The following is a 52111-nucleotide window of genomic DNA, read 5'->3' on the forward strand; positions in this document are numbered from 1 at the left end:
GAGGGCCTTGAGGTCGGCGCCCATGCGCAGGGTCCGTTCCCAGCCGCGCGAGGCGGTCCCGGCGTGCGGGAGCATCGCCGAGTGCCACTTCTCGGCTCCCGCCCGGGAGGCCCGCCACTGGAAGTGCATGACGCCGTCCGAACCGCGCGCGACGGTCTGGAGGCTCCACAACCGGTACTGCTCGTCGGTCTTGGGGACGTTCACTTCGCGCCAGCTGACCGCCGAGGGCGCCTGTTCGAGGAGCAGCCAGGGTTTCCCGCGGCCGAGGGAGCGCATCAGGTCGTAGTTCATCGCCGCGGTGACGTGGGCCTGGGGATCGGCCGGGTCGGGGTAGGCGTCGTCGGAGACGACGTCCTCGCGCCGCGCCCAGGCCCAGTAGTCCAGGTCCTTCATCATGCTCATGAAGTTCGTGGTCACCGGGACGCCGGGCGACATCCGGTCAAGGACGTCCTTCTCGGCCTGGTAGCAGGCCAGCAGCGCGTCGGAGGAGAAGCGGCGCCAGTCCAGGGCGTGCGTGGGGTTTCCCGGCCCCGGGGCGGTGCGCGGGGGCTCGATCTGGTCGAAGGAGCCGTAGCGCTGGCTCCAGAAGTCGGTGCCCCAGGCGTGGTTCAGGGCGTCGAGGTCGCCGTGGCGTTCGGCGAGCCAGCGGCGGAAGTCGGCGGCCGACACCTCGCAGAAGCATTCGGTGACGTGGTCGCCGTACTCGTTGGAGATGTGCCACATGGCCAGCGCCGGGTGGCCGGCGAAGCGTGCGGCGACCTGTTCGGTCAGCGCGACGGTCGCCGCGCGGAACACCGGGGAACTGGGGCAGTAGTGCTGGCGGCTGCCGAACTCCAGCCGGACGCCGTCGGCGGTGACCGGCAGCGCCTCCGGGTGGGCGCGGACGAACCAGGCGGGGGGTGAGGCGGTCGCGGTGGCCAGGTCGACGGCGATGCCGTGCTCCCACAGCAGGTCGACGACCTTGGCGAGGCCGTCGAGCCGGTATACGCCGGGCTCGGGTTCGAGTCTCGCCCAGGAGAAGACCCCGACGGTGACCATGTTGACGCCGGCCTCGGCCATCAGCCGGGCGTCTTCGGCCCAGACCTCCTCGGGCCACTGCTCGGGGTTGTAGTCGCCGCCGTAGAGCAGTCCGGGGACGCGTGTGATTCCCAAGTGGGTCAACCTTTCACTGAGCCGCCGAGCAGTCCGGAGACGAACTGCCGCTGGAAGAACAAGAACACCGCCATGATCGGCAGGGTGGCCGCGAAGGAGCCGAGCATGAGCCCGGAGTAGTCGACCTTGGACAGGCCGACCATGGTCGACAGCGCGACCGGGATCGTGTACCGCTCCTCGGAGTTGAGCATGAGCAGCGGCCACAGGAAGGAGCCCCACTGCGCGATGAAGGTGAAGATCACCACGGCGGCGAGCTGGGGGCGCGCGGCCGGGAGCACGATCCGGTAGAAGATCCGCGCCTCGCCGCAGCCGTCGATGCGGCCGGCCTCGATCAGCTCGTCGGGGAAGTCGAGGAAGGCCTGCCGCATCAGGAAGATTCCGAAGGCGTTGGCCAGGAAGGGGATGACGACCGCCTGGTAGGTGTCGATCCACCCGACGGAGGCCATCATCTCGAACAGCGGCACCAGCAGGACCTGGAAGGGGATCATCATCGTCCCCAGGATCACCGCGAGGATCGCCCCGCGTCCCCGGAAGCGGTACTTCGCCAGGCCGTACCCGCACATCGCCGACAGCAGCGAGCTCAGGACGGTGTAGACGACGGCGACGGCCACGGAGTTGAGGGCCACGCGGCTGAAGCCGACGCTCTCCTCAAGGCGCGCGAGGTTGTTCAGGAGTTCTCCGCCGGGCAGGAGCGGCGGGGGCGAGGCGAACAGGTCCTCCGTCCGGTGGGTGGCGGCGACGACCATCCAGTACAGCGGGAAGAGGCTCAGGACGGCGCCGACGGCCATCGGCAGGTGCGCGAGGCGTTTCACCGGCGCCTCCCCAGCAGGCGGAACTGGGCGAGCGACAGCGCGCCGATGAGCGCGACGACGGCCCACGCGATCGCCGAGGCGTAGCCGAAGTCGAGCTGCTCGAAGCCGATCTTGTAGAGGTAGACGATCGGGGTGAGGGTGGCGTTGTCGGGGCCGCCGCCGGTCAGCAGGAAGGGCTCGTCGAAGAGCTGGAGCGTGCCGATGGTGGAGGTGATCAGGCAGAACAGGATCACCGGACGCAGCTGCGGGACGACGACCTTGAGGTAGGTGGTGGCCGGGCCCGCGCCGTCGACGGCCGCCGCCTCGTACTGCTCGCGGGGGATCGCCTGGAGCCCGGCGAGGAGGATGACCATGTTGTACCCGGTCCACTTCCAGGTGATGGAGGCGATGAGCGCGACCTTCGCCCACAGCGGGTCGTGCAGCCAGTCCACGGGGGCGAGGCCGATCCAGCCGAGGAGCTGGTTGAGGACGCCGTTGTCGGCGCGCAGCAGGACGCGAAAGACGATGGCGTAGGCGACCAGCGTCGTCACGGCGGGCAGGAAGTACGCGATCCGGTAGCCGGTGCGCAGCCGCAGCCACGACTGGTTGAGGACTTGCGCGAGCAGCAGCGCCAGCACCAGCATCAGGGGTACCTGGACCAGCAGGATGACGGCGGTGTTGCCCAGTGCCTTGGGGATCAGCGGGTCGTCGAGGAGGCGGCGGTAGTTGTCGAGACCGGCCCAGACGCTCTCGCCGCGCTCGTCGGTCTGGAGGCTCTCGACGAGGCTGGCGCCCAGCGGGTAGGCGAAGAAGACCGCGAAGAGCGCGGCGGCCGGGCCGATGAAGACCCAGGGCGCCAGCCTCGGCGCGCGTCGGGACCCGCGTCCGCCTGCGGGGGCGCGGGGTTCGGCGAGCAGGGTCACGCGCGCTCCCTGCCGGTGGTGTCGGCGAGCTGCCCGGCGGCCGCGGCGAGCTCGGTCGCGGGGTCCTTGCCGTTGAGGACGACTCCGGAGACGACGGCCTTCATCGCCTCGGTGGCGGCGGCGTTGTCGTCGGTGTAGGTGACCGCGGGAATCTGGGCGGTCTGCTCGGTGAAGAGGCGGTAGATCTCCTGGCCGCCGAAGTACTCCTGCGGCTGGGCGAAGTAGGGGTCGGCGAGCGCGGGGAGGTAGGCGGGGAAGAGGCCCTCGTTCTTCATCATGGAGGTCTGGTTGGCGGCGTCGGCGAGGGCGAACTTCGCGAAGGCCCAGGCCGCGTCGGGGTTCTCGGCCTGCGCGGGGATGGCGAGGCCGGAGCCGCCGTTGCTGGCGGTGCGGATGCCGCCGGGGGTGACGGCGGGCAGCGGCATGACGCCGAACTTCCCCCCGAGTTCGGGCATCTCGGTGGTGAGCGTTCCCGACCACCACACGCCGGTGGCCTCGGCGGCGACCTTGCCGTCCTTGTTGGCGCGGACGAGGGCGTCCCAGCCGGCCTCGTTGTGGATCAGGCCGGCGTCGTTGAGGCGGCGGACGATCTCCAGGGCGGCCAGCGCGGCGGGGGAGTCGAGGGCGACCTTCCCGTCGGGGGTGAAGTATCCGGCGCCCTGCTGCTGCATGAGCATGGGGACGAGGCCGACGCCGCCGGAGACGTCGGAGGCGAGCAGTTTCGCGCCGGTGGCGTCCTTGACCTTGGTGCCGGCGGCGATGAGGTCGTCCCAGGTCTCGATGGCCGCGGCGTCCACGCCGGCCTGGGTGAACAGGTCGGTGCGGTAGAAGAGTCCGGCGGTCCCGGAGTCCCAGGGGAGGGCGGCCAGGCGGCCGTCGGGGTCGCTGGAGGCGGCCCACTTGGACGGGTCCATGTCCGGCTTGTAGCCCGCGGCGGCCTCGGTGAGGTCGACGAAGCCCTTGGGGAACTTGCCGAGGTAGCTCTGCATCTGCTGCGTCTCGACGGTGACCAGGTCGGGGAGGCCGCTGCCGGATTTGAGGCCGACGGAGAGTTTCTGCTCGGCGTTGTCGTAGCCGACGTCGACGACCTCGACGGTGACCTCGGGGTGGAGGGCGTGGAAGTCGGTGGCCAGGCGCTGGAGGGCGGTGGCCGCGACGTCCCAGGACCAGACGGTGACGGTGCCCTTGAGCTGGTCGGCGTCGACGTTCTGGGCGGGGCCGGCGTCGCCGCCGGAGCCGCCGCAGCCGGTCAGTACGGAGGTGAGTGCCAGTGCCGCGGCGGTGAGCGCGGCGGCCGTGCGGGGGCGGGGTGGCATGTTCGGCTCCTAGTCCGTAATTCTGAATACAAAATATTGAACCCACTCTTCCCTCCGCGTCAAGGGCTGAGTATTCTGAATACAAAATTCCGACGGACGGTGAAGGAGACCAGTGGAGCACCCCTACATCCCGAACGCGGTGCCCGAGGTGAAGGCGGCGATGCTCGCGGTCACCGGTGCTGCCGACGTCGAGGAGTTCTACGCCGACATCCCGGAGTCGCTGCGTCTGCGCCGTCCCCTCGACCTGCCGCCCGCGCTGCGCGGCGAGGCCGAACTCGTTCGGCACGTCGACGGCCTCCTCGACCGCAACACCAGCACCCGCGACGCGCTGAGCTTCCTCGGCGGCGGTTGCTACCGGCACTACGTGCCCGCCGTCTGCGACGAGGTCAACTCCCGCAGCGAGTTCCTCACCGCCTACGCCGGCGAGCCCTACGAGGACCACGGGCGCTTCCAGGCCCTGTGGGAGTACCAGAGCCTGATGGGCGAGCTGCTGGAGATGGACGTGGTCAACGTCCCCGTCTACGACGGTTTCCAGGCGACCGCGACCGCGCTGCGCATGGCCGGCCGCATCACCGGCCGCACCCGGATCGCCCTGGCCACTCCGATCGACCCCGACCGCCTGTCGAAGATCACCGACTACCTCAAGGGCGCCCTGACCATCGGCGGCCCGATCGAGGGCGACGACCTCGCCGCCGTCTACATCGACTACCCGACCTTCCTCGGCGTCGTCGACGCGCGGACACCCGCCTACGTCGAGGCCGCGCACGCCGCCGGCGGACTGGCCGTGGTCGGCTGCGACCCGATCGGCCTCGGCGTGCTGGCCACCCCGGCCTCCTTCGGCGCCGACATCGTCTGCGGCGACATCCAGTCACTGGGCATGCATCCCCAGTACGGCGGCGGGCACGCCGGCTTCATCGCCACCCACGACGACGAGCGCTTCGTCGCCGAGTTCCCCTCCCGCCTCTTCGGGATCGTCCCGACCACGGTCGAGGGCGAGTACGGATTCGGCGACGTCGCCTACGACCGCACCTCCTTCGCCCACCGCGAACTGGGCAAGGAGTGGGTCGGCACCGCCGCCGCCCTATGGGGGATCACCGCCGGTGTCTACCTGTCCCTCATGGGGCCGGCTGGCATGCGGGAACTCGGCGAAGGCCTCATGGCCCGCGCCCGCTACGCCAAGGACCTCCTTGCTGGCATCGACGGCGTCGAGATTCCGCACCTCGGGCAGACGCACCTCAAGGAGTTCGCCGTCTCCTTCACCGGCCGCACCGTCACCGAGGTCAACACCGAACTCCGCGCGCGCGGGATCTTCGGCGGCCACGACCTCTCCGCCGACTTCCCGCACCTCGGCCAGTCGGCGCTCTACTGCGTCACCGAACTGCACACCCAGGCCGACCTCGACCGGCTGGCCGCCGCACTGAAGGAGATCCTCGCGTGACCGGCCAGATCGCGCCCAAGCCTCCACTGCGCCGATACCAGGCGGCCCGCTGGGACGAGCCGCTCGTCTTCGAGCTCACCCAGCCCGGCCAGCGGGGCGTCCTGCCCCCGTCGCCGGAGCCCGGCATCGCCGCCGACGCCGTCGCCGAACTCCCGCCGGCCCTGCGGCGCACCGCCCCACCGGAACTGCCCGAGATCGCGCAGAACGCGGTCCTGCGCCACTACCTGCGACTGTCCCAGGAGAACCTCGGCGCCGACCTCAACATCGACATCGGCCAGGGCACCTGCACCATGAAGTACAGCCCCAAGGTCAACGACCGCCTCGTCAGCGGCCACAAACTCGCCGAACTGCACCCCCGCCAAGACGACGAGACCGTGCAGGGCGTCCTGGAGATCATGTGGCGCCTTGAGCGGATGCTCGCCGAGATCTCCGGCATGGACCGCGTGACGCTCCAGCCCGGCGCCGGCTCGGCCGCGATCTGGACCAACGTCGCGATGATCCGCGCCTACCACGAGTCGCGCGGCGAAGGCCACCGTGACCAGGTCATCACCACGATCTTCTCCCACCCGTCGAACGCCGCCTGCGCCGCCACGGCCGGATACGAGGTCATCACCCTCTACCCCGACGCCGACGGCTACCCCGACCTCGACGCGCTCAAGGCCGCCGTCTCCGACCGCACCGCCGCGCTGTTCATCACCAACCCGGAGGACACCGGGATCTTCAACCCGCGCATCGCCGAGTTCGTCGAAGCGGTGCACGCCGTCGGCGGTCTCGCCGCCTACGACCAGGCCAACGCCAACGGCGTCCTGGGCATCACCCGCGCCCGCGACGCCGGCTTCGACCTGTGCCACTTCAACCTGCACAAGACCTTCTCCACCCCCCACGCCTGCGGAGGACCGGCCGCCGGAGCCTGCGCCGTCACCGAGGAGCTCGCGCCCTTCCTGCCGCGACCGACGATCGAGCACGACGGCGAGCGCTACCGCCTCGACCACGACCGCCCCGAATCGGTCGGCAAGATCCGGCCCTTCACCGGCGTCGCCCCGAACCTCGTGCGCGCCTACGCCTGGATCGCCGGCCTCGGCGCCGAGGGACTGCGCGAGGTAGCCGAGATCGCCGTGCTCAACAACAACTACCTCATGACCCAGATGCTCAAGATCCGCGGCGTCTCGGCCCCCTACGCCGAAGGAAAACGGCGCGTCGAACAGGTCCGCTACTCCTGGCAGAAGCTCACCGAGGACACCGGCGTCCACTCCGAGGAGATCGGACTGCGCGCCGCCGACTACGGCGTCCACTACTGGACCAGCCACCACCCCTACGTCGTCCCCGAACCGGCCACACTGGAGCCCACCGAGTCCTACTCCCGCCGTGACCTCGACGAATACCTCGCGATCATGCGAGCCGTCGCCGAAGAGGCCTACAGCGACCCCGAGACCGTGCGCACCGCCCCGCACCGCTCCAGCGTCCACCGCAACCGCGAGGAGAGCCTCGAAGACGCCGCCTCCTGGGCGGTCACCTGGCGCGCCTACCGACGCAAGCACGCCGCGACATGAACACCACCGTCGGCCTCGTGGTCAACCCGGTCGCCGGGCTCGGCGGAACCGTCGCGCTCAAAGGCAGCGACGGCGCCGAGGCGCAGCGGCGAGCCCGCGCCCTCGGCGCCACCCCGCGCGCCGGCGCCCGCACCGCGCTCGCCCTCGCCGAACTGCGCGCCCGGCGCCCGGGCGTCCGCGTGCTCACCGTCGCCGGCGACATGGGAGGCGAGGCCCTGCGCGGCAGCGGCTTGACGGGCGAGGTCGTCTGCGACCGTCCACCCAGGACGACCGCCGACGACACCCGCCGCGCCGCCGCCGCGCTCGCCAAGGCCGGTGCGGGGCTGATTCTGTTCTCCGGCGGCGACGGCACCGCCCGCGACGTCCTCGACGCCGTCGGGGAGACCGTCCCCGCCGTCGGGATTCCCGCCGGGGTCAAGATGCACTCGGCGGTCTACGCCGTCACACCGCGCGCGGCGGGCGAGGTCGCCGCGGCATTCCTGTCCGGCACCGCCGAACCCGAGGCGGCCGAGGTCATCGACCGCGACGGCGAGGACATCGTCCTCTATGGACTCCTGTCGGTGCCGCGACTGGCCGACCGCGTCCAGCGAGGCAAGGTCGGCTCCACCCGCACCGGCGGCGACGACCTCGCCGGGATCACCGCCGAACTCGCCGATCGGGGCACCGCAGGGCTCGTCGACGTCTACGGCCCCGGCACCACCACGCACGGCGTGCTGCGGGCGCTGGGCGTCGACGCGCCGCCGACCGGTGTCACCGTCGTCGCCGACGGCGTCTGCCTGGACCCCGACGCCGACGCGGCCGCCCTCCTGCGCCTGACCGAAGGGCGCCGCGCCCGGATCGTGGTGTCCCCGATCGGGGGCCAGGGCTTCCTCTTCGGGCGCGGCAACCAGCAGATCACCCCGGCCCTCCTGCGCGCGGTGGGCCCCGAACGGATCGCCGTGGTGTGCGGCGAGTCGAAACTGGCCGCCCTGGGCGGCCGGCCCCTCCTGGTCGACACCGGCGACGACGACCTCGACGCGACCTTGACGGGTTACCTTCCGATCGTGACCGGCCGCCGCCGGCACGTCATGTACCGAGTGGGAGAACGATGAGCACTTTGCAGGGCAAGCGGGCCGTGGTGACCGGCGCGGCCTCCGGGATCGGGCGGGCCACCGCCGAACTCCTCGCCGAACTCGGCGCCGAGGTCGCCGTCGTCGACCTCGACGAGGCCGGCGCCAAGGCCGTCGCCGAGGGGATCGGTGGCATCGCCGTCGGCGCCGACGTGGGCCGGGCCGCCGACTGCGAGCGTGCTGTCGCCTCCGCCGTCGAGGCCTTCGGCGGCCTCGACGTGCTGGTCAACAACGCCGGCATCATCCGCCGCTCCACCGTCCTCGACATCACCGAGGACGACTGGGACCTGGTCATGGCCGTCAACGTCAAGTCCGTGATGCTGATGAGCCGCCACGCCATCCCGCACCTGGTCGCCGCGGGCGGAGGCAGCATCGTCAACACCGGTTCGGGCTGGGGCATCAAGGGCGGCGACCGCGCGATCTCCTACTGCGCGTCCAAAGGCGCCGTGGTCAACATGACCAGGGCCATGGCCATCGACCACGGTCCCGACGGGATCCGTGTCAACTGCGTGTGCCCGGGCGACACGGCCACGCCGATGCTCGCCGAGGAGGCCCGCCAGCTCGGCGAGCCGTCCGCGGCCTTCTACGCCGACGCCGCCGACCGGCCGCTGCGCCGGATCGGGCAGCCGCGCGACATCGCCGAGGCGATCGCCTACCTCGCCGGCGACGGCGCGGCCTTCGTCAGTGGAGCCGTGCTGACCGTCGACGGCGCGGGCACGGCATGATCGGTGTCCGAGGAGCGAGGTGACCGATGCCCATCGAACGACGACCGCTGCGGGACCAGATCAAACGCGAGGTCCTGACCAGGCTGCGCCGCGGGGACTTCCCGGCCGGCCAGAACATCAACGAGGGACAGCTCGCCGGTGAGCTGGGGGTCTCCCGCACGCCGCTGCGAGAGGCGCTCATCGCGCTGGAGATCGAAGGGCTGATCGAGAGCCAGCCCGGCAAGGGCTTCCGCTTCGCGCCGGTCAGCCCGAAGGAGTACCAGGAGCTGTGCCCGGTCGTCGCGGCCCTCGAAGCGCTCGCGCTCGAGTCCTCCGACGCCGGCTACCTCGCCGAGACCGCCCCGAGGCTGCTGGCCCTGGCGACGGAGTTCGACGCGTCCGTGGCGACACAGGCCGAGATCGAGCAGCGCGACGACGAGTGGCACGAGCTGCTGCTCGGCGGCTGCCGCAACGAGCGGCTGATGGACCTGCTGACCACGCTCAAGGCGAGTCTGCGCCGCTACGTCCACCTGCTCATCGACGACGAGACGGAGATCAGCCGCTCGGCGAGCGAGCACCGGCTGATCGCCGAGAGCATCATCGCCGGCGACATGGCGGCGGCGGTGTCGGCGCTGAAGGCGAACTGGACGAGCGGGACCGAGCGGATGGTCGAGAAGCTCGGCGACGCCGGGGTCTGAGGTCGCGACACGATACCGATCCCACCATTTACCACCACGCGGCCCGCTCGGCAGCGATGATCGGGGCATGGCTCTCACTAAGGAAGCAACACGTGTCCTGCGCGCGATGGTCGGCGCCGGCGAATCGGAGCGCACGGTTCCCGAATGGCTGCGCTCGCTGCCTTTCGAGGCTCCGGTGTTCGTGCAGGCCGTCGCCGAGCTCGGCGGCAAGAACCCGCCGCTGGTCTCGGGCCGGACGGTGACCGTCAAGGACGAGGAAGTCCACACCGTCTCGGTCACCGAGGAAGGCAAGCGCTACGCCCGGGAGGAGACCGCTCCCGGCGTGGACTGATCGCGTCACCATTGCCCGATGGGCAACATCTACACCAACTTCGTCCGGGTCCACGCATGGCCGGGTCATCACGTTCTCGCCTCCGAGGCCGAATGGATCACCTGGCGGTTGCTGGGCCCGTTCGGCTCCTACTACGTGCCGGTGTGGTTCCAGGTCGCCCCGGACGGTTCCTTCGTCGACGTCCAGCTGGGCCGCAGCCACCACATCGTCGACTTCTGCGAGGAACTCGTCGGCGAGGCGGGCTACCGGGCGATCTGGGGCCGCTGGTTCGACGAGGGCGGCGACCGGGACGAGATCTGGTCCGAGGACGTCAACGACGGCCCACGCCGATTCTGCCGCTACGGCTTCGACGAAGTGCGGGTGACGGCGCGAAACCCGCCCGTCGCGCCGGAGAAGTGGCACCGCGCCGAGGACGGCACGTGGCGGCTGGCCGTCGACGGCAGCTACCGCACCGGCAACGACCGCTCCTATATCGACATCGGCTCACGGGCGACCCCGGGAATGCCGCTCCCCGAGACCGAGGAGCCGATCCTGGCCACGCCGACCACGCCGAACGACTCCGGCCGGGCGCTGACGGCGCTCGAACCGCAATGGCTGGCCCCGCTCGCCGACGAGGAACTCGACGTCGAAAGGATCGACTACCTCTGGCGCGGCCGCGTCGTGCACCGCGGCTTCTGGGGCCCGAACAGGGAGGGGGAGCGCGAGTGGCAGGATCGCGCCGCCGACGACTGGGACAACTGCGTCGACGCCGGGTTCCTTCGCTTCAACGGCATGCCGGCCTTCCCGGTGCCCGCCAAGGCCGCGCACGGCGACCTCGCCGACTGGACGGCGGCCCGGCGTTGCTGACCGCACAGCGGATCCGATGATCTTCGTCGGATGTGTCCCGGCGCGTCACCCGAACGGAGAGGCAATGCGCTCTATTGTCGGATATGTCTGATCATCCCGATGATGGAGTGCGCATGGACCTGCTCGACCGCAAGTTCGCCGTCTGTTTCGCCCACCTCGACGATGACGGGAGTGGAGCGGCCGAGCGCGTCGACATCGACCGCATCGCCGACCGTATGCTCGCCGCCTTCCCCGCCGCCGGCCAGACTGAGCAGGCCGCCTACCGCGACGGCCTGTACCGTTTCTGGTCGGCGATCGTCGCCGAGTGCGACGCCGACGCCGACGGCCGGGTGACCCGTCCGGAGTACATCCGCGGCATGCGCGCGGTCGCCGCCGACCCGTCGAAGATCGCCGCCGGCTTCCACGCCATGGGCGAGGCGACGGTGCGTCTGCTCGACGTCGACGGCGACGGCCGGATCGCCCCGGCCGAGTTCGCCGCGAGCGTCGAGGTCCTCGGAGTCCGGCCCGACGACGCCGCCGAGACCTTCGCCCTGCTCGACCGCGACGGCGACGGCCACATCACCGTCAGCGAGCTCGGCACCGCCATCGCCGAGTACTACACCAGTGCCGACCCGCAGGCTCCGGGGAACTACCTGTTCGGCCGGTCCTTCGAGAGGGTGGCCGCCTGACGAACGGGCGCGGGCGGGCTCCCTCCCGGAGGCCCGCCCGCGATCGCCGAGCACGGCGGCAATGGCAGGTCGCCGTTAGAGTTCGCCCATGCCATACGAGGCGGGGTCCGGCAACGTCTACGGTTTGAGCACGACCCGCCTGCGCGGTCGGACGGGCCCGGTCTGGGCGGGGTCGCTCTACCTCTGCTGCCTGCTCATGATCGCCGCGGGTCCGGTCGTGCTGGGCGCGGCCGTGGTCGCCCCCGACTCCGAGCGCGTGCCGGACGTCGTCACCGGCGCGGTTCTGCTGCTCCTGCTGCCCGCGGGCCTGCTGCTGTGGGCGGCGACCGCGCGCGGACGACGGCGCGAACGCCGGCTCGACCGTGTCGGCGTTCCCGCCACCGCCGAGATACTCGCCTCGCAGACCGTCGACATCGGGGAGCAGGACGGCGTTCGTCTGACATTGCGCGTCACCGGTGACGGTTTCGGCGCCTTCGAGTCGGTGGTCGAGGTGTCCGCGGAGGATGACCTGACCGTCGGCGCGCTGCTGCCCGCCCTGGTCGACGTCGAGCGGAAGGTGTTCGCGATCCGCGGGTGACTCACATCTGCACGTCGGCCCCGACCTCGCGCAGGAAGCGTTCGACCGTCCCCCGCTCGCGTGCTTCCTCCACAAGGGACTCGCCGACGATCCGCCCGGCCAGCTCCACCGACAGCGCCCCGATCTCGGGGCGCAGCTCCGCCAGCACCGCGCGCCTGTCCTCGGCGAGCCGTTCCCGTCCGGCGCTCAACGCCTGTTCGCGCGCGTCCTCGGCCTCGGTGAGGATCTCGGCCCGCCGCGCGTACGCCTCATCCCGGGCCTCCTCGCGGAAGCGGGCCGCCTCGGCCCGCGCCACGGTGAGTTGCCGCCGGTACTCGTCCAGTAGGGCCGCGGCCTCCGCCTGTGCGCGGGCGGCTCTTTCGAGGCCGCCGTCGATGGCGTCGGCGCGCGCGTCGAAGGTCGCCTCCATCTTCGGGAAGACGTACTTCATCAGCACGAAGCACAACACCCCGAAGACGATCAGGGCGACGGCCACTTCGGGCACGTTCGGCTTGAGGATCTTTGCCGGGTCGGCGGCGAGTAACACGGGCGGCCTCCTGCGGTGGGAGCCACCACTGTAGACAACCCGCTCGCCGCGCGCCGCCCCTTCGCCCTCAGATCAGCGGGATGTCCTGCGGCGGACCGACCTTGGCGAGCCAATCGGCGGCCTCGTCCGCGGGCAGGATCCGGTCGAGGGTCAGCGAAGCGGTCATCATCGGATACTTGCGGTCGTTGTTCCAGGTGCGCGGGTAGCCGGGCGGGTCGAGGACGACAACGCGGCGGTCCTCGAACAGCGGGATGTCGCAGGGCTGCCCCTCGTTCCAGATCCACGCGCCGGTGCCGTCGGCGGGGTTGAAGCGGCCCTCGGCGGTGCCGCCGAAGTCCTCGGCGGGCGCGTCGGTTGCCACGGCGGCCCAGTGCGGGTCGAGGCCGAGGTCGCCGAGCAGGCCCTCCTCCTCCGGGCCGCTGAGGGCGTCGGCGATGAGGGTGTGCAGCTGGAAGTTGTCGCCGAGACCGGTGATGGTCATCTCGTAGCCGCGTCCGCTCTCGCGGTGCAGGACCAGCAGCCGCTCGCCGTCGAGGACGGTGAGCAGACCCGCGAGCCAGTTGAGGGCGGGCTGGTCCTCGCTGAGTTCCAGCGCGCCTTCGAGCAGTTCCCCCTTATGGGGGAAGGCGGCGCGGACCTCCGGGCCGAGCTGGAGGATCGAGGTCGCCGGCATCTGCCAGAGGTTGAGGGTGTCCCAGCCCTCGGCGAGCGCGCGGGCCTCGTCCTCGCCGACCTTGCCGGTCAGTGCGGTGACGAGCGCGTCGTACTCCTCGACGCTGCTCTCCTCGCTCGGCAGCGGTCCGGGTTCGCCCATGGTGCGCCAGGTCTTGCGGAGCAGCCGGGCGCGGCGCAGTGCTTCGCGCAGGCCGTCGGCGATGGGCGTGACCAGCGGCGCGGGGTCTCCACCGCGTTCGGCGAAGGCGCCGCACATCAGCGCGAGCTGGCTGCCCATGCCGATGTGGAGGCTGCCGAGAATGGCCGCGCAGCGCGGGAGGACCGCGGTGAGTTCGGCGGCCGGGGCCTGCTGTCCGGCGTTCCACAGCAGGCCCATGGCCTGTCCGAAGGCGTCGATGTCGCGCTCGGCGATCGCCGCTTCGAGTTCGGCGCACGCGTTGTCGAGGTCTGAGGTCACCGACGGATGGTAGCCGCCGGACTCAGCCCGACAGCTCGAAGACGCCGTAACCGAAGCCGGCGGCCTCGATGCGGCCGTCCGCGACGGAGACGCCGTCGACCTCGACGGGTGCCGCCTCGCGCGCGAGGGCCGGCGTCTCGATCGAGGCGGCCTCGCGTCCGGGGTTCACCACCACGAGGAAGCGCCCGCCGCGCACGTAGGCGAAGGGGTAGCCCGTCGACAGGACCTCGACCTCACCGCTCGGGCCGAGTTCCGGGTTGGCCTTCCGCAGCGCGATGAGCCGTCGGACCAGGTGCAGGACCGAGCCCTCGTCGGCGCGCTGCGCGGCGACGGTGGGACGGTCGGGCGCCGGGTCGAGGGCCAGGTAGAGCGCGTCGGGGTCGGCGGTGGAGAAGCCGGCATTGGGACGGTCGTCCCACTGCATCGGGGTGCGGCAGCCCGCGCGGTTGTGGTGGGGGCCGAGGGCGCTGCCTTCGTGGACGGGCATGCCGGGGACGTAGCGCATGCCGATCTCGTCGCCGTAGTAGATGGCGGGAAGGGTCTGCCAGGTCAGCAGGAAGGTGAAGGCCCCGCCGAGCTGCTCGGCGGTGCGCGGCCCGCAGGCGAGGCGGGAGAAGTCGTGGTTCGACGAGGGCAGCGAGCTGAAACCGCTGTCGCCGATGGTGTCGTTGGCGTGCCGCCAGGCGTCGAGGAAGGTCGTCATCGACCCCTTGGCCTCGGCGTCGAAGTAGCAGTCCTGGGGGCCGCCCCATGTCTCCTTGCGCGTGCCGGTGTTGTTGTTCCACAGCGAACGCAGGGGGAGGCCGTCGGTGAGTCCGCCGAAGTGCAGGAAGAAGTCGGCGTGGAAACCGGCCGGCACCGAGACGGCCGGGTCGCTCCATTCGGCGATGATGACCGCCTCGGGATGGGCGGTGTCCAGCCAGGCGCGCAGTTCGCGCCAGACCTTGCCGGTCTCGACGCGGTCGGCGTCGTCCTTGACGAGCGAGTGGGCCATGTCGACGCGGAAGCCGGACACGCCTCGGCTCAGCCAGTAGTCCATCGCGTCGCGCAGCGCCCGGCGGTTGGCGCGGGGACCCTCGGCGTCGACCGGCTGGCGCCACGGCTCGTCGGGGTGCGTGCGTGCGTAGCCGAAGTTGAGCGCGGGCTGGCTGTCGAAGAAGTTCGGCAGGTAGAAGCCCTCGCGGGTACCGGGGGAGGCGACGAAGCCGGGCGCCTGCCGGTCGGCCCAGATGTAGCGGTGGTCGCCGGGATCGGCCGCGGAGCGCACGAACCAGGGATGCTCGTCGGAGGTGTGCCCGGCGACCAGATCGAGCAGGACCCGGATGCCGCGTTCGCGGGCCGCTTCGACCAGCGCCACGAGATCGGCCTCGGTGCCGTAGCGCGGCGCGATGCGGGTGTAGTCGGCGACGTCGTAGCCGGCGTCGTTGAAGGGCGACACGAAGCACGGGTTGATCCACATGGTGTCGACGCCGAGCCACGACAGATGGTCGAGGTGGGCGTGGATGCCCGGCAGGTCGCCGATGCCGTCGCCGTTGGAGTCGGCGAAGCTCTGCGGGTAGATCTGGTACAGCACGGCGTCGGCCAGCCAGGCCGGGACCGGGTGGGGTGCGGTCACGAGAAGTGCCTCTCTGCTCGGTGTCGTCTTCACGTTCGCGTCGTCATCAGTTCAAGGGCCCGGAGACCGCCTCGCCGATCATCAGGCAGGCGGCCCCGCGCGCCCACAGGTCGTCGGTGGCGGGATCGATGTGCACGGGCCGTTCGGCGGCGTCGGAGAAGGCACGGGCCCGCAGCGCGCCGCTCATCGCCGCGCCGAAGAGGTCGTGGTCGGCGGCGCCCTCCCCGGCGAGGATGATCAGGTCGAGGTCGAGGAGGTTCACCAGCGCGGCCAGTCCTCGCCCGAGCGCGTCCCCCATCCGGGCGAAGACCTCGACGGCGGCGGGGTTTCCCGCCCTGGCGAGCGCGGCGGCCGCGCCGATCGACACGGCGGGGACCCCGGCGAGCTCCAGGTCGCGCAGGATCGCCGGCGAGGAGGCGAGCGCTTCGAGGCAGCCGCGATTGCCGCAGTTGCAGAGCGGGCCGGCCGGATCGAGGGGGAGATGCCCGAGTTCGCCGGCCATGCCGGTGGCGCCGGTGTACATGGCGCCGTCGAGGAGCAGACCGCAGCCGACTCCCGGCCCGACCGTCACCACCGCGAAGGAGCGGGCCTCGCGCCCGGCGCCGAACCAGCGCTCGGCGACGACCAGCGTGTTGACGTCGTTGTCCACGACCACGGGCAGGCCCGTCGCCCGCGACAGCGGAGCCGCCACCTCGACCTTGTGCCAGCCGAGCAGCGCCGAGTCCCGGCACACCCCCGCCTCGCGGTCGATGTGCCCGCCGACCCCGACGCCGAGCCCGAGAACCCCTTCGGCGGGGAATTCGGCGAGCAGGCGCCGGGCCAGACCGGCGGTCGCATCGAGGGCGGTCGCCGGGAGAGTATCGGCCAGCGGCACCTCCGCCCGGCCGACCACCCGCGCCGCCATGTCGGTGACGACCCCCGTGACGTGCGTCGGCGAGATCTTCACCCCGGCGACCACGTGCCTGCCCGCGTTGACCTCCAGGAACCGGCGCGGCCTGCCGAGGCCGCCTGCCGAAGTCCCCGTCTCACGGATGTAGTCGCCCTCGATGAGCGGCGGCAGCAGCCGCGTGACCGTCGACGGCGACAGCCCCAGGCGAGCGGCCACCTCCACCCGCGACACCGGCCCGCCGGTCAGTACCAGCGCGAAGATCTCGGCCCGGGTGCGCTCGCCGAAGGGACCGGAGGGCACCGGGCGCCGGGCGATTCTCGTCATGGCCCCTCCGTCGAAGGTGATCAAGGCGCAGCCAAGCAGAGTTACTTTCGTGTGTCAAGAAAAGAAGGCGGCTCAGTCGACGCCCGGCGTGCTCGTGCCGCTGCGGTGCAGGCGCAGCCACCGGAACCCCGACGGCCCGATCGGGACCTCGCCCTTCGCCGTGTCGACCGCCTCGTAGCGCCGGTCGGCGAAGATCTCGTCGCAGCCGACCTCCAGCTCGTCGCCGAGGTGCGCCGTGCGCTCCTCCGCGGCGAGATTGTGCAGCACGACGAGCGAGTGGAACTGGTCGTAGCGCAGGGCGAGGATCCCCGGATCGCCGGAGTCGAGGATCCGCTGCCTGCCGGTGCCGATCTCGGCGCACTCCCGGCGGTTGGCGGCCAGGCGCCGAAACCAGTTCAGCCGCGAGTCGGGATCCGACAGCTGGCTCGCGATGTTGCGCTCGCGGTACCCGTAGTGCCCATCGGGCAGCGCCGGGCGGATCAGTTCGTCCGGCTCGCCGTTGGTGAAGCCGCCGTTGTCGAGGCCGTTCCACTGCATCAGCGGGCGGTTGTTCAAACGGCCGGGAAGCTCGGGGTGGTCGCCGATGCCGAACTCGTCGCCGTAGAACACCGTCGGGGTTCCGGGCAGCGAGAACATCAGCGAGAAGGCCAGCCGCACCCGCGCCTCGTCGTCTTCGAGCATCGGCGTCATCCGGCGGCTGATCCCGCGGCCGTAGACGCGCTGGTCCTCGCGCGGGGCGAAGACCTCGAAGACGGCGTCGCGCTCCTCGTCGGTGTAGTGCAGGTCCAGGTTCAGCTCGTCGTGGTGGCGCAGGAAGGACAGGTAGGAGCAGACCGGCGGGGGCGTCGGCCGCTTCCGCAGCTGCCGGGCGATCGGCGCGGCCTCGCCGAGAGCGAGCGACGCCCACATGCCGCCGCAACCGGCGAAGTCGAACATCACCCGCATCTCCTCGGCGCCCTCCTCGCCGAAGTAGCTGCCGAGCAGATCGAGCGGCAGGTTCGCCTCCCCGACCAGGATCGCGTCGCTGCTGCGGCGCGCGATGAAGGAGCGCAGGTCGCGCAGATAGTCGTGCGAGGAGTCCTCGCCGCCGCCCTCCTCGGCGATCTCCTCGACCAGGAAGGGGACCGAGTCGACGCGGAAACCGTTGACGCCGACGGCGAGCCAGAACCCCAGCACCTTGTACATCTCCGCCCGTACGGCGGGGTTGTTGGTGTTCAGGTCGGGCATGAAGTCGTGGTAGCGGTGCAGGTAGTACTGGCCCGAGCCCTCGTCATAGGTGTAGGTGCCGCTCTGCTCGCCGGGCAGGACCGGCTCGGGAGGATCGGCCGGCGGCTCGTCGGACCAGACGTAGTAGTCGCGGTACTTCGAGTCGCGGGAACTGCGGGCGTCGACGAACCAGGGGTGTTCGTCGCTGGTGTGGTTGAGGGCGATGTCGAGGACGATGCGGATCCCGTTCTGGCGGGCGGCGCGGGTGAAGGCCACGAAGTCGCCGAGGTCGCCCACCCGAGGGTCGACGCTCAGGTAGTCGCTGGAGTCGTAGCCGTCGTCGCGCCACGGCGACGGGAAGGGCGGCAGCAGCCACAGGCAGGTGACGCCGAGCGCGGCGAGGTAGTCGACTCCGGCGGCCAGGCCCTTGAAGTCGCCGATCCCGTCACCGTCACCGTCGAGGAATGTCTTGACGTCGACGGCGTAGACGAGCCCGTTCTTCCACCACAGGTCGGACATGGAGCTTTCAGCCACGGTCGTCTCCCTTGAAGGCGGGCAGCACTTCCGCGCCGAACGCGTCGATGAAACCGTCCTGGTCGGGTCCCACTTGGTGGAGCTGCACCTGGTCGGCGCCGAGCCGGACGTAGTCGGCGATGCGCTCGGCGTGGCGGCCGAGGTCGGCGCTGATGGTGATCGCCTCGTGGAGGTCCTCGGGCCGGACCGTCGTCGCCGCGGCCTCGATGTGCTCGGGCATTTCGAGTTCCATGCACGTCGGGTGCGGGACACCGGCGTTGCGCCACTGCTCGAAGGCGTACCGTGCGGCGAGTTCGTCGGTCGCCGCCCACGACAGGTGATGCTGCACGGTGACCGGGCCGGTGCCGCCGTTGTCGCGGTAGGCGCCGATGGTGCGCTCGACCTGCTCGTCGGTGCCGCCGACGGTGATCAGGCCGTCGGCCCACTCGGCCGCCCACTTCGCCGTCGGCGGGGTGACCGCCGCGGCGACCAGCGCAGGCGGACGCTCGCAGGTGGTGTGGACACGGCCGTTCTTGACGCGGACGTGCCCGTCGTGGTTCACGGTCTCGCCGCGCCACAGGGCGCGGATCACGTCGACGCACTCGCGCAGCCGCGCGAGGCGGTCGGCCTTCGAGGGCCAAGGGTCGCCGGTGACCTGTTCGTTGGAGGCCTCACCGCTGCCGAGGGCCATCCAGAAGCGGTCGGGGAACATGTCGGCGAGGGTCACACCGGCCTGGGCGATCACGGCGGGGTGATAGCGCTGGCCGGGGGCGGTCACCACGCCGAAGGGCAGGTCGGTGGCGTTCATCGCCGCGCCGAGCCAGGCATAGGCGAAACCGACGCCCCGCTGCCCGGGCAGCCAGGGCGTCAGGTGGTCCGAGGACATCGCGGCGGTGAACCCGGCGGCCTCGGCGCGGCGGACGTGGGCGAGGAGCTCGCCGGGCGGGAACTGCTCGTGGCTGGCGTGGTAACCGATGAGGGTCATGTTCGCCGGTTACCCGTCGGCGGCCCCGTCTACTCCTTCGGCGTGTGCTGGTGGAAGTACAGCAGCCACTTCCCGTCGCGCTCGATGTAGTGGCTACTCACCAAGGCCGCGTAGGGTTTCCCGCCCCGCACGGCGCCCACGACGTAGTCGACGACGCCCACGCCGTCGGCCGGCAGGCTGACCGCCAGTTCGGTCAGCGCGTAGGACTCCCACGGCGGCGCGTCCATTGTGGAGAGGATCTCCTCGCGTCCGGCGAGCCGCATCCCACCGGGGAAGAGCATGACGGCGTCCTCGTGGAGGACGTCGCGGTAGAAGGCGGTCGCGGTGGAGGCGGTCGACAGGGCCTGCCAGCCGCGCTGCTCCAGGTCGGTCAGTTCCTTCTCGGTGTGCACACTCGGTCCTCTCGTCGCCGGCACCCATCATCGCGGGCCGGATCGGGGAGGAGTACCCGTTTCGGCGGATCCGGATGTGTGGTGGAGGTCTCGACGGCGGCGGGTGGGGGCATCCGCGCCCGCCGCCGTCGCGACATCAGCCGAGAGCGCCGAAGCGGTCGTCGCTTTCGGAGTCGCCGGGAACGCCGAGGGAGTCCTGGTCGAAGGTCTTCGACCCGGAGGCGGTCAGGCCGTGAGGGCCGGCGTAGATGACGGTGACCATGCCCTCGCCGACGTTCTCCCCGGCGGCGCCGACGACGAGCGCGAGGTGGCCGTCGCCCTTGAGGTCGGCGAAGCGAAGCGCGCCGCCCCAGTCGTCGCCTGCCTCGGTGTCGCCGGGGACGCCGGAGGTGTTCTGCGTCCAGCCTTTCGCCTTCGCGAAGGCCAGGCCGCCGGGGCCGCCCGGAATGACCGTGACGCGGGTGTCGCCCGGGCTGTACACCACCAGTTCTGCTCGGCTGTCCCCGTCGGCGTCACCGGCGGTGATGGTGCCGCCGAACCGGTCTTCGGACCTGGGTGAGCCGGGAACGCCGGAGGTGGACTGGGTGACCTCGACGGCGCCGGTCGTCGCGATGGCGGTGCCGTCGGAGTACAGGACCGTCACCGTTCCGGCGTCACGTCGGCCGTCGGCCGCCGCACCGGCCGCGGCGACGGCGAGGTCGGCACTGCCGTCGCCGTTGAGGTCGGCGAGTTCGACGTCGTTGCCGAAGGTGTCGGGGGCGTCGCCCGTCGCGGGGTCGAAGCCGCCGGCACTGCCCGGGACGCCCGGTGTCTCCTTCGTGAAACGCTGGGCGCCGACACCGGTGGGACCGTCCGCCGAGCCATAGAGGACGGTCACCGAGCCGGTGGGGAGCCCGGTCTCCTCGGCGTCGCCGACGGCACCGATCGCGAGGTCGTCGCGACCGTCGCCGTTGACGTCGCCGGCCGCGAGGGAGTGGCCGAAACCGTCCCCGTCGGCCCGGGAGCCGGGCACATCGTCGCTGCCCTGGTAGAGGACGACGTAGTCGACGCCGTAGTCGATGTTGCGCAGACCGGCCTCGGAGCCGAAGAACACGTGCGTGTAACCGGAGTACTGGTCGGGCCGGCCGACGGCCAGGTCGTCATGGGCGTCGCCGTTGAAGTCCCCGACGGCGAGCGAGCGCGCGAAGGACGTGTTGCCGTGGCCGGAGGACATGGCGTATGCGGTGTCGGCCCGCAGACCGCTCGCGGATCCGAAGTAGACGACCAGACCGCCGGCGTCCGGTTGGGAGTAGTCCTCACCGGGAACGGCGACCACCACGTCGGCGTAGCCGTCCCGGTCGAAGTCGCCGCTGGCGTTCGCGTGGCCGAGCCGGTCGCCGGTCGTGTTCTCGTCGGGGTACGCCCGGTCGCGCTGGTCGTAGGCGGTGCTTCCGGCGCCGGTCACACCGGTGGGGCCGCCGGGCAGGACATGGAAGAGGCCGGAGTCGGCGGCGCCGTCGACGTCCTCGCCCGGTGCGCCGACGACCAGGTCGGCGTCGCCGTCGCCGTCGACGTCGAACGGCAGCGGTTTCACGTGCACGGCGACCGTCGTGTTCGAGGTGCCGCGGGCGTCGTCCCCGGGCCAGGTGAGAGTGTAGGAGACCGGGCCGGGGATCACTGGATCGTGCTCGAAGGAGAACGTGCCGTCGGCGGCGACCGGGACCTCGCCCATGGCGTGGACGCCGGCCCTGTCGGTGCGGCTCAGCGTCAGGAGGGTCGCCGTCCCCGGACCGCCGGACAGCGCTCCGGTGGCGTGCACGACGTCTCCGGGCAAGATGTGCTCGGGAGCCTCGACGGTGATGAACGTGGCGAACTTGGTCGCGTCGTCGAAGACACGAAGGAGATCAGGCGTGCCGCTGTAGTGGTCGCTGGTGACGGCGAACAGGGTGCCGTCGGCGGCGAACTCCAGGGATGACGAGACCACCTGGGCGTCGTAGTCGGGGAAGGCGAAGCGGCGGATCGGTTCGCCGGGTGCGCCATGTTCGACGTCGAGCACGGCGATCTTGGCCTCGGTGGTGTCGGGGTCCTCGAAGGCCGCGGCCAGGAATCGTCCGTCGTCCGTCGACGTCACGGGACCGCTCGCCTGGCCGATGTCGATCGGAGTGGCCGGCGAGAGGTCGGCGGTGTTGCGGACGTCGAGCGGGCCGCGCGGGTACTCGCATCCGCTGACCATCTGGTTCCCGGCGGCGATCAGGGCGGCGTCGTGGCAGTACGGCTTCTCCACCGACGCGACCTCGACGGGCGTGCCCGAGGAGACGTCGAAGACGCGGAAGCGGCCGTCGCTGGTCCACTGGTCGAGCTGGAGCACGCGGTCCGGGCGGCCCGGCATGGCCGTGACCTCGCCGGACTCTCCGAAGATCTCGGCTCCGGTGAAGACTCCGGTCGCGGGATCATAGCTGCCGAGGGAGCCCTCGTAGAAGCCGTCGCAGAGCAGGTAGGAGTACCAGACCTTGCCGCCGGTGAAGGTCACGCCGTCGGGGCAGTGGTCCTCGGGCATCGCGACATCGGCGACCTCATGGGTCTGGGTGTCGATGGTCGCGAGCGCGCCGAAGCCACTGTAGAAGCCGCCCTGGACGACGTAGACCGTCGAGTCGTCGTCGTCGATCGCCAGATTCCACGGTGTGGTGATACCGGTGATCGTGTCGGTGATGACTCCGTCGAAGCCGGCGACGAGGACGGCGTCGGGCTGCTTCATCGAGATGAAGATCTGGCGGTGGGTGTCGTCGACGACCAGGTCGGAGATGTAGCCCTCCGGCATCGGCGTGGAGATGTCGGGATAGGTGACGGGCTGGTCGGCGGCCGCCGGTGACGAGACGGCGAAGGTGACGCCGGAGACGAAGAGGGCGGTCGCGAGGGCATGGGCGCGCAGCCGTTTGCTCATGGGCTTTCCCTGTGGTGAGAGTGGGCGTGGGCATGGACATGGGCGTGTCCCGGGAAATCCCGGCAACTCTAACAGCGGCGACCCTCGCTTCGGTGTCCCTTATGGACGGCGAGCGGCCTTGCCCGCTTTCGTTCAGTGACACCGCCCACGCTTAACTGATAGTGTCTTAACAGTTAAATTTCCGGCCAGTGTCCTCCCAAGGAGCCCCCGGTGCAGCACTTACCCCGCCTGCGCGCGGCCCTCGTCCCCCTGATCCTCATCGCCGCCCTGCTCGCCGTCCCCGGCACCGCGAGCGCGGCCAACATCCTCGCCAATCCCGGCTTCGAGACCGGCTCGGTGCCCCCGTGGGTCTGCTCCGGTGGCAGCGGGAGCGTCGTGTCGACCCCCGTGCGCACGGGCACGAAGGCCCTCGCCGCGGCCGCGAGCTCCTCCGACCAGGCGAAGTGCTCCCAGTCGGTGACGGTCGTACCGAACACCGCCTACACGCTCTCGGCGTGGGTGCGCGGCAACTACGTCTACCTGGGCGTCACCGGCGGCGCCTCGACGTGGACCCCGTCGGCCTCGGCGTACACGCTGCTCACCGTCGCCTTCACCACCGGCGCGAGCCAGACGACGGCCGAGGTGTTCCTGCACGGCTGGTACGGCCAGGGGACCTACTACGCCGACGACGTCAACCTCGACGGCCCGGGCGGCAACCCGCAGCCGGGCGCGCCCGGCGTCCCGGGAACCCCGACGATCGGCACCGTCACCAACACGTCGGTCGCGCTTTCCTGGGCGGCGCCGAGCGGAACGGTCACCGGTTACCGCGTCTACGAGGGCGCCGGCGTCGTCAAGACCGTCGCGGGCACTTCGGCCACTGTGGACGGACTGCTCGCCTGTTCCTCGCACTCCTACTCGGTGGCGGCCTACAACGCCAACGGCGAGTCGGCGAAGTCGGCCGCGGTGAACGCCACGACGCCGGGCTGCCCCAACACCGGTAAAGCTAAACGCTAACCCCTACCATGGTGGAGTGAAGCTCTACGACACCCCACCCATCGCAGGCATCTACGGCCGCGTCAGCGACAACCGCAAAGGCAAAAGCGCCTCCGTCCCCCAGCAGCTCAGCGCCGGCGAAACAGTCAGCCAAGACGAAGGCTGGAACCTCACGTACCGCCTCGAAGGCGACGACGGCCGCGCAGCGTCCCGATTCTCCACGGATAAACGTGAAGACTGGGACCGCCTCATCGAACTCACCACAAACGCTGAGGTCCAGATCTGGATCCTGTGGGAGTGCTCCCGAGGCAGCCGCAGGCCCGTTGAGTGGTTGACGTTCCTCGACCTCTGCCGCGAGAACGAGATCGTCATCTACGTCATCAGCCACGAACGGTCCTACGACCCGAGGATCCCCAGGGACTGGAAGATCCTCGCCAACGAAGGCATTGACGCCGCCTACGAAGTCGAGATGACCTCGAAGCGTGTGGGGCGCGACAAAGCTGACCGGGCAATCTCCGGGATCCCCGACGGTGCCTGGCCGCAAGGCTACGAACGGATCTACGACCCCAAGACCAAGGCACTCCTTGAGCAGCGCCCATCGGCGTACGCACCCGTCATCAAGGAAATCTTCGACCAGATCGAACAGCTCATCCCGTTGAGCCGCATCGAAGAGGACTTCGCGACACGCGGAATCCTCTCGGAGTCCGGGGCGAGGTTCCGGCGCACATCGATCCTCCAGACCGCCCGGAACCCCGTGTACATGGGGAAGCGGTTCTACAAGGGAGTCATGTACGACGGCCAGTGGGAACCCATCATCCCGCCCGCCCAGTGGTACACCGTCAACAAGATCCTCGACGACCCGAAACGGAAGACCACCCGACCTGGCCGGCGGCGGCATCTCCTCACGTACTGGATGACGTGCGGTGTGTGCGGTGAGACCGTGCAGCGCTTGGACCGGTCGAAGAGGCAGCAACGCCCCACCTACGCCTGCCCCCCACGTTGTGTCGCGAGCAATCAGGAGTGGGTGGACGACTATGTCCGGGACCTGATCCTGGAGTGGGTGGGGCAGCCGGAGCAGTACCGGAAGCTCACGACCCCGAAAGCTGAGGGCGTGATCCTGGCCGTTGAGGGGGAGCTGGAAGCTCTCAAGGCAGAAATGGACCAGTACTACGCCCTGGCGAAGCAGCGGCGGCTGTCGCCCGTGGGGCTCGCGGAGATGGAAGAGGTGTACCTCCCGCAGATTGAAGCGGCGAAGGAGCGTCTGCAAGATCTGACAACTCCTCCGCCTCTTCGTGCCCTAGTCCAGCCGGGCCGGGAGCTGCGGGAGTGTTGGGACGACATGGATGTTCCGCAGCGCCACGCGATCGTGACGTGGCTGTTCAAGGGAATGAGTCTGTTGCCGTCGGAGCACAAGGGGAAGCACACGAGTTTCGACTGGCGGCGGCTCAAGTACGAGTGGGCTCACTGACTCCGGACGATGTGCAAGTTGCGGCCGTTGACGCGGCCCGCTAGCTCCGCCTGGAACGCCTCTGCACGAGACTGCCAGTCAGTGCTGCCCGTGTCACCGTCGTCTAGGGCATCGAGTTTCCCTGACACGGCGCAGATCGCGGCCATGATCTGGTTCTGCCCCTCCTGGAGGGCACAGCCCTTGTGGTCAGCCTGCTCAACGAGGACACGAAGCCCCCTGATCTCCCCACGGAGTTCGTCGACGACGTCGAGGATGCGTTCCTGCCGGTGGAGGATGAATCGGTGCTCACCGGCGTTGGCTTTGCGGGACTTGTACCAGCAGGTGAGGTTCACGGCGGTGATGATGCAGGATCCGAGGAGGGTCAGTAGGACGGGTTCGATCGCTGCGCGTCCGGTCGTGGAGTAGAAGACCGCGACGGCGAAGGCTAGGCCGAAGCAACTGGTGATGAGTGCTATCGCAGCTTCGCGGGGCTTACGGACTGTGAACAGCGGGGTGGATTCCAGCATTATGTGCTCCCCCATGTGAGTGGGTGGTGTCCGTCCGTAGCCCTGGGTCGGATACCCGACTCTATGGGGAGCGGTCACTTACTGAAATAGGATGATCGGCTACTTCCGATCAACGAGCCGGGGTGCTCCATGAGCCACTTAGGACTCGTGTACGACCTGAATGGACTCGCCAGCCTTCAAGGGGCGTGCGGCTAGTCGATCCAGTTCCTCGCCGAGGTAGTAGCGCTCACGATCGTCAAGCTCGGGGTGAGCGAGCTTGTACTTGATCGTCCGCATGGCCGGTGTGTCGGCCGGCTCGTCGACTTTCGTGCCTTCGGTCTTGGTGGTCCAGCCCATGACCTCGAACGGCCGTGACGCGTCGATCTTCAACGTCGCGCAGAACTGCATCATCTTGTCCATGGTGGGTTTGCGGCCGTTGGGGCTGTCCCAGGGGACTTCCCAGCCGTGCACCGTTGTGCGCCCGACCTTGGACTGCGCGATGGTCTTGAGCTTGCCCCAGCCTTCGGCCTTTTTGAAGTGCAGCCAGACGCTGTCGAGCCAGGTTTTGAGCTGGGCTCGGCGTACGTCGTCGCTGAGGCTGTCGCGGTTCGCCACGTTGCAACGATACGTTCCAAACATGGAACGCCGTCCCCATCTGCGAGTTTGTTCCCGCTGACGGAACGACGGCTTCTGCCTGCCGGAACGGTCCGGATCGCTGTAGATGACCTGTCTCATGAGGGCAGCCTAACGTTCGAACGGTGTAACGAAATATCCTCCGTTCGGACTATCTGGTTCCGTCTACGGAACGTGCTAACTTCGTTCCATGAGCGGAACGTACGTAGTGACAAGTTCCGACGACGGAACCCCACTGATCCTGTGGCCCATCACAGCGGTGGCGCAACAGGTCCGCCGCCACCCCAAGACCGTTTACGACCACGCCCGAGGTGGGCGCCTGGTCCTCACACGGCACGAGGGGCGGACGTACGTCGAAGCGAACGAACTGGCCCGTTACCGGCACACATTCACGGAGGTGGGGGAGTGACCCATCCATCTGGTCCTGCTGGACCGCGACCCAATCCCGGCACCCCGAACCCGTCCGAGGCAGATGCTCGTGCGGCCTCGATCCGGGAAGCGGTTGCGAAGGCTTCCGTCCCTGATGACATCGCGGACAAGGTCCTCAGCCTGTTCCGGAACGTTCGCGCCGCTTGATCTTCCCGGTCGGGTCTTCCCTCCCCACCCGGCCGGGATCACAACTCCACAGTGGAAATGAACCCCTAAAGCCCCCCGGCGGCAACCGGGTAAGGCGGGTTGAGCGCGGGAGCTTTTTGTCTCCCTTTTCCCTTCCGTGCTCCCCGTCTGGGCCGGGACCGCCTGTCTTCCGCAGGCGGTCCCCACAAACGGGGGTGGTCGGCACCCTCCTGCGCCCTACGAGGCGCAGCGCCGTCCACCCCTCTACGCAAGGGCACAACATCTCGTGGCGTGAGTCGTGCTCTGGGGCCGTTTGAGACGCAGACGGCCCCACCTAAGCCCCCGCCTTGGGCAGGCGGGTCGGCAGACCGGATCCAGGGGTTTCCGGTCAGCCACAGCGGTTGACGCGCGGTTGTGAGGCTGCGCTCCCGCACACGGGGCCGGTGCTGTTGGGCACGGCATCGGCCCCACTAGACGTCCCGGACCTGCCGTACCCGGCGAAGAGGTACTGCGGCGGGTCTGGGAGCCAAGTTCGGCCCCGGTGAGCGAACACCGAGGCCGAGAAGCACAGATCCACTCCAGCGAAAGGAAAGATCATGCAACGCCAGCCTAGCAACACTCCCGCACTACTGGCCCGTGCGCGTTACATCGCGGACGTCGCCGCCAACGCGGCCGTAACGAAGTACATGGAAGCCCTCATGCACGCCGACGGTCTCCCGTTCAAAGGCATCTCGTGGAGCCTCGAACAGCGACCCGGCGGGGGCGACTACCTGATCGGCCACGTCGAGGCCGCGACACCGGACGACAAGGTCCGCGCGATCGTCGACGAGTACGCGGAAGCGTTCCACAGCCCGGACGCCGGGGTGGGCGAGAGGCCCCACGGTGACCCGAGCTCGGGACTCAGGGAGTACGAGGCGTCGGGTCTCGTCATCGCTGGCGCACCCGCCTCAGTGATCTGGGGCGTTCTCGGGTACGGGCTCGGTGAGTCCAGTGAGTGACGCGATGGTCGCCTACACGCAGGCATGGTCCCGCATCGACGGGCTCCCCGAGATCGAGTTCGCGTCGCACACCCACCGCCACGGGCACGCCGGTCACATCACCGGCCGGGCCTCGAACGTCTCGCAGGTTGAGGCGTACGCGCAGGCATGGGCCGGGCGGGTCGTGACGGCCCCGAGTGTGCTCGGTACGCGGGTTATCGCGTCGTGCCGCCTCGATGGTGTCCGTGTCGTTGTGTCCGCGTACACGGGTGGTGGATCCGGTGAGTAGCCCGACGACGGTCACGTACTCCATGTGGGACCGGTACATCGACACGTTGGACGCGGTCCTCCACGACCAGCTCCAGCACTGCCCCAACCGGACTGACACCGACGGCATGAAGACGTGGACGACCGGCGCCGGCTACTGGCTCGGCCTGGAGCGGGTCACGGGTCACGTCGTGGCGCTCACTCCTCACGGGGGTCGGCTGGTGGACGTGTGGCACCCGGATGCGGATCACATCGTGCAGTACCTGCGTGTCAAGGGCTGGCCTGTGGATGGTGCGTCATGACCCCCGTGGAGCTGGCTGAGAGCCAGTACGTGGCAGCAACACAGGAGACCCGGCGGGCGGTTCGTTCGCGACTCCAGGTGGAGATCGCTGGGGCTGCTGCGCGTCAGCAGACCACAGGGCACGCGATGTTGATTCTCAAGGCTGAGGCGGGTCTCTGCTTCTTCGTGGGCTGCCGCGAAGCCGTGGACATGGAGTACTGCGACGCGCACCTGACGGAGGTGGCGGCGTGAGCATCTACGAAAACGTCCCCATGACGGCCTACGAAATTACGTGGGCGTCGGGGCACGTCGAGACCATTTGGGCTCACCAGGTGTCGTGGCCGAACGCCATGCAGACAGGCATGCGCGAAATGTTCGCTACGACAACCACGGAAACGCGTGCCTTCGAGCCGAAGGTCCAGTTCATGGGCGAGGTCGATGGCCGCTGGGTGCTGATCCTGTCGGCATGGGAGTCCGACATTCGCACGATCCGCAACAGGGTCACCGAGGACCACATTGGTGGTGCGGCGTGACTCTCTACCTGATCGGCTTCGTCGCGTTCTGCTTCGGTGTCACGGTCGCTCTCGCCGCGCTGATCGATCCGGCGTGCCTGGGTCTGGGTGAGGGTCCGTCTCCTGCGGAGCGTGCCATCAGGTGGATCCAGTCGAAGCTGACTGCCCCTGCCCCTGAGGTCGTCGAGTACGAGGGTCGGCACCGGGCGGTGACGTCGTGAACGCGCACGCGTGGGTCGCGGTTCTCGTGCCCCTGTCTCTGCTCCTTACTGCCGCTCTCGTGCTTGTCGCCCGTCGCGGATCGACGTGGAAAGCCGCGTTCTGGTTCCGAGTCAAGGACGAGCAGGCCGCGAACCGCCAGACCCCGAACAGTCCTTCTCTCTACGAGCAAGCGATTCGGGAGGTGCGCCGTCATGCGTAGCGCTCTCCTCATCGCCACAGGCGCCGTGGGTGTCGTTGCTGCGGCTGTCCTTCTCATCGCGGTCAGGTACGCGGGTCCCGCTATCGGCCAAACCATTCGAGACCTCACAGAGGAGGCACGCCGTGGATGACCTCCTGAACGGTGTCACGTCCTGGTACGGGACGGCGATGTGGCAGTGGCTCGGTGACCACGCCGGGTGGGTGCTGGTGTTCTCGATCGGTACCGCGATCCTCGGGGTCGGTCTGGTGGGGATGTTCTCCCGCCGCCCGATCGAGGCGGATGTCAGCGACTACACCGAGGACGGTGAATCGTGACTCCTGACGCTTGGGTCATTGCCGCTTCCGGGATCGGTGGAGCCGCGCTCCTCCTGGCCTGCATCGGCCGGAAACGGATCCTCACCTACCTCAGCGATCTGGGGCGTGCCGGGTACGCGGGGATGGTCCTCAGCCCCGCACACATCCCCTCACTGGACTGTGGCTGCGACTCCTGCCACTACGCGACCCTGCCGGCGGGAGTCACGACACCCGCTGACAGGTACCTGATCGATGAGGCACGGGCCCTGACCGCAAGGGCCGGGGAACTCGAACTGTCTGCCACCGAGCTGGAGGCCGCGAATCAGCGGATCCGGGACGCCATCGCAGAACCGTGCCCCGTCGACTGCCTGTGCCTGGAATGCATCTGGACGGCTGTTGAGGACGCTCACGGTCCCTTCCATCCGGACATCGGCTGGGAAATGGACTACGACGACGCGGATCAGTTCGACGAGATCGTGTGCGCCTACTTCGACTCCGAAACCCAATGAGCTTTCCCTTCATCCGGGCGGTCCTTCCTGGTTCGTTGGACCGCCCCCACAACAAGGAGACACAGTGAGTCACTTCACCGTTCTTGTGACGCTGCCAAAGGGCACCGCTCACGACAAGGTCGAAGACACCATCGGCGAAATCCTCGCCCCCTATGACGAGAACACTGAAGTCGAGCCCTACCGCGAATACGAGGACGGCGGACCTGAGGAGTTCTGGTGGGTCAAGTCGGTCCGCCAGGCCGTGCAGGATCTGCGAGACGGTACGGGCATCAAGCCGTACGACCCGAACCTTCTCGGATGGTCCACGGCTGCGTCGACGCTGACGGCTGATGAACAGCGGGCCGACCTTGTCAAGGAAGCGGACTGGTCGTTCCATCTCGGCGAGAAGCCGACGTGGGAGACCGTCGCCAAGCTCTATACCGAGCGATACAGCTCGGAGGAGTCCTCTCGCCTCTACTACGACGCTGACAGCGACCGTGCCTACACCCTCACGACGTACAACCCTGAGTCCAAATGGGACTGGTGGAGCATCGGAGGCAGGTGGCACAAGTACTTCGTTGCCACACAGGGCACCGACGCTTCTGCTCTCATCCACGGCCGTCCCGGTGCGTTCGGTTCCACCGCCCCGGACCAGTTCGGAACCGGTGTCACCTGTGACGGTGGCATGCGAGGGCTCTTGGACCTCGACGCCCAGCGCGACAAGGACGCCACCGCAGCAGCCGAGCGGTTCGACGTGTGGGACCGGATCTGTGAGAAGACTCCGCCGGCGAGGTCGTGGAGCGAGTTCAGCTCCCTCGTAGAGATGGGGATGCCCATCACGGAGGCGCGTACCGAGCACTCGGCTCAGCCTCGTGTGGCCTTGGCGCGGAAGGAACTGGACAGCTGGGGTTGCCCGGTTGAGGAGTTCTTCAGTGGCCGTGAGGAGTACATCCTCCAAGCCCGGCGGGCCGCTGTCCCCGGCTATGCGCTGATCACTCTCGACCGTGAATGGGTCGCTCCTGGCCGCATGGGCTGGTTCGGGATGTCGTCCGAGGGTCCGGGCGAGAAAGAAGCGTACCGAATCGCCGTGAACACCTATCTCGATGGTCTCGACCCTGAGGCATGGGTCGTCGTCGTGGATTGCCACATCTGATGGCTGACACCGATCCCCGACCGTGCCTGTCCACAGCGGAATGGCATCTCCTCTGCTCGCAACGGTTTCAGGCTGGCTGGGCCGCGCAGGCAATCAGTACAGCCGCCCGTGACGACCTCGTACGCCAGATGGTGGAGGACGCCTACCGGCTCGGACTCGCGAAGGGGAAGACCAATGGATGACGCGCGGACCGAAGCGGTCATGCAGATCTATGACGAGGTGTTCGAAGAGTTCACGCGCGACGTGATCACCGAGGTCATCAAGCGCCGCCGCGAGCGGACTGCGATTCCTGACGCTGAGTACTGGACCACTAATCGCGACCTCGACCCGAAGGACTGGCCGTGGTGAACGGACTCACCCTCGAACAACACGCCGCTCTCTTGGAGCGCATCGACTCCGGGCGCGTCCAGACCCTCAAAGGCATGGCCCACCTCGAAGCGTGGGACGTTCGCCGGCACCTCATCCACATCTTCGGGCTCGGTGGCTACGACCAGGAAATGCTGGAATGCAAGCTGGTCCACGAGTCGTCAACGAGTAAGCCGAAGAAGGACGGGCAAGGCACGTACCTCGCGCACTCGGTGATCTACACCGTCTCACTGAGGCTGATCGTGAAAACCCCCGATGGGGCCCCGATCGCGCACTGGGATGAAGCCGCATCTGGTGCGTCGATGAACCAACCGAACCTCGGGGACGCTCACGACAACGCCGTGAAGACCGCTGAGTCGCAGGCGTTGAAGCGGTGCGCAGTGAACCTCGGTGACCAGTTCGGTCTGTCCCTCTACAACAACGGCTCCCAGTTGCCCGTGGTGAAGAAGACCCTCGTGGGGCCCGAGTCGGTCGCTGAGCGCCTGTTCAACCGGGTCCTCGACTCCGACAGTGGTGACGTCCTGAAAGCGACGTGGAGTGAACTGCGGGTCCTCCGGGACTACGGGGTCATCGCTGAGGACAAGGCGAGCCAGCTCCGTGGGCACATTGAGGCTCGCGGTAAGGAGCTTGGGATATGACCGCCCCGTCGACCGCGAACGAAGTGGTCCTCCAGCTCGCGTCCCTCTCCCGCGAACTCGACACGACCGTCTCCCAACTGGAGAAAGCCGACCTTGACTCTGTCGACAAGCGGTCCACGTTCGATATCGCGTTCTCCCGGGCGTTCCTTGAAGCCACGGGCGCGATGGACATCCGGAAGCACACGGCTGTCATCGAGACCGCGCAGGAACGCGTGAACGCCGATGTCGCTGACGCTCTCGTGAGGCACCTCCGTAGGCGCATCGACGCCATCAAGACTCGCATCGAAGTGGGCCGGTCCTACTCGGCTGCGATCCGCGCTGAGCTTTCCCTGAACGGAGTCCACCAGACATGAAGGAACTAGCGAAGACCGTCTTGGTCGCCAGCCTCGCTGCCGCTGAGTACGAGAAGGTCGCCAAGTCCGGGAAGCAGGAGATCGAGCAGCAGTTCATCGAGTCGGGTACTGACCGGTCGACGGTCAAAGACTCGGCTGGCATGAAGCTGGGAATCGTCACGTACGCGCAGGGACGGACGTCCGCGTACATCGCTGACGAGAAAGCGTTCCTCGCGTGGGTGGAGGAGAACCACCCGTCCGAGATGGTGCGAGTCATCAACCCCGACTTCAAGACACGTCTCCTCTCTGCTTGCACGACTGCCGGCGAACCTGTCGACCCGTCCTCGGGTGAGGTCGTGCCGGGTGTGGAGATGACGCAGGGCCGCCCGTACGTGAGTGTCCGGGGCTCCAGTGAGGGCAAGGCCCTCATGTCCGAACTGATGGCCCAGCACGGTCTCCCCGAGATCGGGGGCGGGTCATGACGTTCACACCGAAACGCACCGGCGACAACCGGGCCAACCAGCACCCGATGCACAAGTGCCTCCTGTGTGCTGACGACAAGTGGCACCCGGGCGGGCTGATCACGATCGACCGGCACATGTCCGCGTGGCATGACCTCGCGACATACACGGTGTCCGACACGGACTCCACGGACGGCGCCGACGCCCAGCTCAAGAGTTTCGCTTCGAACGCGTTGTACATGACCCGGGATGGGGGCCCGCAGTGATGGCCCGCCGCAACACCGGACCGACCCCGGCGACGGTCGAACTGGTCCTCAAGCGCGACAACCGGATCTGTCGCCGCTGTGGGTGCGAGGTGTACGGGGAACGCGGCCGGGACTGGGTCCTGCACCACCGCCGCCCGAGGGGCATCGGTGGGACTCGCCGGCCCGAAACGAACTACCCGTCCAACCTGGTCCTCCTCGATGCGGTGTGTCACGCGAATGTCGAGTCGCAGCGGGAAGTCAGTTACCACGACGGGTTCCTGGTGCACCAGTACGACGACCCTGAGCGGACCGCTATCAGTGTTGCTGCCCTCGGGGAGTACCGGTGGGTGTACCTGTACGCGGACGGGACTGAGGGACCGGATCACCCGCATGAGCGGGTCACAGTCCTGGACGGGCGGTTCCAGCAGGCGTCTCCGAGTGTGATCGAACGGCTCTTCGCGTATCACGCGGACAAGCTCGCGGCGGCGGCCGAGTCCGCGTCGGGCCTCGTTGAGGCGGAAGAGACGTACACGGAAGAGGCCGCGTGATGGACCAGTGGACTCTATGGATGAACGCTCCCGCCCCGTTCATGAACTCGAATGACCGTCTGTCGCGGTGGGAGAAGGCTCGACGTACGAAAGCGTGGCGGTCGAGTGCTTTCCTGCTGGCGCGAGTGAATCACTTGCCTCAGGGGTTGGAGCGGATCCGTGTCGACGCGGTCTTGTACTTCACGACCGCTCGGGACAGGGACACCTCCAACTATGAGCTGACTTTGAAGCCGATTGTCGATGCGCTCGGCCCCGACAAGTCGCGTGTGTCGAAAGACAAACAGGGCCGCTTGAAGCGGGTTGAGGCACCGGGTTGGGGTGTCATCCCGAACGACACACCGAAGCACCTGTCCGGGCCTCACATCGTCCTGGATGAGATCCCGCTGGGCGACGTCTTGTCGTTCGGGAAAGTCCAGCTCACCATCACCGATCTAACCCCCACTGTGGAGAGTGCAGCATGACCACTGCAATTCGGATCCTCGTTCTCCTTCCGCTGGCGATCCTCTCCGGGGCATGGACGTTCATGCTCACGGTCGGTGTCCTGCGCGGCGAATGGGTCCACAACCTACCGACTCTCGGGTACTGGGACTCGGTACTCATCACGGCCACCGCATCGGCCGCGCTGTTCCTGAAACTCCTGTGGGGCGAGATCTCGGAGGCGATGGACAAGTGACGACTCTTGATGTCGACCAGTGGAACCGCCCCACAACACCTGAACAGTTCCAGCAGTTCCTGAGTGACCTCCTGACGGCGTTCGCCGGCTCCGGCTACGACCTCGGTACATGGGGGCCCATCGAATGCCTCAAGGCCGTTCTGGCGTCGCGTGAACTCCTCGCGGAGATCGTTGAGGAAGGTGCCGAGGAACTAGTTATTCGTGCCCGTGCCGCTCAGGTCCGGGCGGAAACGGATCTGGAGCAGATGCGCAGAGAGTGCGTGGCCCTCCGGGTTCAGGTTGAGGCGAATCGGATCGCGGCTAGCCCGTGGGAAGCAGAGGACATGTGATGGCTGGACTCTGCTCGACTCCCGGGTGCGGTAACTGGTGCCCGACTCTCGCTGACCCGTGCGAAGCGTGCCGTCAGCGAGAGGCCGAAGCGGCACGTGTGAGTGCCGCGAAGGTCCGCCGTGTTGGCCGGGCTCTGTGCTGCTCGACCGACGGGCACGTGCAAGGCGACGTCGTCGACACCCTCGATGCGCTCATATCCGCCGAGCTTCACGACCTGGCTGACCTCCGGGCACTGCGCGAGTACCTCGACGTCGTGGACCTTGAGGCGCCCTTCACTGACGACGACGAAGAGGAGAAGGCCGATGCCTAAGCAGTGGGCGACACCCGCAGAGCCCGACCGGAACGTGTGGGGCGTCTACGACGACGACAACTACCGGTGGACACGTGGCCATGGCGGCACCGATGCCGAACCCATGGACCACTGGAACAGCCTCGTTGATGGGCCGCTGCTCTGGCCTGAGCTGGTGTACCGGTACGGCCCGCTGACCGAAGTCACTGCTGCTGACGAAGCCGCGCTGATCGTCGCGCTCGCCGAGGACGGAGACCCCGATGCCTGACACCCCCATGACCCCCGACCTCGTCTGCGGGTGCGGCGCGAGCGACATCCCCGGAGTGACCGGGTGCAGCGCCGAGTGCATGCAGCCTGCTCCGACCATGCCCCCCGACCTCGACGCGATCCGCGAGCGGGCTGCCGAGGCGCCTGACAAGACCTGGGCCGGACATCCCGGAGAGCGCGTAGACGCTCAGCTCAAGCAGTCGCAGGCCGACGTGGCCGCCCTGCTCGCGTGGGGCGAAGGCCTCGCGGCGGAGCTGGCCGAGCTGCGCCGGGACTACGAGGTCCAGGTGGACGGCGCCGACGCCCTGCGTGAGCAGCGGGACCAGGTGCGCGCCGAGATCACCCGCCTGCGCCCGATGGAGACCGCGCTCGCCGCCGAGCACGCCGCGCCGGAGGCGGCCGAAGCGGAGGTGCAGCGACTGATGTCCATGGCTCGCAAGCTGGCCACCGAGGCGCGACGTTACAAGCGAGAGCGCGACGAAGCGCTTGCTGTGGCTGGAGCGTGCACCGAGCACTCTGGGCACGGGTCGCCTTGTGAGGACGACCCGCTAGGCGGAAGCTGCGCCGCTGCCCGCCCCACCCGTGCCGCACTGGACGGGGGTGCGTGATGCGCCCGTACGACGCGATCCTCGCGACCTCTTCGGACAGGCCCCCGTTTCCCAACGGCTCCTCACACGAACGGTGGGTCCCGTCCTGGTGTGAACGCTGCGGCCACGACCGGAGCCTCTACATCGACGGTGGCTGCCCGATCGCGTTCGTTGCCTGCGAAGGCCGCACACCCACCGAATGGGTTCGTGACGGGGACGGGTACACGTGCACGGAATTCGTTGAGGATCGCGGCTGGGACACCCCGGTTCCCGAGCCTGAACCGGACCCGGCGCAGGGCTCCCTGGACGGCTTGATCGACCTGTACGCCGCTGACCTCAAGCTGGAGGTGGCGGTGTGATGGCGAAGCGAATCCAGAGGAAGCGCACCAAAGGGTGGCGCATGCCCACTGATGCGAAGTATGTCGGTCGGCCCGCAGGCTGGGGAAACCCGTTCGTTCCAGGTGGCCTGTTTAGGTTCGCAGAGAACGGCGAACTGGTGATGGGCGTTATGGGGTCCTCCCGTGACTCAGCGGTCGCCATGTTCCGCCGCTACCTCGCAGCACGCGTCGACCTGCACGAGCAAATCCGCTCGGATCTGGGCGGTAGGGATCTTGCATGTTGGTGCCCGCTGGACCAGCCGTGCCACGCGGATGTCCTCCTGGAGATCGCTGCGGGAGGCACCCCGTGACCCGCTACGAAGCCGTGTGCCTGCTCGCTAAGCGCCGCAACGAACTCGGCATCCCGCAGAGAGTCATCGCCGAGGCGACCGGCGAATCAGTGCCCCTGGTCTCCCACTGGGAACGCGGCCGGAAACCCATCCCCGACAGGTCACTCAGGATCTACGCCGAAACCGTGGGTGTCGTCCTCGAATGGCCCGGTGCGTCATGACCCGCGAGTACCTGATCGGCGCACTCATCACCGCTCGCCGGCGAAGGGGCATGTCTCAACGGGACCTCGCGTCGCGTCTGGGTGTGACTCAGGGCTGTGTCTCTCAGTGGGAGCAGTCGAACCGGAACCTCACGATCGACCGGCTCTGCGAATGGGCCGACGTCCTTGACCTTCACGTCCAGATAGGAGGTGACCAGTGAACGTCTCTGAACTCCTCAACGCCCTCCGCGCCGTCAGGGTCCAGAAAGGCATCCTCGCCAAAGACACCGCCAACGCGTTGGGTGTCACACCCACGAGCCTGCGGGACTGGGAAACGGGGCGACACATGCCCTCCCTCGACCGGCTCGTGAAGTGGGCCGCGTTCCTCGGTGTCGAGATCGCCCCTGCCAGTCCAGACGCCCGTGACGCTCTCAGACCCCGCGTCGACGACGACCCTGACCAGCGCGCCGAACGCCTCCTTGGTGCCGTGTTCGCTGCCGCTATCGAGATCCACGACGAAGACCTCACCGTTGTTCACCGGCGCCTCACGGGGCGAACGAAAGCGGACCTCGTGTCGATGCTCGTCCTCGCCGCCGCTTGTATCCCACCCGAGTCGACACGGAGAGACCTCCTTTCCTGGTGGACAGGGGCAGGTCTAAGGCTCGCGGATCTGGTGTCGACGTGCTCGTGGTGCCACTCGTATTTCGGGCGGGCGAGGGATGACCGTCCCCGCGCGTACTGCACCCCGGAGTGCAAGATCGCGGCCCGCCGGGATCGACGCCACTTGAGGGCGGTCGCCGCGTGAACATCATCGACGCACTCCGCCTGGCCCGCGAACGGCGCGGCATCTCAGGCACCGAACTCGGGCGCATCGCGGGGGTCGGGAATGGCCAAATCCGACGCTGGGAGTCCGGTGATGAGGTTCCCGGTTTCCTGGGCCTGGAGAAGTGGACCGCTGCACTGGGCCTGAGGTTGACGGTCGTTCCGGACTCGGCCCGCAAGTCCCCTCCTGCCCGCATGTGCGGGTCCTGCGAGTGTCGCCCTGTGTCGCCTCCCCGGACTCGTTTCTGTAGCAAGCGTTGCGCGCGGACAGCGGCGGCCGAGAGGGCTAGTGCGATCTACCTGAGGAAGAAGGCCCAGTCGTGACCTATCAGGACTACATCGACCAGCCGCAGACCCTAGAAGCGGCCCTGGAGGTCATCCGCCGGCTGAGCGTGGAACGGGACCAGCTGCGGGCCGCGAACAAGGAGATCGACGCGGAGATGCGCCTCATGGCGGTCGAAGCGATCGGCGACATCGGGCAGGCCATTGAGCGAGACGCAGACCTCGAACGCGCGAGGACCGTCGCCGTCGCCCTGGAAGGCGAACTGGCGTTCCTTGAAGAAGCCCTCACCGACTGGGCACTCCATGCGATTGAGGTTCTGAAGCTTCCCCACGGGGATCGTGACGAGCACTCCACGTGGGCCGACAACTCCGACGGAGCGTGGAACGTGCGGCTCTGGTCGTACGCCGAGGCCCTGTCCGCGATCCAGAAGACCTCGATCATGCGCGTCATCACACGCCTCGAAGCAGGCGGTGAGACGTGAGACGGAAAGGCAGCGCCACCTGCAAGGCGTGCAAGAAGAAGGCGTACGCGACGTTCCAGATCGTCGCCCGAGTCGCGATCCGCTGCACCCAGCGAAGCGACCAACCCATCCGGTACTACCGCTGCCCCAACGGCATGGGCTGGCACATCACGTCCAAGCCCCAGCGAAAGAGGACAAGGCTATGAGCCCCGAACTGAAGAACCTGCTCAGCCAGTACGCGGCAGACAAGTCCGTTGCCGTGTCTGCCCTCATCGACCTCGTGGCATCGGCTCGCCAGCTCAACCCTGACCTGTCGGATCAGGAGTTCGTGACCGTCGTGACGGACGTGTTCTTCCCGATCGTCCACCAGGCGCTTAACGGGGAGGTGTCCTTATGCGGATCAGGTCAACGAAGCCGGAGTTCTGGCGCTCTGAGCGGATCGCGTCCGTCTCGTGGGACGCCCGACTGGTCCTGAAGGGCCTTGAATCCTTCGTCGACGACAACGGCGTGGGCAAGGACGACATCGCCCTCATCGTCGGCGATCTGTTCCAACGGGACCTCGTTCGCGAACCTTCGCGAATCCTCGCGAGAGTGTCCGAAGCCATTTCCGAGCTTCATATCGCCGGTTTGCTGTGGCGTTACGACGCTGCGGGCACTGCTCTGCTGTACATCTCCTTCTGGGATTCAACCCAGCGCGTCGACAAGCCACTGAAGGGGCGTTTCCCCAGGCCAGACGGCACGATGAACTACAAGGACTCCGTCATTCGCGAGCACGACGGGAACATTCGCGAGGATTCGCGAGAGGTCTTGCCTGGAACAGGGGAACAGGGGAACAGGGGAACAGGTACTTCTTCTTCATCCGCTACGCAGACGAAGGCGACTGAAGAAGCGAAGCCTCCTGCAAAGAAGCGCGTGAAGAAGCCAGGCGACGACGATCCGCAGTGGCTGGAGTTCTGGTCACTCGTTCCACGTAAGCAGGGCAAGACCGAAGCACGCGGCGCATGGCGCAACGCCATCAACGGAACCGGCGAGTACGAAGGCGAACCGATCCCCAAGACCGACCCCGCCGTGATCATCGAAGGCATACGCCGCTACGCCGTCAGGATGCGCAGCAACCGCACCGAGTACAAGAGCATCAAAATGCCGCAAGGCTGGATCAACGGTCGCCGCTGGGAAGACGAGGACGACCAGCCAGCACCGCCCGTGCAAGTCGACATCTGGGCCACAGCACCGGCCCAACGCTCCGACCTGTGGGGGAGCGAAGCGGCATGAGGGACGTCCTCCACGAACTGATCATCCCCGCCCTCGACAACGTCAAGGCGTCCGGTGCTGGCTACATGGCCCGCTGCCCCGCACACGAAGACAGCAAAGCATCCCTCGCGGTCGGACCCGGCAAAGACCAGCCCGTCGTCTTCTACTGCCACGCGGGATGCACCTCAGATGCGGTCCTTGCCGAGTTCGGGCTCACATGGGCGGACCTGTCCAACCCGAAGGAGGACAAGCCCTCCAATGTTGACGACTGGACCCCCGCCGGCCCGGCCATCGCGATCTACGACTACCGCGACGAAGACGGGAGACTCCTGTTCCAGGTGTGCCGAACCGCCGCGAAGGAGTTCCGGCAGCGGGTACCCGACGCCGCGTCAAAGAAGGGCTGGCGTTGGTCGCTCGGTGACACGCGCCGGGTCCTGTACCGCCTTCAGCAGGTCATCAAGGCCGTAGAGGAAGGCCGCCAAGTCTGGATCGTCGAGGGCGAGAAAGACGTTCACGCACTCGAAACCGCTGGGATGGTCGCCACGTGCTCGCCTGGTGGTGCCGGGAAGTGGAAGACGGCCTACACCGAGCACCTACGTGACGCGGTGATTGTGATCGTCGCCGACAAGGACAAGCCCGGGCAGGCACACGCCCGGCAAGTGTGGGACTCGCTGGTTGATGTCGCTGACTCCATGCAGATCCTCGAAGCCGCCGAAGGCAAAGACGCCGCAGACCACCTGGGAGCGGGTCTCGGGCTGCACCAGTTCGTGCAGACCCGCACCAGCGAGGAACCACCCAAGCCCGAACTAGCAATGGACTTCTGGGACTTCATCCATCAAGCCGACGAGCCGTACAACTGGCTCGTTCCCAACGTCCTTGAGCGTGGGGACAGGTTGATCCTCACCGGGCCCGAGGGTGGCGGGAAGTCGGTCCTGATGACTCAGCTCGCGGTGACCCTCGCTGCGGGGGTGAACCCGTTCTTTCACACCGAGACGATCAAGCCCGTGAGAGTCCTCGTCATCGACTGCGAGAACTCCGAACGCCAGTCGCGCCGCAGGTACCGGAAGCTCGCCGAGATCGTGGTGAAGCAGGGCCGGCGGTTCCCCCCAGGAATGTTGAGGCTCCTGCACCGGCCCGAAGGCATCGACCTCACCAAGCCCACCGACCGTGCATGGCTCATGGAACGCGTGATGGCTACACGCCCGGACGTGTTGTTTCTCGGCCCCTTCTATCGCTTGCACAGCGCCAACATCAATGACGAGTTGCCGGCGCGCCAGGTCGTGTCGGTTCTGGACCAGGTTCGCACCGCAGTCGATTGCGCATTGATCACCGAGGCCCACGCGGGGCACGGCCCGGCAGGTCAGGTCCGGTCACTGCGTCCGGCGGGTTCGAGTCTGTTGCTGCGGTGGCCTGAGTTCGGGTTCGGTCTGCGCCCCGAAGGTGAACGCCGCCTAGGTGGCCGCCCGATTGATATGCGGGTCGAGCCGTGGCGTGGCGCTCGCGATGACCGCGCCTGGCCTTCGTACCTGACCTACGGGGATCCGGGTGACTGGCCATGGAAGCCGTCCTTCGGTGTCCCTGCTGACCCGAGACATGTGGGACCTGTCGTGGATCCCCGCCTGTCCGCTGCTGCCCTCTCGAAAGGAACCCAGCCGTGACCTGTCACGAGTTCGCTATCAACCTCCATGACCTGACTGCGGACCAGCATGCCCGCCTCATCAACCTCCTTCAGGAGCTTGGGGAGCTGGTCGACCCGAACCCTCTCGTGTCGTGGCGTGTTGACCCGGATGGGTGCCTGCACTGCCGGCCGGCCCGCGAGGATCTGCGTCCTCTACCGGCGTTCGAGCGCGCGGTGTTGGGCGGCTTCGTCGCGGAGCACACCGTGAACGGACAGGTGGACATCAACGCCGGGGAGGGACCGTGAGACTCCTGGACCTGTTTTGCTGCCAGGGCGGTGCGTCCGCCGGCTATGCCCAGGCGGGCTGGGATGTGACGGGCGTCGATATCGACCCGCAACCCCGCTACCCGTACATGTTCGTTCAGGCCGACGCGATCGAGTACGTGAAGGCCCACGGCCACGAGTTCGATGCGATCAGTGCGTCTCCGCCGTGCCAAGCGCATTCGAAGGCGCAGCGGATCATGGGCCGGGAGCATCCGAAGCTGATCGCCCCGGCCCGTGAGGCTCTGATCGCGACGGGCCGTCCGTGGGTGATCGAGAACGTGGAAGAGGCCCGGCCGGAACTGGTCGACCCGGTGATGCTGTGCGGGGTCATGTTCGGTTTGAGGACGTACCGGCACCGGTTGTTTGAGACGGGTGGCGGGTTCGCCTTGGACGTGCCGGCGCATCCGTTCCATTCGGTGCGGACGGTGAAGATGGGCCGGGCTTTGACGGACCGGGATTTCTATCACGCTGTCGGCAACTTCAGTGGGGTGTCTCTGGTGCGTGAGGACATGGGGATGCCGTGGGCGTCGCGTGAGGGCCTGCGTGAGGCGATTCCGCCGGCGTACGCGGAGTGGATCGGCCGCCAACTCCTTGAGTGGGTGTCCCGGTGATCCGTGTGAGCATCCCCGTTAACGCGCCTGTGTGCCTCATGGGACGTGTATCGGGGTCGGGTGTGGGGCTCGGGTGGGGTCCGGGGCGTAGAGGACCGCTCAGGGGCTCAGTCGACGTGGACTCCCGTGCGCTTCTTTCCACCCATGAGTCGCGCTTGTTCCTCGATGTACTCGCGCCGGAAGATCCATGCGCCGTTCCCGTCCGCGCGCCGTCCTTTGAGCTTTCCGCCGTCGGCGAGCTTGACGACCATCTGCCGGGACCTGCCGAGGATTTCGGCTGCGCCGGTCGCGGTGACGACTTCGGGCAACAGGTCGTCGGGGTCGGGTGTGGGCACAGGCATGAGGGTATCGGTCGGGTGGAGTCCGATCGTCCAGAACCGAGTGTCCGTGTGGCTATAACGCATCTAGCTGCTCCTTGAGGTTGCGTTTCGTCAACCTCAAGCGTACGCTAGGGGTACGCCCAAGAACCACCGAAGGAGCCCGCCACGAACAGGCCGAACGAAACGCCCACGGTGATCTTCCACAATTCCGCAACTTGCGGATGCCCGATCTGCGCGTTCAACCGCAGGGTCGAGGCCAAGATTCGCGCGAAGTCCGCCCCGAAGACGTAGACCACCCCGCCGGGGCGGACACCCGCCCCAGCCAACCCCGAGAGGAGCCCACGATGGACCCGATGACCCGCTTGACCCGTGACGAGTACATGGATCTGCTGCTGGCCCGACAGGCTGAGTGGGTCGCCGCGAATCCCCTTGAGGAGGCCGCTGCCGCGACGATCGCCCGCATCAAGGCCGAGTACCCGGATGCGAACCCGCAGATCAACCTGCGCCACCGGCCGCCGCTGCTGGAGTGGTTTATCTGCGAGGGTGACGAGAACCTCGTGGACATCGCATTTCTGGAGCCCGAGCCGCAGCCGAAGCGGGACCGGAAGCCGCGCGTCTACCGGTCCGCTGTGTCGCTACGGGATGAACGTAACCGAGTGCAGGCGCAGATGGATGCGATCACCGGTGACGACTGCGGAGATATGGCGGTCGTGAACCTTTCCCCGAATGCTCGGTCCCGCGCTGCCCGTCGTGCTGGTGTCCGCCGTTTCGCGAAGCTTGACCGTGACCTTCAGCGTTTCACCGAGTTGAAGCGCCGCCTTGACCGACTGAATGGTCGGATCGCTGCTGCTGAAGCGCGTGAGTCCACTACTACAGATTCTGCCCAGACCTGCCCCGAATGGACTGCCCGATGAGCACCGTGAAGCTGACCGCTGACATGACCGGTGAGTACGCCCGGATCCTTGCCGAGGACATCGATGGTGACCTAGGTCGGAAAGACGTATTCGATGCGCACAGGGAGACGAGCATGTTCGGGGACAAGGAGCAGGTCCCGTCGTCGCACATGTTCGCTCTGTTCCATGTTCACCGGGCGATGTTCGATGTTGCGTCGGATCTGGGTGGAGTGATCGATTTGTCTCGCATGGATGAAGCCGGTGTCCGGTTCGTGCTGGGGGTGGAGTGATGCAGACCGTCCTGGATGGACTTGACACGGTTCCGGCCACCGAAGGCGCACCGGAGGTTTCACTTCGTGAGCTGCTGCGGGTCTTGCATCGACAGGGTGTTGTTCTGTCTCGTATCCGGCATGCGATCCCGCCTCATCACGTGGCTGGCTGGTCCGCATCTGGTGACGGTTGGTATGGGCACGTCTGGCAGTTGTCGGAACTGTTCCGTCCGGAACTGCGCTGGCAGGTGTTCCTGTCTCGGATGGGGGGCACGTTTGATCATCCGGCGAAGCGGTTGGGCTTCCAGCGCCATGTGACGGTGGGAACTGTGATTGAGGGGCTTCGAGAGGTTGGCTTCCAGTCCGCCGGAGCTGCCCGGTACACACAGGACGGAGAAGGCAATGGCGCGACCTAGGCCGTGGAGTCCCGGGAAGGGCTTCCAGGATCTCGACGCGAAGGGCAAGCTGCACAATCGGCTGTGGATCTGGCAGCGCTACGGGAACACCGTCACCCGGTTCGTGGTCGTTGTCTGCGCATGGTCCGCGTACCCCGCATGGGACGGCGGTGAATGGGCCGAGGACGAACTGTGGACTGTGGATATCCGCAACGACAACAGCATGTTCTACCAGTTGCGTGACAAGCAGCAGCGGATCGTTCACTTGCTTGACCCGCCAGATGGAGTCCTTGGTGACGATGGACGCCCGTTCTGGGATGGCGTGATCATTGACCGCCGCCCTTTGCCTGTTGAGCTGGTTCGCCAGCGGGCACGGAATGAGGCTGACTACTGGGTCCGGCGTGACCGTCGGCGTCGGCAGGCGCGGCGTGCTGGCCTGTTGTGGCCGACTCGGTTGACCCAAGGCTGGGACTCTCGTACCGCCCTCTAACCCCACGAAGGAGAACCATGTACAAGCACTTCTACGAGGAAATCCCCGCCTACTACGCAGTCCAGCGAGTCTGGGCTGAGTTCGACCCTGACGGCGAAACTGTCGTGTCGCTCACGATCTCGGAGCTTCCTCCCTTTGAGTACGTGACCGATCCTGTTCGTTGGGCTGCGGTTGAGGTTCAGGAGTTCCGGTTCACCCGCTCCACCCTCGGTGAGGATTGGGCGCTGAAGCTGAAGAGCCATGCGACCCCGTTTAAGTACGACTGGTTCTGCGTCGGTGATTCGCTGCGCAAGGATCTGATGGAGATCGTGGAGCGGGCGCATGCTGCTGAGTGACCGTGACTTGCGTGGGGCGGTCGCTTCCGGCCGCCTCACCCTGGACCCGTGGACACCTGAACTGGTTCAGCCGGCGAGTGTGGATGTGCGTCTGGACAGATGGTTCCGGGTGTTCAACAACTCGCGGTACACGCACATCGACCCGTCTCAGCGGCAGGACGATCTGACTCAACTCATCGAAATTCAGGAAGGTGATCCTCTTGTTCTTCACCCCGGAGAGTTCGTTCTCGGGAGCACTCTCGAAACCGTGTCCCTGTCAGCATCGCTCGCCGCTCGCTGCGAAGGTAAAAGCTCCCTCGGTCGTCTCGGGCTCCAGGTTCACTCGACCGCCGGATGGGTGGACCCGGGCTTCTCAGGACACGTCACGTTGGAATTGAGCAACGTCGCGAACCTGCCGATCACGTTGTGGCCGGGTATGCGGATCGGGCAGTTGTGTGTGTTCCAGCTCAGCTCCCCGGCAGAACACCCCTACGGCTCGAAGTCCATCGGCTCCCACTACCAGGGTCAAGTCGGCCCGACCCCTTCAAGGACATATGACGGCTGGCGTGTCTGGCCGACCCGAAAGGAAACGACATGATCAAGCACCCCAACACGACCGTCCAGCACGCCGCTGAGGCCCTTTGGGCTCGCGACTACAACGGGATCACCTGGGACGCGGACCGCTTCTCTACGACGGCCCGGGAGGGCTACATCGAGGACGCCGCAACGGCGGTCGTGAGTGGCTACCGCGAGCGTGCCGAGCACTTCGCCCAGTTCGAGTCGTCGGAGGCTCGCATGTTCACGCAGATCTTCAACGGATGGGCCGACGACATTGAGTCCACCGAGTGGCGCTCTGCCGGGTAGGGCCGTCTGGCTCTCAAGGAAGGAACAGACATGAAGCGATCCGTCACCGTCCACGATGGCGCCTACTCACACGATATTGTGCCGCCGTCCCTGTTCATTGCACCGACCGAGAGCCGGGTTGGCGTGAAGGGCGACTTCCATGGCCGTGAGTGGCCCGCTGAGGTCCTGTCAGCCGCTGATGAGTACCTGACTCGGCTCGGCTACATGCGTACCACTGAGTGGACGATGGCGGACCGTGAAGCGTCCGCCGAACTGGAGGAAACGCGATGACTGACCGCCAGTTCACGGCCGAAGAGAAGGCATGGATGGAGCCCGCGTGGGAGTCGGCGTGGGTCGAGTTCAAGCGCATCGGGTCCGCTTCCACTGTGGAGGAGAACGCCTGCCGTTGGCGTGTTGCTTCGGCCGCTGTTGAGGGTTTGCTGGACAAGTACGGCCCGTCTGCCGGTATCGCTGAGGAAGGAACCCAGACATGAGCGGCCGGGAACGCACCTGCGCCAACTGTGACCACGGCACAGGGCTCAACCCTCACGGTGCGCCCACACAAGACCGTCTCTGCAATGCCTGTGACGTGGCGAAGCGCATCGAAGCGGAATGGAAGACCACCCGCTCTCGGTGTTCAACCGCGCTGGAGCGTATGTCCTATGACATTGCATCGAGGTCGGGTGAGGTCTGGCCTGAGGGGTTCGACCCGGAGAGGGTTCGGGCGTTGCTTTTGATGGCGCACAGGGCTCTCAATGTTTACAAGGCGGTTATCAAGTGAGTGACCATCCGTCTGTTACTGCCGCTGTGGATGCAGTGATCGCCCGGGAGTTGCCGTACAACCCTGACGCGGGCTCGAAAGCGACACGGAAGCAGTACACGGCCAAGACAACTACGGCTCTGGCTGCCGCGTTCCGGGAACGGGCCGAGCATGCCGTTGAGACGTGCGACGTGAAGTGGTTTTCCGACAGCTACGACCCGCTGCTCAGCAAGGTCGGCGTCGACTGGGGTCCGTGCGTCGAATGCGATGAACTCGCGGACAGGCTCACGAAGTGGGCTGACGAGATCGAGGCCAGCCGTTCCGCCGGCCCCACAGAGGAGATCAGCAATGAAGCGTAAGTGGAACCGGCTCGATTCGAAGGCCAGCCTTGTGCGGGACTTGTACCGGACGGGTCGTGCGGTGGCTGAGGACCCGTGTGGCGCGTGGGGTGGGTGTGTCCTCCCGGCGGGTCACAACAGGGGTCGTGCGGATATCCCGGAGAACCACATTCAGGCGGAGGAGATCAGCAATGGGAGCTGACTGGGATGCCGCGTTGAGGAACCGGCTCGCGTACGACATGGCGAAGCGAGACGAGGAACGCATTGAGGGCATCACTGCCCTCGCTGATGAGGTCGGGTTCGACAGGGACGACATGACGCGTGATGAGTTGCTTGAGCTGGCTCGGTGGATTGAGGGCGAGGACGTCGATGAGTGAGGTCGAGACCCGCACCAAGACCGAGTGGGCTGTGTTCATCCCGAGCGCCGATCCGCCACTGAGCATCCTGTGCGTAGATGAAGCCGACGCCCGCCGTGAATTGTGGGTGTTCATCGAGGACCACCCGGGCGCGTACATCAAGTCGCGGACGATCACAACCACTGTCTCCACTACCCCATGGGAGGAAGTCCAGTGACCACCGACGCCCACATGGACCGGTTCGTATCGAACCTCAACGAGCACACCGACGGCCACAACACCGACGTGATCCACGCTCTCGGGCTCTTGGTGGACACGTTGAAGGCGTCTTCGTGTGGCGGGTTCTGGTGTTGCGCACCGAATGACATCACGTCGAGTTTCCTGCTCGCCGCGAAGGAAAGGCTGGAGGTCCAGCCGTGACCCCGATCGTGTGGCACTACGTGAAGTCCTTGAAGTGGTCGACGGTCGGGCACAGCGAGAAGCCTGTGGTCCGCATCGTCTGCAACTGCGACCACTCCACAGGGGTCACAGTGTTCCCCGACGATGCCCCCGAGGCCCGCCACAAGGCACTCACCGAGGTCATTGACGACCACACCCAGCACTGCGAGGACGCGGTTGCTGAGCGGTTCATGAAGCGAATCAGGGCGCTGGAGTCCCATGATGCCTGACCTGAACCGCCGGCGAACGAAGGAGACAACATGACCGCCGCGAACCGGTACGAGATGTCCGGGTCCTACAAGGGCGTGTCGTACTCGATCGTGCTGGATTCGAACCTCCCGGATGACGAGTGTGACCCGGCTGATGACCTTGGAGGCAAGGTTCTCCAGGCCGTGAAGCGTGCGGTTGACGCTCAGGTGAAGGCGATGGAGCCAGTTCCTTTGGTCGCTGACACTCATTACTCGGTCGGGTTGCCCGCGTGCGGGATCCGTGAGTGCACATGGCACACAACGGACGTAAGTCGGGTGACGTGCCCAATCTGCCTTGAGTCGCTGTCTCCCGCCCGTGAGCGTGGCACCTATGTAGGAAACACCACTAGCCGTGAACAGGAGGGGCAGTGAGCTACGCGGAGACCCGTGACGCGGCTATGAACGCGACACTCGCAGCGATTGACGAGACGGTCACGGAGTACGTGACGTGGCACGGCAGTTGCGACAGCGCCACGTGGTACGCCGACGAACGCGGAGACGACCCCTCGGACGACGAAGAGGGGCCGTGGATTGCTCCGGAAGTTTGGGAGCAGGCGATTGCCCACCCACCTCTCGTGGAGTGGCCAGCAGGGACGACCATCCTCGGCCTCTGCCATGCCGTCCTCGACGCCGCTGACGGGCCGATCCCGGTCCTGGCGGAAGTGACGATCCGCAACAACCCCGGGCAGTTGGCCGAATGGTCGGCGACCGCGCGAGTCCCACTGGAGCACACGAACCGCGCACTGGACATCCCAGCGGGGAACCCGATCCGGCTTCGCGTCGCGCTCGGTGAGGAATCACTCATCGGTGAGGTGCACATGTGCGCATGGGAGTGCACTTCCGGGGACAGTCACGCCTTGCTCGAAATGCGGGCTGCTGGTCCTGTGGAGCGGATCCGTGCTGACCTGTCGATCTACGATGCACACGGGGTAGAGCCGCCCGAGGAAGCGCTGATCCCTCAGCGGCTACTGGACGGGATCGCCGCGAACAACTCAGCGGATGCACTTCGGGAGTACCACCGCCCCCGCATGGAACGGATCCAACAATTCGCGGTACAGGCCATGGTCGAGTGGGAGGCATCACTCCATGCGATGCAGGTCGCGATCAACACGACCTCCGGGCAGGTTCAGGCCGTTGGCCGCAGTGAATCCACAATCCACTCGTCTCGCCAGACTGCCCCCCTTGACCCGATGGCGGCGTGGCTGACCCACTACCACAGGCTCGTGGCGCACCTCGCCGACTGGGAACAGGCAGTCAACCGGGTCCGGGCACTCCTACCTCCACATGAGGCTGGGGAAGTCGAGCAGGTCGCCAACGACCATGAATGGACCCTGAGGCGGCTTGAGGAGGTCGCGGGCAGGCTCATGGAAGGCGAACCGTGGGGCCGTGTAACAGCCCGTGAGAGGGCTCTACAGGCCCGCCAGTCCCGCAACACGGGACCCACGGTTCGCCGGCGGAATCCCCGCAGGATCGACCCGAGAGGAACACGATGACTGACGTCCTGCACGTCTTCACCGGAGCCATGTGGGGAGTGACGGCCGCACTGCTGCCGTTCCTCGCCTACTTCCTGTACCGCATCTTCGAGGCCCCGCTTTCACGAGCCGGGCACTGGCTGTGGCTGCGGTACACGCCAGCGGGCCACAGAGAACAGGAACGCCGCGCAGAGCAAGAGGCCGCTTTCAGGGCTTGGTGTGAAACACCGGAAGCCGTCGAGGTTGCAAGGCGCATGGTTGAGGTCGGCCAGTCGTGGGGCGTCACGTGCGAGGAAGCCATGCGTAACGCTGAGGCAATGCACGAGGCACTGAAGAACCCTGTTGTGACCGCGATCCTCAACGTCCGCTCGCGGGAGACGCAGTGAGTATCAGGGGCGCCTTCAAGACGTGGTGGTCGGCTCAACTCGCAGACTGGGAAGACCGTCGACACCACGCGTTGATGGAAGAACTCGGGGACCTCCGTCTTGAGAAGCAGTTGACTCGGGAACAGGCTGACAACTACGTCGCCGACTGGTGCGTGAAGTGGCGGCCGTTCACGTTCCGGGCCGAGGAAGTGGACCGCTGGTCCCCGAACATTCATGACGTGATCGACAACCACAATGGACACGCCTAGCCATTCGGGGGGCACGGGCAGGTGCCCCCACCCTGAGGAGACAGCATGGATCCCCGTGAGTTCGAATTCAAATCGACGAAGCCCTTCGTGCCACTTCCGGGCGAGCGATGGTTGCCACTTCCCGGGTACGAAGAGACGTACAAGGTGTCGACCCATGGTCGAGTCTGGAGCCGTCCCCGGCGGCATACTCAGGGTGGTGTTCTTACGGTCAGGACTGGCATGCGTGGGTACACACTGGTGTCGCTGGTCCAGGAAGGTCGCCAGAAGACGCGTGAGGTGCATCGCCTTGTCGCCGCAGCGTTCCTTGGGCCGCGACCCGAGGGAATGGAAGTCAGACACCTCGACGGGGATAAGCAGAACCCGCACGTGTCCAATCTTGCGTACGGAACTCCGTCAGAGAACGCTAGAGACAAGCGTCGTCACGGAACTGACTACAACGTAGCCAAGACGCACTGCCGCAACGGGCATCCCTATGACGAGGCCAACACCTACAGAGTCGCATCGAAGCCGAACACGCGGATTTGCCGGACATGTAGGCGTGTCTGGTCGAAGCGATGATCGGTTTCAACCCAGAGTGGAGCCTGACATGATCTACCTGACTCTCACAGAGTTCAACCCGGGCGACCCGCTTTCCGACTACTCCGTGGAAGTCGACAAGGACGGGGTACTCGTCTACTCCGAATGCTGCGCTGACCGCATGTCCCTAGCAACAGCCCGTCTGCTGCATGAAGCACTCGGGAAGTACCTCACCGATCGGGACGGAGCCTGACATGACCTTCGGACGCGCTAGCCGTGAGGGATGCCAAGCCGCTCAAGACCGATGGAACACCTGCGGCGCTGAACACTCAGGCCGCCTAACCCCAGTCGCCCCCGACTCCACTGACGTCCACAAGGAATACTGCGCGGAGTGCCGCATTACCCACCATGTAGGAATCAGTGGGCACCGCTGGATCACGGAGGACCAATGACGACGTGCCAAGTGTGTCCCCTGTACGGCAGAGACGGCGACAAGGAAGCGAAGCCCTCACGACCGCCGGCGAACCGTTGTGACCCTGGCTGGCTGGTGTGCGGGTACTGCCACGGCCGCATCAACGGGCAGTTGAAGGAGATCCCGGACCTGTTCGCGCTCTTGGACGCGACACCGGGCTCCACTGTTGCTGGTGACCAGATCACCGGGTCACAAGAGATCTCCCTCGGTGTCCGTGTGAGCGTCCTGGACCTCATGACCGTCCCCGGGACAGGAACAGTCCACGACACGTACGGTGACCAGTCAGGCCACGTCCCCACTCTCGCGGTCCTCACGGCATGGGCCGACGACTGGCGAGAGATCCGAGGTGAGCACCGCCCCAAGGGCACGGTCTCGGACTTGTGCCGCTGGCTCGGCCTGAGGCTCGACTGGGCGTCCCAAACCCATCCCGCCATGTACGAGATGGCTGAAGACCTCAAGGGGCTCACAGGAGCGTTGTACGCCGCCACAGGGCATTCGAAGGCGCGGCCGGAACACAAACGCGGTGTCCCCTGCCCCCGCTGCGACCTGATGGTCCTCTACCGCGATGCAGGCGATGACTATGTGGAATGCAAAGAGGCCCATGACGGTTGCGGGAACCTGATGAACCCGGCCGAATACGAGCGTTGGGTGGGGCTGTACGCCACAGGACAGGCGGCATAGCTCCCACTCTTGCATTCCGAGTTGATCTCGTGTTACCTTTCTTCCGGTACCTCGTATCCAAAGCCGAAGCCCCAACCCTCACCGGGATTGGGGCTTTCGTCATACCCGGAGGTGGTCATTGGTTCCTCTCACCGTCTCCGAAGCAGCCGAAAGGCTCTGTGTGTCATCCAAGGTCGTGGGCATGTGGGCATCACGCGGATGGGAACCGGAACCGGGCGTGAAAGTCAAGCTCACCGTCGTTGACCGTAGGGGCAAGTACAAGGCCGCACGGTACTCGTGGACCGAGTTGACACAAGCGGAGAAAGATACCCGCAGGAAACGCAACAGGTGCCACAGGAAACCCCTCACGGACCTGGTGACGGCATGAGCAACAAGCCGGTCCGCACTGAATGCCCCACTATCCAAGAGGCGCTCACGAAAGCCGCTGTCCTCTTGGATGCGGCACAGGACGAAACGGACCGCCAGTTGATGGATCTCCTCCCGCAGATAGCGGACAGGTGGATCAACATCGCGGCCGTACTCCAACAGGGCAGTGACTAGCCGGCGTAAACCACTTCGTCGTCTTTCAACTCCTCCACCAACAACCGCGCG

Annotated in this window: 80 protein-coding genes (2 of these 80 running past the window's edge); 64 read left to right on the forward strand and 16 right to left on the reverse strand. The window is 67.2% G+C overall.

Features of this window, described 5'->3' with window-relative positions; all coding sequences use genetic code 11:
- The 4 genes in view from AB0I28_RS12140 to AB0I28_RS12155 are tightly spaced (at most 5 nt apart) and all read right to left on the reverse strand, a layout consistent with a single transcriptional unit that may run on beyond the window.
- Positions 1–1152 carry the 5' portion of a beta-galactosidase gene (locus AB0I28_RS12140; protein ID WP_357492388.1) on the reverse strand. The gene continues 873 nt to the left of window position 1, outside the view, so only the first 1152 of its 2025 coding nucleotides appear in the window; it begins with the start codon at positions 1150–1152; its stop codon lies beyond the left edge, outside the window.
- A gap of 5 nt (positions 1153–1157) precedes the next feature.
- Positions 1158–1964 carry a carbohydrate ABC transporter permease gene (locus AB0I28_RS12145; RefSeq protein ID WP_357492389.1) on the reverse strand — a complete coding sequence of 269 codons (807 nt, stop codon included), beginning with the start codon at positions 1962–1964 and terminating at the stop codon, positions 1158–1160.
- Positions 1961–2866 carry a sugar ABC transporter permease gene (locus AB0I28_RS12150; RefSeq protein WP_357492391.1) on the reverse strand — a complete coding sequence of 302 codons (906 nt, stop codon included), beginning with the start codon at positions 2864–2866 and terminating at the stop codon, positions 1961–1963. Before AB0I28_RS12150 ends, AB0I28_RS12145 begins: the two co-directional genes overlap by 4 nt.
- A complete protein-coding gene (locus tag AB0I28_RS12155; RefSeq protein WP_357492393.1) occupies positions 2863–4182 on the reverse strand; it encodes a sugar ABC transporter substrate-binding protein in 1320 nt (439 codons plus the stop codon). Before AB0I28_RS12155 ends, AB0I28_RS12150 begins: the two co-directional genes overlap by 4 nt.
- 112 nt (positions 4183–4294) lie before the next feature.
- Between AB0I28_RS12155 and gcvPA the strand changes: the two genes are divergently transcribed.
- The 9 genes from gcvPA to AB0I28_RS12200 all read left to right on the forward strand — a co-directional run bounded on the left by gcvPA (position 4295) and on the right by AB0I28_RS12200 (position 12103).
- A complete protein-coding gene (gene gcvPA, locus AB0I28_RS12160) occupies positions 4295–5620 on the forward strand; it encodes an aminomethyl-transferring glycine dehydrogenase subunit GcvPA (protein WP_357492395.1) in 1326 nt (441 codons plus the stop codon).
- Positions 5617–7170, forward strand: coding sequence for an aminomethyl-transferring glycine dehydrogenase subunit GcvPB (gene gcvPB, locus AB0I28_RS12165; protein ID WP_357492397.1), 1554 nt, complete (start codon positions 5617–5619; stop codon positions 7168–7170). The genes gcvPA and gcvPB overlap by 4 nt, the downstream gene beginning before the upstream one ends.
- Positions 7167–8261: an NAD(+)/NADH kinase gene (locus tag AB0I28_RS12170; RefSeq protein WP_357492399.1), complete on the forward strand. Its 1095-nt coding sequence runs from the start codon at positions 7167–7169 to the stop codon at positions 8259–8261. The genes gcvPB and AB0I28_RS12170 overlap by 4 nt, the downstream gene beginning before the upstream one ends.
- The gene (locus AB0I28_RS12175; protein WP_357492401.1) at positions 8258–9004 is read left to right on the forward strand and encodes an SDR family oxidoreductase; all 747 of its coding nucleotides are present in this window, start codon (positions 8258–8260) and stop codon (positions 9002–9004) included. The genes AB0I28_RS12170 and AB0I28_RS12175 overlap by 4 nt, the downstream gene beginning before the upstream one ends.
- A gap of 26 nt (positions 9005–9030) precedes the next feature.
- On the forward strand, positions 9031–9681 hold the full coding sequence (locus tag AB0I28_RS12180) for a GntR family transcriptional regulator (RefSeq protein ID WP_357492403.1): 651 nt from the start codon (positions 9031–9033) through the stop codon (positions 9679–9681).
- Between the two features lie 67 nt (positions 9682–9748).
- Positions 9749–10012: a hypothetical protein gene (locus AB0I28_RS12185; RefSeq protein ID WP_357492405.1), complete on the forward strand. Its 264-nt coding sequence runs from the start codon at positions 9749–9751 to the stop codon at positions 10010–10012.
- 18 nt (positions 10013–10030) lie between these two features.
- The gene (locus tag AB0I28_RS12190; protein WP_357492406.1) at positions 10031–10858 is read left to right on the forward strand and encodes a hypothetical protein; all 828 of its coding nucleotides are present in this window, start codon (positions 10031–10033) and stop codon (positions 10856–10858) included.
- Between the two features lie 113 nt (positions 10859–10971).
- Positions 10972–11526, forward strand: coding sequence for a hypothetical protein (locus tag AB0I28_RS12195; protein WP_357492408.1), 555 nt, complete (start codon positions 10972–10974; stop codon positions 11524–11526).
- 88 nt (positions 11527–11614) lie between these two features.
- The gene (locus tag AB0I28_RS12200; protein WP_357492410.1) at positions 11615–12103 is read left to right on the forward strand and encodes a hypothetical protein; all 489 of its coding nucleotides are present in this window, start codon (positions 11615–11617) and stop codon (positions 12101–12103) included.
- Between the two features lies 1 nt (position 12104).
- On the opposite strand, the gene atpF is transcribed toward AB0I28_RS12200, so the two are convergent.
- The 8 genes from atpF to AB0I28_RS12240 all read right to left on the reverse strand — a co-directional run bounded on the left by atpF (position 12105) and on the right by AB0I28_RS12240 (position 22605).
- Positions 12105–12629: a F0F1 ATP synthase subunit B gene (gene atpF, locus AB0I28_RS12205; RefSeq protein WP_357492411.1), complete on the reverse strand. Its 525-nt coding sequence runs from the start codon at positions 12627–12629 to the stop codon at positions 12105–12107.
- A gap of 67 nt (positions 12630–12696) precedes the next feature.
- The gene (locus tag AB0I28_RS12210; protein ID WP_357492413.1) at positions 12697–13761 is read right to left on the reverse strand and encodes a hypothetical protein; all 1065 of its coding nucleotides are present in this window, start codon (positions 13759–13761) and stop codon (positions 12697–12699) included.
- Between the two features lie 22 nt (positions 13762–13783).
- Positions 13784–15376, reverse strand: coding sequence for an alpha-amylase family glycosyl hydrolase (locus AB0I28_RS12215; RefSeq protein ID WP_357492415.1), 1593 nt, complete (start codon positions 15374–15376; stop codon positions 13784–13786).
- 46 nt (positions 15377–15422) lie between these two features.
- Positions 15423–16589 (reverse strand): ROK family protein, encoded by a 1167-nt coding sequence (locus tag AB0I28_RS12220; RefSeq protein WP_357492417.1) that lies wholly within the window; start codon positions 16587–16589, stop codon positions 15423–15425.
- A gap of 72 nt (positions 16590–16661) precedes the next feature.
- Positions 16662–18329, reverse strand: coding sequence for an alpha-amylase family glycosyl hydrolase (locus AB0I28_RS12225; protein ID WP_357492419.1), 1668 nt, complete (start codon positions 18327–18329; stop codon positions 16662–16664).
- Positions 18322–19293, reverse strand: a complete 972-nt coding sequence (locus tag AB0I28_RS12230; protein WP_357492421.1) for a TIGR03885 family FMN-dependent LLM class oxidoreductase — start codon at positions 19291–19293, stop codon at positions 18322–18324. Before AB0I28_RS12230 ends, AB0I28_RS12225 begins: the two co-directional genes overlap by 8 nt.
- A 29-nt stretch (positions 19294–19322) precedes the next feature.
- Positions 19323–19685, reverse strand: coding sequence for a nuclear transport factor 2 family protein (locus AB0I28_RS12235; protein WP_357492423.1), 363 nt, complete (start codon positions 19683–19685; stop codon positions 19323–19325).
- Between the two features lie 136 nt (positions 19686–19821).
- Positions 19822–22605, reverse strand: coding sequence for an FG-GAP and VCBS repeat-containing protein (locus AB0I28_RS12240; protein WP_357492425.1), 2784 nt, complete (start codon positions 22603–22605; stop codon positions 19822–19824).
- 210 nt (positions 22606–22815) lie between these two features.
- Between AB0I28_RS12240 and AB0I28_RS12245 the strand changes: the two genes are divergently transcribed.
- Positions 22816–23598: a carbohydrate binding domain-containing protein gene (locus AB0I28_RS12245; RefSeq protein WP_357492428.1), complete on the forward strand. Its 783-nt coding sequence runs from the start codon at positions 22816–22818 to the stop codon at positions 23596–23598.
- Between the two features lie 16 nt (positions 23599–23614).
- On the forward strand, positions 23615–25045 hold the full coding sequence (locus AB0I28_RS12250; RefSeq protein WP_357492430.1) for a recombinase family protein: 1431 nt from the start codon (positions 23615–23617) through the stop codon (positions 25043–25045).
- Here AB0I28_RS12250 and AB0I28_RS12255 read toward each other — a convergent pair.
- Positions 25039–25551, reverse strand: coding sequence for a hypothetical protein (locus tag AB0I28_RS12255; RefSeq protein ID WP_357492432.1), 513 nt, complete (start codon positions 25549–25551; stop codon positions 25039–25041). The two genes, AB0I28_RS12250 and AB0I28_RS12255, sit on opposite strands and share 7 nt — an antisense overlap.
- Positions 25552–25689: 138 nt before the next feature.
- The gene (locus AB0I28_RS12260) at positions 25690–26265 is read right to left on the reverse strand and encodes a hypothetical protein (RefSeq protein ID WP_357492434.1); all 576 of its coding nucleotides are present in this window, start codon (positions 26263–26265) and stop codon (positions 25690–25692) included.
- Between the two features lie 1049 nt (positions 26266–27314).
- Between AB0I28_RS12260 and AB0I28_RS12265 the strand changes: the two genes are divergently transcribed.
- From AB0I28_RS12265 to AB0I28_RS12420, 32 genes are all read left to right on the forward strand, one after another.
- Positions 27315–27716, forward strand: coding sequence for a hypothetical protein (locus AB0I28_RS12265; RefSeq protein WP_357492436.1), 402 nt, complete (start codon positions 27315–27317; stop codon positions 27714–27716).
- Positions 27717–27976: 260 nt separating this feature from the next.
- Positions 27977–28264 carry a hypothetical protein gene (locus AB0I28_RS12270; RefSeq protein ID WP_357492438.1) on the forward strand — a complete coding sequence of 96 codons (288 nt, stop codon included), beginning with the start codon at positions 27977–27979 and terminating at the stop codon, positions 28262–28264.
- Positions 28261–28494: a hypothetical protein gene (locus AB0I28_RS12275; protein WP_357492440.1), complete on the forward strand. Its 234-nt coding sequence runs from the start codon at positions 28261–28263 to the stop codon at positions 28492–28494. The genes AB0I28_RS12270 and AB0I28_RS12275 overlap by 4 nt, the downstream gene beginning before the upstream one ends.
- Positions 28491–28775, forward strand: coding sequence for a hypothetical protein (locus AB0I28_RS12280; RefSeq protein ID WP_357492442.1), 285 nt, complete (start codon positions 28491–28493; stop codon positions 28773–28775). Before AB0I28_RS12275 ends, AB0I28_RS12280 begins: the two co-directional genes overlap by 4 nt.
- Complete coding sequence (locus AB0I28_RS12285) at positions 28772–28975, forward strand: hypothetical protein (protein WP_357492444.1); 204 nt, start codon at positions 28772–28774, stop codon at positions 28973–28975. The genes AB0I28_RS12280 and AB0I28_RS12285 overlap by 4 nt, the downstream gene beginning before the upstream one ends.
- A gap of 322 nt (positions 28976–29297) precedes the next feature.
- Positions 29298–29489: a hypothetical protein gene (locus AB0I28_RS12290; protein ID WP_357492446.1), complete on the forward strand. Its 192-nt coding sequence runs from the start codon at positions 29298–29300 to the stop codon at positions 29487–29489.
- Positions 29486–29977, forward strand: coding sequence for a hypothetical protein (locus tag AB0I28_RS12295; RefSeq protein ID WP_357492448.1), 492 nt, complete (start codon positions 29486–29488; stop codon positions 29975–29977). The genes AB0I28_RS12290 and AB0I28_RS12295 overlap by 4 nt, the downstream gene beginning before the upstream one ends.
- Before the next feature lie 64 nt (positions 29978–30041).
- Positions 30042–31109 carry a hypothetical protein gene (locus AB0I28_RS12300; protein WP_357492450.1) on the forward strand — a complete coding sequence of 356 codons (1068 nt, stop codon included), beginning with the start codon at positions 30042–30044 and terminating at the stop codon, positions 31107–31109.
- A 174-nt stretch (positions 31110–31283) separates the two neighbouring features.
- Positions 31284–31457, forward strand: coding sequence for a hypothetical protein (locus AB0I28_RS12305; protein WP_357492452.1), 174 nt, complete (start codon positions 31284–31286; stop codon positions 31455–31457).
- Positions 31451–32113 (forward strand): Rad52/Rad22 family DNA repair protein, encoded by a 663-nt coding sequence (locus tag AB0I28_RS12310; protein ID WP_357492454.1) that lies wholly within the window; start codon positions 31451–31453, stop codon positions 32111–32113. The genes AB0I28_RS12305 and AB0I28_RS12310 overlap by 7 nt, the downstream gene beginning before the upstream one ends.
- Entirely contained in the window at positions 32110–32466 is a 357-nt protein-coding gene (locus AB0I28_RS12315) for a hypothetical protein (protein WP_357492456.1), read from the forward strand. Before AB0I28_RS12310 ends, AB0I28_RS12315 begins: the two co-directional genes overlap by 4 nt.
- On the forward strand, positions 32463–32927 hold the full coding sequence (locus AB0I28_RS12320; protein WP_357492458.1) for a hypothetical protein: 465 nt from the start codon (positions 32463–32465) through the stop codon (positions 32925–32927). The genes AB0I28_RS12315 and AB0I28_RS12320 overlap by 4 nt, the downstream gene beginning before the upstream one ends.
- On the forward strand, positions 32924–33172 hold the full coding sequence (locus tag AB0I28_RS12325) for a hypothetical protein (RefSeq protein ID WP_357492460.1): 249 nt from the start codon (positions 32924–32926) through the stop codon (positions 33170–33172). The genes AB0I28_RS12320 and AB0I28_RS12325 overlap by 4 nt, the downstream gene beginning before the upstream one ends.
- The gene (locus tag AB0I28_RS12330) at positions 33172–33699 is read left to right on the forward strand and encodes an HNH endonuclease signature motif containing protein (protein ID WP_357492462.1); all 528 of its coding nucleotides are present in this window, start codon (positions 33172–33174) and stop codon (positions 33697–33699) included. The genes AB0I28_RS12325 and AB0I28_RS12330 overlap by 1 nt, the downstream gene beginning before the upstream one ends.
- Positions 33700–33719: 20 nt before the next feature.
- Complete coding sequence (locus AB0I28_RS12335) at positions 33720–34160, forward strand: hypothetical protein (RefSeq protein ID WP_357492464.1); 441 nt, start codon at positions 33720–33722, stop codon at positions 34158–34160.
- A complete protein-coding gene (locus AB0I28_RS12340; RefSeq protein WP_357492466.1) occupies positions 34157–34372 on the forward strand; it encodes a hypothetical protein in 216 nt (71 codons plus the stop codon). Before AB0I28_RS12335 ends, AB0I28_RS12340 begins: the two co-directional genes overlap by 4 nt.
- Positions 34369–34701 carry a hypothetical protein gene (locus AB0I28_RS12345; RefSeq protein ID WP_357492468.1) on the forward strand — a complete coding sequence of 111 codons (333 nt, stop codon included), beginning with the start codon at positions 34369–34371 and terminating at the stop codon, positions 34699–34701. The genes AB0I28_RS12340 and AB0I28_RS12345 overlap by 4 nt, the downstream gene beginning before the upstream one ends.
- A gap of 98 nt (positions 34702–34799) precedes the next feature.
- A complete protein-coding gene (locus AB0I28_RS12350) occupies positions 34800–35012 on the forward strand; it encodes a hypothetical protein (RefSeq protein ID WP_357492470.1) in 213 nt (70 codons plus the stop codon).
- Positions 35005–35259, forward strand: coding sequence for a hypothetical protein (locus tag AB0I28_RS12355; protein WP_357492472.1), 255 nt, complete (start codon positions 35005–35007; stop codon positions 35257–35259). Before AB0I28_RS12350 ends, AB0I28_RS12355 begins: the two co-directional genes overlap by 8 nt.
- Positions 35252–35866: a hypothetical protein gene (locus AB0I28_RS12360; RefSeq protein ID WP_357492474.1), complete on the forward strand. Its 615-nt coding sequence runs from the start codon at positions 35252–35254 to the stop codon at positions 35864–35866. The genes AB0I28_RS12355 and AB0I28_RS12360 overlap by 8 nt, the downstream gene beginning before the upstream one ends.
- Entirely contained in the window at positions 35866–36204 is a 339-nt protein-coding gene (locus AB0I28_RS12365) for a hypothetical protein (protein ID WP_357492476.1), read from the forward strand. The genes AB0I28_RS12360 and AB0I28_RS12365 overlap by 1 nt, the downstream gene beginning before the upstream one ends.
- Entirely contained in the window at positions 36204–36533 is a 330-nt protein-coding gene (locus tag AB0I28_RS12370; protein WP_357492478.1) for a DUF4326 domain-containing protein, read from the forward strand. Before AB0I28_RS12365 ends, AB0I28_RS12370 begins: the two co-directional genes overlap by 1 nt.
- Complete coding sequence (locus AB0I28_RS12375; protein ID WP_357492480.1) at positions 36530–36733, forward strand: helix-turn-helix transcriptional regulator; 204 nt, start codon at positions 36530–36532, stop codon at positions 36731–36733. Before AB0I28_RS12370 ends, AB0I28_RS12375 begins: the two co-directional genes overlap by 4 nt.
- Entirely contained in the window at positions 36730–36933 is a 204-nt protein-coding gene (locus AB0I28_RS12380; protein ID WP_357492482.1) for a helix-turn-helix transcriptional regulator, read from the forward strand. Before AB0I28_RS12375 ends, AB0I28_RS12380 begins: the two co-directional genes overlap by 4 nt.
- Complete coding sequence (locus tag AB0I28_RS12385) at positions 36930–37517, forward strand: helix-turn-helix domain-containing protein (RefSeq protein WP_357492484.1); 588 nt, start codon at positions 36930–36932, stop codon at positions 37515–37517. Before AB0I28_RS12380 ends, AB0I28_RS12385 begins: the two co-directional genes overlap by 4 nt.
- The gene (locus tag AB0I28_RS12390; RefSeq protein ID WP_357492486.1) at positions 37514–37858 is read left to right on the forward strand and encodes a helix-turn-helix transcriptional regulator; all 345 of its coding nucleotides are present in this window, start codon (positions 37514–37516) and stop codon (positions 37856–37858) included. The genes AB0I28_RS12385 and AB0I28_RS12390 overlap by 4 nt, the downstream gene beginning before the upstream one ends.
- The gene (locus AB0I28_RS12395; RefSeq protein ID WP_357492488.1) at positions 37855–38298 is read left to right on the forward strand and encodes a hypothetical protein; all 444 of its coding nucleotides are present in this window, start codon (positions 37855–37857) and stop codon (positions 38296–38298) included. Before AB0I28_RS12390 ends, AB0I28_RS12395 begins: the two co-directional genes overlap by 4 nt.
- A 181-nt stretch (positions 38299–38479) precedes the next feature.
- On the forward strand, positions 38480–38752 hold the full coding sequence (locus AB0I28_RS12400; RefSeq protein WP_357492490.1) for a hypothetical protein: 273 nt from the start codon (positions 38480–38482) through the stop codon (positions 38750–38752).
- 32 nt (positions 38753–38784) lie between these two features.
- Entirely contained in the window at positions 38785–39549 is a 765-nt protein-coding gene (locus AB0I28_RS12405) for a hypothetical protein (protein WP_357492492.1), read from the forward strand.
- A complete protein-coding gene (locus tag AB0I28_RS12410; RefSeq protein ID WP_357492495.1) occupies positions 39546–41186 on the forward strand; it encodes an AAA family ATPase in 1641 nt (546 codons plus the stop codon). The genes AB0I28_RS12405 and AB0I28_RS12410 overlap by 4 nt, the downstream gene beginning before the upstream one ends.
- Positions 41183–41452 carry a hypothetical protein gene (locus AB0I28_RS12415; protein ID WP_357492497.1) on the forward strand — a complete coding sequence of 90 codons (270 nt, stop codon included), beginning with the start codon at positions 41183–41185 and terminating at the stop codon, positions 41450–41452. Before AB0I28_RS12410 ends, AB0I28_RS12415 begins: the two co-directional genes overlap by 4 nt.
- Positions 41449–42081 carry a DNA cytosine methyltransferase gene (locus AB0I28_RS12420; RefSeq protein WP_357492499.1) on the forward strand — a complete coding sequence of 211 codons (633 nt, stop codon included), beginning with the start codon at positions 41449–41451 and terminating at the stop codon, positions 42079–42081. Before AB0I28_RS12415 ends, AB0I28_RS12420 begins: the two co-directional genes overlap by 4 nt.
- A 107-nt stretch (positions 42082–42188) precedes the next feature.
- Here the strand turns inward: AB0I28_RS12420 and AB0I28_RS12425 are convergent, their stop codons facing one another.
- A complete protein-coding gene (locus AB0I28_RS12425; protein ID WP_357492501.1) occupies positions 42189–42416 on the reverse strand; it encodes a helix-turn-helix domain-containing protein in 228 nt (75 codons plus the stop codon).
- Between the two features lie 329 nt (positions 42417–42745).
- On the opposite strand from AB0I28_RS12425, the gene AB0I28_RS12430 reads away from it, so the two are divergent.
- From AB0I28_RS12430 to AB0I28_RS12530, 21 genes are all read left to right on the forward strand, one after another.
- A complete protein-coding gene (locus AB0I28_RS12430; protein ID WP_357492503.1) occupies positions 42746–43315 on the forward strand; it encodes a hypothetical protein in 570 nt (189 codons plus the stop codon).
- Positions 43312–43584, forward strand: coding sequence for a hypothetical protein (locus tag AB0I28_RS12435; protein ID WP_357492505.1), 273 nt, complete (start codon positions 43312–43314; stop codon positions 43582–43584). Before AB0I28_RS12430 ends, AB0I28_RS12435 begins: the two co-directional genes overlap by 4 nt.
- Positions 43584–43979 carry a hypothetical protein gene (locus AB0I28_RS12440; protein WP_357492507.1) on the forward strand — a complete coding sequence of 132 codons (396 nt, stop codon included), beginning with the start codon at positions 43584–43586 and terminating at the stop codon, positions 43977–43979. Before AB0I28_RS12435 ends, AB0I28_RS12440 begins: the two co-directional genes overlap by 1 nt.
- A complete protein-coding gene (locus AB0I28_RS12445; RefSeq protein ID WP_357492509.1) occupies positions 43966–44448 on the forward strand; it encodes a hypothetical protein in 483 nt (160 codons plus the stop codon). Before AB0I28_RS12440 ends, AB0I28_RS12445 begins: the two co-directional genes overlap by 14 nt.
- 17 nt (positions 44449–44465) lie before the next feature.
- Positions 44466–44783, forward strand: a complete 318-nt coding sequence (locus AB0I28_RS12450; RefSeq protein WP_357492511.1) for a hypothetical protein — start codon at positions 44466–44468, stop codon at positions 44781–44783.
- Entirely contained in the window at positions 44770–45360 is a 591-nt protein-coding gene (gene dcd / locus AB0I28_RS12455; protein WP_357492513.1) for a dCTP deaminase, read from the forward strand. The genes AB0I28_RS12450 and dcd overlap by 14 nt, the downstream gene beginning before the upstream one ends.
- A complete protein-coding gene (locus tag AB0I28_RS12460) occupies positions 45357–45626 on the forward strand; it encodes a hypothetical protein (protein WP_357492515.1) in 270 nt (89 codons plus the stop codon). The genes dcd and AB0I28_RS12460 overlap by 4 nt, the downstream gene beginning before the upstream one ends.
- A 30-nt stretch (positions 45627–45656) precedes the next feature.
- A complete protein-coding gene (locus tag AB0I28_RS12465; RefSeq protein ID WP_357492517.1) occupies positions 45657–45896 on the forward strand; it encodes a hypothetical protein in 240 nt (79 codons plus the stop codon).
- On the forward strand, positions 45893–46099 hold the full coding sequence (locus AB0I28_RS12470) for a hypothetical protein (RefSeq protein ID WP_357492519.1): 207 nt from the start codon (positions 45893–45895) through the stop codon (positions 46097–46099). The genes AB0I28_RS12465 and AB0I28_RS12470 overlap by 4 nt, the downstream gene beginning before the upstream one ends.
- 313 nt (positions 46100–46412) lie before the next feature.
- On the forward strand, positions 46413–46724 hold the full coding sequence (locus tag AB0I28_RS12475) for a hypothetical protein (RefSeq protein WP_357492521.1): 312 nt from the start codon (positions 46413–46415) through the stop codon (positions 46722–46724).
- A gap of 170 nt (positions 46725–46894) precedes the next feature.
- Positions 46895–47080 carry a hypothetical protein gene (locus AB0I28_RS12480; protein ID WP_357492523.1) on the forward strand — a complete coding sequence of 62 codons (186 nt, stop codon included), beginning with the start codon at positions 46895–46897 and terminating at the stop codon, positions 47078–47080.
- Positions 47073–47276 carry a hypothetical protein gene (locus AB0I28_RS12485; protein ID WP_357492525.1) on the forward strand — a complete coding sequence of 68 codons (204 nt, stop codon included), beginning with the start codon at positions 47073–47075 and terminating at the stop codon, positions 47274–47276. Before AB0I28_RS12480 ends, AB0I28_RS12485 begins: the two co-directional genes overlap by 8 nt.
- A complete protein-coding gene (locus tag AB0I28_RS12490; RefSeq protein ID WP_357492527.1) occupies positions 47273–47479 on the forward strand; it encodes a hypothetical protein in 207 nt (68 codons plus the stop codon). The genes AB0I28_RS12485 and AB0I28_RS12490 overlap by 4 nt, the downstream gene beginning before the upstream one ends.
- The gene (locus tag AB0I28_RS12495) at positions 47476–47727 is read left to right on the forward strand and encodes a hypothetical protein (RefSeq protein ID WP_357492529.1); all 252 of its coding nucleotides are present in this window, start codon (positions 47476–47478) and stop codon (positions 47725–47727) included. Before AB0I28_RS12490 ends, AB0I28_RS12495 begins: the two co-directional genes overlap by 4 nt.
- Positions 47728–47757: 30 nt before the next feature.
- Entirely contained in the window at positions 47758–48117 is a 360-nt protein-coding gene (locus tag AB0I28_RS12500; RefSeq protein ID WP_357492531.1) for a hypothetical protein, read from the forward strand.
- Positions 48114–49238: a hypothetical protein gene (locus AB0I28_RS12505; protein WP_357492533.1), complete on the forward strand. Its 1125-nt coding sequence runs from the start codon at positions 48114–48116 to the stop codon at positions 49236–49238. The genes AB0I28_RS12500 and AB0I28_RS12505 overlap by 4 nt, the downstream gene beginning before the upstream one ends.
- A complete protein-coding gene (locus tag AB0I28_RS12510; protein WP_357492535.1) occupies positions 49235–49603 on the forward strand; it encodes a hypothetical protein in 369 nt (122 codons plus the stop codon). The genes AB0I28_RS12505 and AB0I28_RS12510 overlap by 4 nt, the downstream gene beginning before the upstream one ends.
- Positions 49604–49677: 74 nt before the next feature.
- Entirely contained in the window at positions 49678–49851 is a 174-nt protein-coding gene (locus AB0I28_RS12515) for a hypothetical protein (protein ID WP_357492537.1), read from the forward strand.
- A gap of 45 nt (positions 49852–49896) precedes the next feature.
- Positions 49897–50409, forward strand: coding sequence for an NUMOD4 motif-containing HNH endonuclease (locus AB0I28_RS12520; RefSeq protein WP_357492539.1), 513 nt, complete (start codon positions 49897–49899; stop codon positions 50407–50409).
- A gap of 28 nt (positions 50410–50437) precedes the next feature.
- Positions 50438–50620, forward strand: coding sequence for a hypothetical protein (locus AB0I28_RS12525; RefSeq protein ID WP_357492541.1), 183 nt, complete (start codon positions 50438–50440; stop codon positions 50618–50620).
- A 330-nt stretch (positions 50621–50950) separates the two neighbouring features.
- On the forward strand, positions 50951–51520 hold the full coding sequence (locus AB0I28_RS12530) for a hypothetical protein (protein ID WP_357492543.1): 570 nt from the start codon (positions 50951–50953) through the stop codon (positions 51518–51520).
- 536 nt (positions 51521–52056) lie between these two features.
- Here the strand turns inward: AB0I28_RS12530 and AB0I28_RS12535 are convergent.
- A protein-coding gene (locus tag AB0I28_RS12535) for a hypothetical protein (protein WP_357492545.1) crosses the window boundary here: on the reverse strand, positions 52057–52111 show its end. The gene runs 362 nt beyond the window's last position; the window shows 55 of its 417 coding nt (coding positions 363–417); the start codon falls outside the window, past its right edge; the stop codon is at positions 52057–52059.

Origin of the sequence: Phytomonospora sp. NPDC050363 (assembly GCF_040655735.1) — a bacterium.
GTDB lineage: Bacteria > Actinomycetota > Actinomycetes > Mycobacteriales > Micromonosporaceae > Phytomonospora.

What these genes read in the sequence shown, in the direction of transcription:
- AB0I28_RS12155 (WP_357492393.1), bottom strand. Translation starts at nt 4,182, where the DNA reads ATGCCACCCCGCCCCCGCACGGCCGCCGCGCTCACCGCCGCGGCACTG.
- AB0I28_RS12170 (WP_357492399.1), top strand. Translation starts at nt 7,167, where the DNA reads ATGAACACCACCGTCGGCCTCGTGGTCAACCCGGTCGCCGGGCTCGGC.
- AB0I28_RS12175 (WP_357492401.1), top strand. Translation starts at nt 8,258, where the DNA reads ATGAGCACTTTGCAGGGCAAGCGGGCCGTGGTGACCGGCGCGGCCTCC.
- AB0I28_RS12180 (WP_357492403.1), top strand. Translation starts at nt 9,031, where the DNA reads ATGCCCATCGAACGACGACCGCTGCGGGACCAGATCAAACGCGAGGTC.
- AB0I28_RS12185 (WP_357492405.1), top strand. Translation starts at nt 9,749, where the DNA reads ATGGCTCTCACTAAGGAAGCAACACGTGTCCTGCGCGCGATGGTCGGC.
- AB0I28_RS12190 (WP_357492406.1), top strand. Translation starts at nt 10,031, where the DNA reads ATGGGCAACATCTACACCAACTTCGTCCGGGTCCACGCATGGCCGGGT.
- AB0I28_RS12195 (WP_357492408.1), top strand. Translation starts at nt 10,972, where the DNA reads ATGGACCTGCTCGACCGCAAGTTCGCCGTCTGTTTCGCCCACCTCGAC.
- AB0I28_RS12200 (WP_357492410.1), top strand. Translation starts at nt 11,615, where the DNA reads ATGCCATACGAGGCGGGGTCCGGCAACGTCTACGGTTTGAGCACGACC.
- AB0I28_RS12220 (WP_357492417.1), bottom strand. Translation starts at nt 16,589, where the DNA reads ATGACGAGAATCGCCCGGCGCCCGGTGCCCTCCGGTCCCTTCGGCGAG.
- AB0I28_RS12230 (WP_357492421.1), bottom strand. Translation starts at nt 19,293, where the DNA reads ATGACCCTCATCGGTTACCACGCCAGCCACGAGCAGTTCCCGCCCGGC.
- AB0I28_RS12240 (WP_357492425.1), bottom strand. Translation starts at nt 22,605, where the DNA reads ATGAGCAAACGGCTGCGCGCCCATGCCCTCGCGACCGCCCTCTTCGTC.
- AB0I28_RS12255 (WP_357492432.1), bottom strand. Translation starts at nt 25,551, where the DNA reads ATGCTGGAATCCACCCCGCTGTTCACAGTCCGTAAGCCCCGCGAAGCT.
- AB0I28_RS12260 (WP_357492434.1), bottom strand. Translation starts at nt 26,265, where the DNA reads ATGAGACAGGTCATCTACAGCGATCCGGACCGTTCCGGCAGGCAGAAG.
- AB0I28_RS12265 (WP_357492436.1), top strand. Translation starts at nt 27,315, where the DNA reads ATGCAACGCCAGCCTAGCAACACTCCCGCACTACTGGCCCGTGCGCGT.
- AB0I28_RS12275 (WP_357492440.1), top strand. Translation starts at nt 28,261, where the DNA reads ATGACCCCCGTGGAGCTGGCTGAGAGCCAGTACGTGGCAGCAACACAG.
- AB0I28_RS12305 (WP_357492452.1), top strand. Translation starts at nt 31,284, where the DNA reads ATGGATGACGCGCGGACCGAAGCGGTCATGCAGATCTATGACGAGGTG.
- AB0I28_RS12315 (WP_357492456.1), top strand. Translation starts at nt 32,110, where the DNA reads ATGACCGCCCCGTCGACCGCGAACGAAGTGGTCCTCCAGCTCGCGTCC.
- AB0I28_RS12320 (WP_357492458.1), top strand. Translation starts at nt 32,463, where the DNA reads ATGAAGGAACTAGCGAAGACCGTCTTGGTCGCCAGCCTCGCTGCCGCT.
- AB0I28_RS12325 (WP_357492460.1), top strand. Translation starts at nt 32,924, where the DNA reads ATGACGTTCACACCGAAACGCACCGGCGACAACCGGGCCAACCAGCAC.
- AB0I28_RS12330 (WP_357492462.1), top strand. Translation starts at nt 33,172, where the DNA reads ATGGCCCGCCGCAACACCGGACCGACCCCGGCGACGGTCGAACTGGTC.
- AB0I28_RS12335 (WP_357492464.1), top strand. Translation starts at nt 33,720, where the DNA reads ATGAACGCTCCCGCCCCGTTCATGAACTCGAATGACCGTCTGTCGCGG.
- AB0I28_RS12340 (WP_357492466.1), top strand. Translation starts at nt 34,157, where the DNA reads ATGACCACTGCAATTCGGATCCTCGTTCTCCTTCCGCTGGCGATCCTC.
- AB0I28_RS12355 (WP_357492472.1), top strand. Translation starts at nt 35,005, where the DNA reads ATGCCTAAGCAGTGGGCGACACCCGCAGAGCCCGACCGGAACGTGTGG.
- AB0I28_RS12360 (WP_357492474.1), top strand. Translation starts at nt 35,252, where the DNA reads ATGCCTGACACCCCCATGACCCCCGACCTCGTCTGCGGGTGCGGCGCG.
- AB0I28_RS12365 (WP_357492476.1), top strand. Translation starts at nt 35,866, where the DNA reads ATGCGCCCGTACGACGCGATCCTCGCGACCTCTTCGGACAGGCCCCCG.
- AB0I28_RS12370 (WP_357492478.1), top strand. Translation starts at nt 36,204, where the DNA reads ATGGCGAAGCGAATCCAGAGGAAGCGCACCAAAGGGTGGCGCATGCCC.
- AB0I28_RS12380 (WP_357492482.1), top strand. Translation starts at nt 36,730, where the DNA reads ATGACCCGCGAGTACCTGATCGGCGCACTCATCACCGCTCGCCGGCGA.
- AB0I28_RS12400 (WP_357492490.1), top strand. Translation starts at nt 38,480, where the DNA reads ATGAGCCCCGAACTGAAGAACCTGCTCAGCCAGTACGCGGCAGACAAG.
- AB0I28_RS12410 (WP_357492495.1), top strand. Translation starts at nt 39,546, where the DNA reads ATGAGGGACGTCCTCCACGAACTGATCATCCCCGCCCTCGACAACGTC.
- AB0I28_RS12430 (WP_357492503.1), top strand. Translation starts at nt 42,746, where the DNA reads ATGGACCCGATGACCCGCTTGACCCGTGACGAGTACATGGATCTGCTG.
- AB0I28_RS12435 (WP_357492505.1), top strand. Translation starts at nt 43,312, where the DNA reads ATGAGCACCGTGAAGCTGACCGCTGACATGACCGGTGAGTACGCCCGG.
- AB0I28_RS12440 (WP_357492507.1), top strand. Translation starts at nt 43,584, where the DNA reads ATGCAGACCGTCCTGGATGGACTTGACACGGTTCCGGCCACCGAAGGC.
- AB0I28_RS12445 (WP_357492509.1), top strand. Translation starts at nt 43,966, where the DNA reads ATGGCGCGACCTAGGCCGTGGAGTCCCGGGAAGGGCTTCCAGGATCTC.
- AB0I28_RS12450 (WP_357492511.1), top strand. Translation starts at nt 44,466, where the DNA reads ATGTACAAGCACTTCTACGAGGAAATCCCCGCCTACTACGCAGTCCAG.
- dcd (WP_357492513.1), top strand. Translation starts at nt 44,770, where the DNA reads ATGCTGCTGAGTGACCGTGACTTGCGTGGGGCGGTCGCTTCCGGCCGC.
- AB0I28_RS12460 (WP_357492515.1), top strand. Translation starts at nt 45,357, where the DNA reads ATGATCAAGCACCCCAACACGACCGTCCAGCACGCCGCTGAGGCCCTT.
- AB0I28_RS12465 (WP_357492517.1), top strand. Translation starts at nt 45,657, where the DNA reads ATGAAGCGATCCGTCACCGTCCACGATGGCGCCTACTCACACGATATT.
- AB0I28_RS12470 (WP_357492519.1), top strand. Translation starts at nt 45,893, where the DNA reads ATGACTGACCGCCAGTTCACGGCCGAAGAGAAGGCATGGATGGAGCCC.
- AB0I28_RS12480 (WP_357492523.1), top strand. Translation starts at nt 46,895, where the DNA reads ATGGGAGCTGACTGGGATGCCGCGTTGAGGAACCGGCTCGCGTACGAC.
- AB0I28_RS12485 (WP_357492525.1), top strand. Translation starts at nt 47,073, where the DNA reads ATGAGTGAGGTCGAGACCCGCACCAAGACCGAGTGGGCTGTGTTCATC.
- AB0I28_RS12500 (WP_357492531.1), top strand. Translation starts at nt 47,758, where the DNA reads ATGACCGCCGCGAACCGGTACGAGATGTCCGGGTCCTACAAGGGCGTG.
- AB0I28_RS12510 (WP_357492535.1), top strand. Translation starts at nt 49,235, where the DNA reads ATGACTGACGTCCTGCACGTCTTCACCGGAGCCATGTGGGGAGTGACG.
- AB0I28_RS12515 (WP_357492537.1), top strand. Translation starts at nt 49,678, where the DNA reads ATGGAAGAACTCGGGGACCTCCGTCTTGAGAAGCAGTTGACTCGGGAA.
- AB0I28_RS12520 (WP_357492539.1), top strand. Translation starts at nt 49,897, where the DNA reads ATGGATCCCCGTGAGTTCGAATTCAAATCGACGAAGCCCTTCGTGCCA.
- AB0I28_RS12525 (WP_357492541.1), top strand. Translation starts at nt 50,438, where the DNA reads ATGATCTACCTGACTCTCACAGAGTTCAACCCGGGCGACCCGCTTTCC.